General features: G+C 58.9%; 54 protein-coding genes, 1 tRNA gene, 1 other RNA gene and 1 riboswitch (1 of these 57 only partly in view). Of the genes, 18 read left to right on the forward strand and 38 right to left on the reverse strand.

Going from position 1 to position 57,143, the window contains the following annotated elements; genetic code table 11:
- Positions 1-69: 69 nt before the first annotated feature.
- The 11 genes from DXY03_RS05990 to gmd all read right to left on the reverse strand — a co-directional run bounded on the left by DXY03_RS05990 (position 70) and on the right by gmd (position 12,313).
- Positions 70-825, reverse strand: coding sequence for a bifunctional 2-polyprenyl-6-hydroxyphenol methylase/3-demethylubiquinol 3-O-methyltransferase UbiG (locus DXY03_RS05990; RefSeq protein WP_136987653.1), 756 nt, complete (start codon positions 823-825; stop codon positions 70-72).
- Between the two features lie 24 nt (positions 826-849).
- Positions 850-1,902 carry a hypothetical protein gene (locus tag DXY03_RS11850; protein ID WP_136987654.1) on the reverse strand — a complete coding sequence of 351 codons (1,053 nt, stop codon included), beginning with the start codon at positions 1,900-1,902 and terminating at the stop codon, positions 850-852.
- Positions 1,899-2,690, reverse strand: a complete 792-nt coding sequence (locus DXY03_RS05995; protein ID WP_115009611.1) for a glycosyltransferase family 2 protein — start codon at positions 2,688-2,690, stop codon at positions 1,899-1,901. The genes DXY03_RS11850 and DXY03_RS05995 overlap by 4 nt, the downstream gene beginning before the upstream one ends.
- Positions 2,691-3,523: 833 nt before the next feature.
- Positions 3,524-4,603, reverse strand: coding sequence for a sulfotransferase (locus DXY03_RS06000; protein ID WP_115009612.1), 1,080 nt, complete (start codon positions 4,601-4,603; stop codon positions 3,524-3,526).
- 17 nt (positions 4,604-4,620) lie between these two features.
- Complete coding sequence (locus DXY03_RS06005; RefSeq protein ID WP_115009613.1) at positions 4,621-5,913, reverse strand: lipopolysaccharide biosynthesis protein; 1,293 nt, start codon at positions 5,911-5,913, stop codon at positions 4,621-4,623.
- A 39-nt stretch (positions 5,914-5,952) separates the two neighbouring features.
- Entirely contained in the window at positions 5,953-7,062 is a 1,110-nt protein-coding gene (locus tag DXY03_RS06010; protein ID WP_115009614.1) for a Gfo/Idh/MocA family protein, read from the reverse strand.
- Positions 7,063-7,094: 32 nt separating this feature from the next.
- Positions 7,095-8,423 carry a nucleotide sugar dehydrogenase gene (locus tag DXY03_RS06015; protein WP_115009615.1) on the reverse strand — a complete coding sequence of 443 codons (1,329 nt, stop codon included), beginning with the start codon at positions 8,421-8,423 and terminating at the stop codon, positions 7,095-7,097.
- A gap of 2 nt (positions 8,424-8,425) precedes the next feature.
- Positions 8,426-9,577 carry a DegT/DnrJ/EryC1/StrS aminotransferase family protein gene (locus DXY03_RS06020; RefSeq protein ID WP_115009616.1) on the reverse strand — a complete coding sequence of 384 codons (1,152 nt, stop codon included), beginning with the start codon at positions 9,575-9,577 and terminating at the stop codon, positions 8,426-8,428.
- Positions 9,578-9,580: 3 nt separating this feature from the next.
- Positions 9,581-10,174: an acyltransferase gene (locus tag DXY03_RS06025; RefSeq protein WP_115009617.1), complete on the reverse strand. Its 594-nt coding sequence runs from the start codon at positions 10,172-10,174 to the stop codon at positions 9,581-9,583.
- A gap of 52 nt (positions 10,175-10,226) precedes the next feature.
- The gene (locus DXY03_RS06030; RefSeq protein WP_115009618.1) at positions 10,227-11,198 is read right to left on the reverse strand and encodes a GDP-L-fucose synthase; all 972 of its coding nucleotides are present in this window, start codon (positions 11,196-11,198) and stop codon (positions 10,227-10,229) included.
- On the reverse strand, positions 11,195-12,313 hold the full coding sequence (gene gmd / locus DXY03_RS06035; RefSeq protein WP_115009619.1) for a GDP-mannose 4,6-dehydratase: 1,119 nt from the start codon (positions 12,311-12,313) through the stop codon (positions 11,195-11,197). Before gmd ends, DXY03_RS06030 begins: the two co-directional genes overlap by 4 nt.
- A 216-nt stretch (positions 12,314-12,529) precedes the next feature.
- Here gmd and galE point away from each other — a divergent pair, with 216 nt between their 5' ends.
- Together galE and selD are read left to right on the forward strand one after the other, a co-directional pair.
- The gene (gene galE / locus DXY03_RS06040) at positions 12,530-13,564 is read left to right on the forward strand and encodes a UDP-glucose 4-epimerase GalE (protein WP_115009620.1); all 1,035 of its coding nucleotides are present in this window, start codon (positions 12,530-12,532) and stop codon (positions 13,562-13,564) included.
- A gap of 20 nt (positions 13,565-13,584) precedes the next feature.
- Positions 13,585-15,768, forward strand: coding sequence for a selenide, water dikinase SelD (selD, locus tag DXY03_RS06045; protein ID WP_115009964.1), 2,184 nt, complete (start codon positions 13,585-13,587; stop codon positions 15,766-15,768).
- A 137-nt stretch (positions 15,769-15,905) separates the two neighbouring features.
- Here the strand turns inward: selD and DXY03_RS06050 are convergent, their stop codons facing one another.
- The 7 genes from DXY03_RS06050 to DXY03_RS06075 all read right to left on the reverse strand — a co-directional run bounded on the left by DXY03_RS06050 (position 15,906) and on the right by DXY03_RS06075 (position 23,241).
- Positions 15,906-16,229, reverse strand: a complete 324-nt coding sequence (locus DXY03_RS06050; RefSeq protein ID WP_136987655.1) for a hypothetical protein — start codon at positions 16,227-16,229, stop codon at positions 15,906-15,908.
- Positions 16,230-16,499: 270 nt separating this feature from the next.
- Positions 16,500-16,862, reverse strand: a complete 363-nt coding sequence (locus DXY03_RS11855; protein WP_136987656.1) for a hypothetical protein — start codon at positions 16,860-16,862, stop codon at positions 16,500-16,502.
- Between the two features lie 152 nt (positions 16,863-17,014).
- Positions 17,015-18,280 carry a CCA tRNA nucleotidyltransferase gene (locus DXY03_RS06055; protein WP_115009965.1) on the reverse strand — a complete coding sequence of 422 codons (1,266 nt, stop codon included), beginning with the start codon at positions 18,278-18,280 and terminating at the stop codon, positions 17,015-17,017.
- A gap of 4 nt (positions 18,281-18,284) precedes the next feature.
- On the reverse strand, positions 18,285-20,672 hold the full coding sequence (locus DXY03_RS06060) for a UvrD-helicase domain-containing protein (protein WP_115009622.1): 2,388 nt from the start codon (positions 20,670-20,672) through the stop codon (positions 18,285-18,287).
- Between the two features lie 284 nt (positions 20,673-20,956).
- On the reverse strand, positions 20,957-22,045 hold the full coding sequence (locus DXY03_RS06065) for a glycosyltransferase (RefSeq protein WP_115009623.1): 1,089 nt from the start codon (positions 22,043-22,045) through the stop codon (positions 20,957-20,959).
- Positions 22,045-22,758, reverse strand: a complete 714-nt coding sequence (locus DXY03_RS06070) for a heme oxygenase (biliverdin-producing) (RefSeq protein ID WP_115009624.1) — start codon at positions 22,756-22,758, stop codon at positions 22,045-22,047. The genes DXY03_RS06065 and DXY03_RS06070 overlap by 1 nt, the downstream gene beginning before the upstream one ends.
- A 75-nt stretch (positions 22,759-22,833) precedes the next feature.
- A complete protein-coding gene (locus tag DXY03_RS06075; RefSeq protein WP_115009967.1) occupies positions 22,834-23,241 on the reverse strand; it encodes a hypothetical protein in 408 nt (135 codons plus the stop codon).
- A gap of 113 nt (positions 23,242-23,354) precedes the next feature.
- Between DXY03_RS06075 and DXY03_RS06080 the strand changes: the two genes are divergently transcribed.
- The 3 genes from DXY03_RS06080 (at position 23,355) to DXY03_RS06090 (ending at position 27,124) form a co-directional block, all read left to right on the forward strand.
- Positions 23,355-24,110: a 5'-methylthioadenosine/adenosylhomocysteine nucleosidase gene (locus DXY03_RS06080; protein ID WP_115009966.1), complete on the forward strand. Its 756-nt coding sequence runs from the start codon at positions 23,355-23,357 to the stop codon at positions 24,108-24,110.
- A 196-nt stretch (positions 24,111-24,306) separates the two neighbouring features.
- Positions 24,307-25,731: an NADP-dependent isocitrate dehydrogenase gene (locus DXY03_RS06085; protein ID WP_115009625.1), complete on the forward strand. Its 1,425-nt coding sequence runs from the start codon at positions 24,307-24,309 to the stop codon at positions 25,729-25,731.
- A 34-nt stretch (positions 25,732-25,765) separates the two neighbouring features.
- Complete coding sequence (locus DXY03_RS06090; RefSeq protein ID WP_115009626.1) at positions 25,766-27,124, forward strand: (Fe-S)-binding protein; 1,359 nt, start codon at positions 25,766-25,768, stop codon at positions 27,122-27,124.
- Here DXY03_RS06090 and DXY03_RS06095 read toward each other — a convergent pair.
- The gene (locus tag DXY03_RS06095) at positions 27,023-28,369 is read right to left on the reverse strand and encodes a four-carbon acid sugar kinase family protein (protein WP_115009627.1); all 1,347 of its coding nucleotides are present in this window, start codon (positions 28,367-28,369) and stop codon (positions 27,023-27,025) included. The two genes, DXY03_RS06090 and DXY03_RS06095, sit on opposite strands and share 102 nt — an antisense overlap.
- Positions 28,370-28,383: 14 nt before the next feature.
- On the opposite strand from DXY03_RS06095, the gene DXY03_RS06100 reads away from it, so the two are divergent.
- Positions 28,384-29,535, forward strand: coding sequence for an FAD-binding oxidoreductase (locus DXY03_RS06100; RefSeq protein ID WP_115009628.1), 1,152 nt, complete (start codon positions 28,384-28,386; stop codon positions 29,533-29,535).
- Here DXY03_RS06100 and DXY03_RS06105 read toward each other — a convergent pair.
- A complete protein-coding gene (locus DXY03_RS06105) occupies positions 29,520-30,374 on the reverse strand; it encodes a galactose mutarotase (protein WP_170951998.1) in 855 nt (284 codons plus the stop codon). The genes DXY03_RS06100 and DXY03_RS06105 overlap by 16 nt on opposite strands.
- Before the next feature lie 26 nt (positions 30,375-30,400).
- Positions 30,401-31,312 carry an alpha/beta fold hydrolase gene (locus DXY03_RS06110; protein WP_115009630.1) on the reverse strand — a complete coding sequence of 304 codons (912 nt, stop codon included), beginning with the start codon at positions 31,310-31,312 and terminating at the stop codon, positions 30,401-30,403.
- Positions 31,313-31,332: 20 nt separating this feature from the next.
- Here DXY03_RS06110 and DXY03_RS06115 point away from each other — a divergent pair, with 20 nt between their 5' ends.
- Positions 31,333-31,683 (forward strand): hypothetical protein, encoded by a 351-nt coding sequence (locus tag DXY03_RS06115; RefSeq protein WP_115009631.1) that lies wholly within the window; start codon positions 31,333-31,335, stop codon positions 31,681-31,683.
- Between the two features lies 1 nt (position 31,684).
- Here DXY03_RS06115 and DXY03_RS06120 read toward each other — a convergent pair whose 3' ends face one another.
- Positions 31,685-33,061, reverse strand: a complete 1,377-nt coding sequence (locus DXY03_RS06120) for a cation:proton antiporter (RefSeq protein ID WP_115009968.1) — start codon at positions 33,059-33,061, stop codon at positions 31,685-31,687.
- 211 nt (positions 33,062-33,272) lie between these two features.
- On the opposite strand from DXY03_RS06120, the gene DXY03_RS06125 reads away from it, so the two are divergent.
- On the forward strand, positions 33,273-35,795 hold the full coding sequence (locus DXY03_RS06125; RefSeq protein ID WP_115009632.1) for a glycogen/starch/alpha-glucan phosphorylase: 2,523 nt from the start codon (positions 33,273-33,275) through the stop codon (positions 35,793-35,795).
- Positions 35,796-35,854: 59 nt separating this feature from the next.
- Here the strand turns inward: DXY03_RS06125 and DXY03_RS06130 are convergent, their stop codons facing one another.
- From DXY03_RS06130 to DXY03_RS06140, 3 genes are all read right to left on the reverse strand, one after another.
- Positions 35,855-36,322 (reverse strand): hypothetical protein, encoded by a 468-nt coding sequence (locus DXY03_RS06130; RefSeq protein ID WP_115009633.1) that lies wholly within the window; start codon positions 36,320-36,322, stop codon positions 35,855-35,857.
- Between the two features lie 37 nt (positions 36,323-36,359).
- Positions 36,360-36,686, reverse strand: coding sequence for a hypothetical protein (locus DXY03_RS06135; protein ID WP_115009969.1), 327 nt, complete (start codon positions 36,684-36,686; stop codon positions 36,360-36,362).
- A gap of 93 nt (positions 36,687-36,779) precedes the next feature.
- Positions 36,780-36,853 (reverse strand) — tRNA-Arg (locus DXY03_RS06140).
- Positions 36,854-36,891: 38 nt separating this feature from the next.
- On the opposite strand from DXY03_RS06140, the gene rnpB reads away from it, so the two are divergent.
- Together rnpB and rnc are read left to right on the forward strand one after the other, a co-directional pair.
- An RNA gene (gene rnpB, locus DXY03_RS06145) (RNase P RNA component class A) lies at positions 36,892-37,282 on the forward strand.
- A 25-nt stretch (positions 37,283-37,307) separates the two neighbouring features.
- On the forward strand, positions 37,308-38,033 hold the full coding sequence (rnc, locus tag DXY03_RS06150; RefSeq protein WP_115009634.1) for a ribonuclease III: 726 nt from the start codon (positions 37,308-37,310) through the stop codon (positions 38,031-38,033).
- Here rnc and DXY03_RS06155 read toward each other — a convergent pair.
- Positions 37,991-38,818, reverse strand: a complete 828-nt coding sequence (locus DXY03_RS06155; protein ID WP_115009635.1) for an ion transporter — start codon at positions 38,816-38,818, stop codon at positions 37,991-37,993. The two genes, rnc and DXY03_RS06155, sit on opposite strands and share 43 nt — an antisense overlap.
- 4 nt (positions 38,819-38,822) lie before the next feature.
- Entirely contained in the window at positions 38,823-39,008 is a 186-nt protein-coding gene (locus DXY03_RS06160) for an NAD(P)H dehydrogenase subunit NdhS (RefSeq protein WP_115009636.1), read from the reverse strand.
- A 55-nt stretch (positions 39,009-39,063) separates the two neighbouring features.
- On the opposite strand from DXY03_RS06160, the gene rimM reads away from it, so the two are divergent.
- Positions 39,064-39,597 (forward strand): ribosome maturation factor RimM, encoded by a 534-nt coding sequence (gene rimM, locus DXY03_RS06165; RefSeq protein ID WP_115009637.1) that lies wholly within the window; start codon positions 39,064-39,066, stop codon positions 39,595-39,597.
- Positions 39,598-39,667: 70 nt separating this feature from the next.
- Positions 39,668-41,143 carry a mannose-1-phosphate guanylyltransferase/mannose-6-phosphate isomerase gene (locus DXY03_RS06170; RefSeq protein WP_115009638.1) on the forward strand — a complete coding sequence of 492 codons (1,476 nt, stop codon included), beginning with the start codon at positions 39,668-39,670 and terminating at the stop codon, positions 41,141-41,143.
- A gap of 3 nt (positions 41,144-41,146) precedes the next feature.
- Here the strand turns inward: DXY03_RS06170 and glmS are convergent, their stop codons facing one another.
- Both glmS and psaC read right to left on the reverse strand, forming a co-directional pair.
- Positions 41,147-43,036, reverse strand: a complete 1,890-nt coding sequence (gene glmS / locus DXY03_RS06175) for a glutamine--fructose-6-phosphate transaminase (isomerizing) (protein ID WP_115009639.1) — start codon at positions 43,034-43,036, stop codon at positions 41,147-41,149.
- A gap of 54 nt (positions 43,037-43,090) precedes the next feature.
- A complete protein-coding gene (psaC, locus tag DXY03_RS06180; protein ID WP_006850103.1) occupies positions 43,091-43,336 on the reverse strand; it encodes a photosystem I iron-sulfur center protein PsaC in 246 nt (81 codons plus the stop codon).
- A 147-nt stretch (positions 43,337-43,483) separates the two neighbouring features.
- On the opposite strand from psaC, the gene acpP reads away from it, so the two are divergent.
- From acpP to tkt, 3 genes are read left to right on the forward strand one after another with little or no spacing between them, the layout of a single operon-like run.
- The gene (acpP, locus tag DXY03_RS06185; protein ID WP_011363161.1) at positions 43,484-43,726 is read left to right on the forward strand and encodes an acyl carrier protein; all 243 of its coding nucleotides are present in this window, start codon (positions 43,484-43,486) and stop codon (positions 43,724-43,726) included.
- Positions 43,727-43,734: 8 nt separating this feature from the next.
- The gene (fabF, locus tag DXY03_RS06190) at positions 43,735-44,982 is read left to right on the forward strand and encodes a beta-ketoacyl-ACP synthase II (protein WP_115009640.1); all 1,248 of its coding nucleotides are present in this window, start codon (positions 43,735-43,737) and stop codon (positions 44,980-44,982) included.
- Positions 44,983-45,036: 54 nt separating this feature from the next.
- Positions 45,037-47,046, forward strand: a complete 2,010-nt coding sequence (tkt, locus tag DXY03_RS06195) for a transketolase (RefSeq protein ID WP_115009641.1) — start codon at positions 45,037-45,039, stop codon at positions 47,044-47,046.
- 139 nt (positions 47,047-47,185) lie between these two features.
- Here tkt and thiC read toward each other — a convergent pair whose 3' ends face one another.
- The 6 genes from thiC to ruvB form a co-directional block, all read right to left on the reverse strand.
- Entirely contained in the window at positions 47,186-48,589 is a 1,404-nt protein-coding gene (thiC, locus tag DXY03_RS06200; protein ID WP_115009642.1) for a phosphomethylpyrimidine synthase ThiC, read from the reverse strand.
- Positions 48,590-48,634: 45 nt separating this feature from the next.
- Positions 48,635-48,741: riboswitch (TPP riboswitch) on the reverse strand.
- 31 nt (positions 48,742-48,772) lie between these two features.
- On the reverse strand, positions 48,773-49,387 hold the full coding sequence (locus DXY03_RS06205; RefSeq protein ID WP_115009643.1) for a HEAT repeat domain-containing protein: 615 nt from the start codon (positions 49,385-49,387) through the stop codon (positions 48,773-48,775).
- On the reverse strand, positions 49,384-49,611 hold the full coding sequence (locus tag DXY03_RS06210) for a DUF3188 domain-containing protein (RefSeq protein ID WP_011363156.1): 228 nt from the start codon (positions 49,609-49,611) through the stop codon (positions 49,384-49,386). Before DXY03_RS06210 ends, DXY03_RS06205 begins: the two co-directional genes overlap by 4 nt.
- Complete coding sequence (locus tag DXY03_RS06215) at positions 49,608-50,789, reverse strand: amidohydrolase (RefSeq protein WP_115009644.1); 1,182 nt, start codon at positions 50,787-50,789, stop codon at positions 49,608-49,610. Before DXY03_RS06215 ends, DXY03_RS06210 begins: the two co-directional genes overlap by 4 nt.
- A 1-nt stretch (position 50,790) precedes the next feature.
- Entirely contained in the window at positions 50,791-51,555 is a 765-nt protein-coding gene (locus DXY03_RS06220) for a tetratricopeptide repeat protein (protein ID WP_115009645.1), read from the reverse strand.
- Positions 51,552-52,598, reverse strand: coding sequence for a Holliday junction branch migration DNA helicase RuvB (gene ruvB / locus DXY03_RS06225; protein WP_115009646.1), 1,047 nt, complete (start codon positions 52,596-52,598; stop codon positions 51,552-51,554). Before ruvB ends, DXY03_RS06220 begins: the two co-directional genes overlap by 4 nt.
- A gap of 50 nt (positions 52,599-52,648) precedes the next feature.
- Between ruvB and smpB the strand changes: the two genes are divergently transcribed.
- A complete protein-coding gene (gene smpB / locus DXY03_RS06230; protein ID WP_115009647.1) occupies positions 52,649-53,149 on the forward strand; it encodes an SsrA-binding protein SmpB in 501 nt (166 codons plus the stop codon).
- Here smpB and DXY03_RS06235 read toward each other — a convergent pair.
- Positions 53,143-54,822, reverse strand: coding sequence for a serine/threonine protein kinase (locus tag DXY03_RS06235; RefSeq protein ID WP_244272336.1), 1,680 nt, complete (start codon positions 54,820-54,822; stop codon positions 53,143-53,145). The two genes, smpB and DXY03_RS06235, sit on opposite strands and share 7 nt — an antisense overlap.
- Positions 54,823-55,008: 186 nt before the next feature.
- Between DXY03_RS06235 and DXY03_RS06240 the strand changes: the two genes are divergently transcribed.
- Both DXY03_RS06240 and DXY03_RS06245 read left to right on the forward strand, forming a co-directional pair.
- Complete coding sequence (locus DXY03_RS06240) at positions 55,009-55,242, forward strand: hercynine metabolism small protein (RefSeq protein ID WP_115009649.1); 234 nt, start codon at positions 55,009-55,011, stop codon at positions 55,240-55,242.
- Complete coding sequence (locus tag DXY03_RS06245) at positions 55,239-55,718, forward strand: hercynine metabolism protein (RefSeq protein WP_115009650.1); 480 nt, start codon at positions 55,239-55,241, stop codon at positions 55,716-55,718. Before DXY03_RS06240 ends, DXY03_RS06245 begins: the two co-directional genes overlap by 4 nt.
- Before the next feature lies 1 nt (position 55,719).
- Here DXY03_RS06245 and DXY03_RS06250 read toward each other — a convergent pair whose 3' ends face one another.
- Both DXY03_RS06250 and lysS read right to left on the reverse strand, forming a co-directional pair.
- Positions 55,720-55,983, reverse strand: coding sequence for a hypothetical protein (locus DXY03_RS06250; protein WP_006851112.1), 264 nt, complete (start codon positions 55,981-55,983; stop codon positions 55,720-55,722).
- A 27-nt stretch (positions 55,984-56,010) separates the two neighbouring features.
- Positions 56,011-57,143 carry the 3' portion of a lysine--tRNA ligase gene (gene lysS / locus DXY03_RS06255; RefSeq protein ID WP_115009651.1) on the reverse strand. Its footprint extends 376 nt past the window's final position, so only the last 1,133 of its 1,509 coding nucleotides appear in the window; its start codon lies beyond the right edge, outside the window; its stop codon occupies positions 56,011-56,013.

Below are 57,143 nucleotides of genomic sequence, written 5' to 3' on the forward strand. Positions count from 1 at the left end.
CTATGCAGTTGCAAACTTCAGCAGATGTTTTATTGAGAAAATCACGATAACAAAGATTTCACATATATGTTAATTGGAACGGGGTTGAGCGACTATTAAAAGTCTATTGGAATCACTTTCATCTAGATTATTTGAATCACTTTCTATTTTTTTGAACAAAAGGTAGTTCAAATATGGATGAGTAATTCTGTAGGTATCAGAGTGGTACCCCATTGCCTTTAAAAGCAATGAATTAATTATGGATCGCTTGTCAAAGGGCTGAATATTGACGATATCGAAGTATGGAGAAAGTATATCTCTTATTGAGGTTGAATTAAAATGCTGATAATGCTTGCTATTGCATGGTTTATTTAAATGCGGCACGGTAAATATCAAAAAACCTTTAGCCTCGACTAAATCAGCAGCTGAAGCAAGAAATTTAGGAAGATATTCCGGAGGAATATGCTCAATAACTTCAATTAAGGTACAAATTTCAAATCTTTGGTCTAGGGACTCATTTGTGATGTCAAGGCAGACATATTCGATAGATGGATTCAAAGCACAAGCCAAGCTAATTGCTGATTTTGAATAATCGACTCCTTTTAATCTAATATCGGGAAATTTTTCTTTAACTTCACGAAGAAAACGACCATCTCCGCATCCAATGTCTAAAAGTGAGTTAAACTGATACAGTTTTAAATTTGAAAGAACTAAATTTAAGCCTAAGATATAATTCATTCCCCAGGACCAATCAATATATTGCGAAAAATAATTAGATTGGAGTCTGGGAATATAATGATAAGGAAGGTTGTACTCAGACTCCTGAATCTGCTGCTGAGAGGACAAAGAATTAATCACTTAAACAACAAACTAATCAATTTTTAATATGCTAAATGGGTTAGTGCCTAATTCATATGGTATTTCATATTTCTTTTCAACAAAGCCAATTTTTTTGTTAATCAGTGCAAGCCAAGCTGGTTGATCATCTTGCACTTCTCTTCTTTTGCTAACAGCAACTAAAAGATGCTCATCTGATATTAATTCAACACCACGAAGAAAACCTTTTTTGGGATCGCAAACCTGAACTCTTTTAAAGTTGGCTGATTTAAGATCAGTACTTCTATGAATATTGTCAGCCCATGACACAATTCCATTACTAGATTCAGTTAACAAATAGGTGTTGTTTCTCAAGCATCCATCATGTGGACCTTTTAATCCTTTAAGCAATATTTGTTTACTATAAATAGATCGAACTTCGCCAGGGTTTTTTAAAGTTACCAAGATATCATCATCAAATTCACAAATATAATTAGGGTGTACTACGTGAGGCCTCATGAAAGCGAAACGAAAATCTATTGATCTTGCCCTAAATAATGCTGGCAAGAAGTATTTTTGAAGACCAGGCAATATTATTTTTTTAGATAACTTTTTGTATCTAATATCCTCAAGAGTAGGATTAATTGTCAGAGAACAGTCTCTTGGAAATATTTTTTGTTTTATCGATGAAGCTGTCTGAGCCAATATACGAAATAGGTCCTTTTGCTGTAACAAATGAATTGATTTATTGGGCCTCATATCTTTGTCGAGGACTTCAATAGTATCTAAGCCCGTATTAGCTACAAAGTATTTGTTATGATAATCACTCCAATGAGTGTAATGCGCATCATTTAAAAACTTATACGTGAAAGATTGGCTGCTTAATAAACTCTTAGATAAAATATGGATTTGAGCTTCACTGGTGATAAGATATCCAAGAGGGCTTTCAACAAGCCCCAAAAATCCTTTAGTGCTTTCACCATAAATGTTATTTTCTTTGCTAAAAGCAATATCAAACTGTTCATTATCTAAATCAAAGGATAAAAGACTCATGTGAGAGCTAAAATAACATCCGCCTCCTATAGTAATTAAAATCTTAGATGTCATGACAACCCCCTTACTAAAGCAGCGATAACACGCCTAAGTCTTACAAATAAAGCAGCAGGATGTATGCAGAAAAGAAGCCAATGCTTTTTGATTAGATATAGGTTAGTTTGTGCGACAAGAAAAGATGATATGTTTGAATGAATCGGAGTCATTCTTTTGAAAGTATGCGAAATGTCTATAGTCGAGGTTGGCTCTGGTAATGTATTAATTGAAAAACCTGAAAGTACTATTCTACGAAATAGGTCTGAATCTGTTCCTTTTCTCTGGCAGACATCCATTCCACCGACTTTTATCCAAGCTTCCCGAGAAAGCAATGCTGTTGATCCACAAATAAAGCTACCGCTTGATAAGAGTTGGTCAACGCGAATATAATTATTTGAACTTAATTGGATGGGCTTAACAAGCTCTTGACGTGTATTTCCTAGTTCAACCCAATAAGACCCCACAATTGCAATATTTTTTGATTTATCAAATAGCTGAAGCTGCTTATAGAGCTTAAGATTATCATTCCAATAATCATCATCACCTAGCAAGGCAATATGGTCACCACTTGAATAAGAAAAACCGAAATTTGTTGAGTATGCAACTTTCGAGTTCTGAGGAGTTTTGACTAATTTAATTTTATTTTCATACTCAGAATGTAAAGCTGCAAAGGTATTGTCAGTAGAGCAATCATCTACGACAATCAATTCAAAGTCAACATTTTTTTGACTCAGAACACTATCAATCGCACGCTTTACTAAAGGATATCTATTGAAGGTGCAAATAATTACTGAGCAGGCAGTCACTGGTACAAGGTCAAAATGTTAAAGGATTGAGCCAATCCTAGACACTATTTTAGCATAAAGAGCGGTCAAAAAAGTAACTCTAAAGCATAGGACGTATGCAACGTAGTACAAACTAGAGACACACCAGTAATGCAAAATGAAAGGCCAAAAGAAATAAGTAGCACATCGCAAAGAGATATGGTGGTAATATGTACGCAATTCCTTTCTAATTATTGTTAGAAATAGTATTGAACAACTGGGAACAACCATTCTAGGTTCCCCTATCGGGGTGGTCAGAGGCTCCTGAGGGCAGACCCGGCAGAGTATCTGGCAAGAACATCTAGCAACTCGTCGATAGATGACCGCTCCAGGTAATCACGACAAACGAACAGTGTGACCTAAAAGACAGTCAGTGCTACAAGAGCCGAGGGAATACTGTATACATATTGGTGTAATTGACGTAATACTCCAACTAAAGACTTAGGCTTGGCTAAACTTGGGAAAGCAATCAACTTCTGCTGCAACTAAGAAGTTGTTTTGGGCATTGCACTAACCCCCCGACTAAACCGACGTTGAGGACCTAAGAATCTACAAACCTGAGATGTGAGCACCACAACAGTGAATATGAGCGAATACATGAATTACAAGTAAAAGAGAGTATCCAGGCGGACGTATAGCCCTTGCCTAACCGAGGTTAATAACAACTGTCATGGCTAGAATGAGCCCCTCTCCATTTAGTCAAAGGAAAACAAGATGCGTTGGCGTCCCTCATTGATGAACTTGTGAGCAAACAGACGCATAATACTTCGTAGCATTCATTACAAAAACTATCAACGATAATGGTTTTGGAGAAATCACTCTACCTCCAAAAAGTTTTGCCTTGCATAAAATATTTTGGTAGCTAGTTTTGGTCTTGAGCGAAGAGATTTGAGATAAATTTTGGCATCAGACACTGTTCTTCTTGAGGCAAAAGTTATTGAGCTAAAAGCCTGAAAGCTCGGCTCTTTCGCAAGCACAGGATCAAGATCGGAAGTAGTTACACAAGTATAGGAGTATTTATCCATTAATTCGGCCAATGTTGGAGCAGATTTAAAACCGTAGAGATTTAAAGCATGTTTAGACAATCGACAATTAAGCATGTTTTGCACAATCTGATAAGCATCTCTCGAAATATTATTATTCGCCGACTTAATAACTCCATAAGCAGTTCTTTTCCATGTCTTCACGGTACGACGAGAAACAAGCTTTCTATAGGGGTTAGAAAGATAATTCTCCAGAATATTATTTTTATCACTCCATCCTGGAATGATATTTAGTGATGATGATATATTTTCTAGGGCTGTGACTGGATTGTCTACAATATTTTCGTACTTGAGTACCGTAATTGCCTTTCCTGCTGAGGCTATATTTTCAATTACTGTTCCACACTGGAGCCATGCTGCTGCTGCACTATAAGGAGAATAACCTCTTTTCAGCATGGAAGTAATAACGTAATATGGATTTCTTATTATAAATATAAATCCTAAAACGCTATTCAGTCTCAAAATATCAGGTGAAAAAACTGCATTGGTAGGAGTCTTTTCAAAGAAAAGAGAGTTAGACGGTTTACCTCTTAAAGCAAAATATCTCTGTATTATTCGGTCAAGAAAATCATCGGAGCAGGAAGACTGATTCCAAAGTTGTTTGAAAATAGAAGGATTAATGCCATACTCACAAAGTCCATCCCAGTCAATATATAATGAACGCTTACAGATATCTCGTGAAATAAAAGCGCTGCAAAGTTCAAGTTTTCCTAACTGCGGCAACTGACTAAGAGCTGTGAGCAAAGAAGTTTCTGATCCGCAAGTGTAGAAGGGCTGTCCATCTATGATATCTGCCAAAAGAGTACTTCCTGAACTGGGAGCAGAACCGATAGCAACAATATTTTGAGTCATTGAAGAGCAAAAATGAATCAATCTTCTAGCTGAATCATAGCAGTGGACTTAAGAAGAAATACATATACAACTAAGTAACCAACCATTGAGCAGAAGGAAAAAAGTGCAATTGAACCATCAAAACCAATGGAATGGGCAAGAAAATAAACGGGAAGAACCTTTAAAGTGACAATAATAATCTGAGCCAATAAGTGAGTTTTTACATTGCCGCTTGCAATAAAACCCATACTGAGGGGTTTGACAACAATAGTACCCAAGAAAAGAGGAATTAACAATGGAATCAAAGCGCTAGCAGATGACCACTTTTGGCCGAATATTATAGGAATCAACGGAACCAAAACCAGACAATATATTATTGATAAAGCAATTCCGAGAGACAACAACTTGCGACTGACCTTTATAATTAATGGATAGAGGGTGTTTGAGTGATTGTGTTGTGTCGCTTCACTCAAAAAAACCTTACCAACTGCATTACCAATCAAACCAGCCGGCAAAAGCAACAAACGTTGGGATAACGCCAATAAACCTACCTGTGATGATTGAAAAGTAGATGCAATAATTAGAATTGGAAGTTTGTTCCCAAAAGTATTTATTAATCCAGCTGGAGAACTATAAATACCAAAATGGCTATATTTCTTTAGTGTCTGAAATAATAAACTAGGGCTGATATTTGACCACTTCCACAAATCTTCGGAGTTACGCAGGATCGATAAAGAGCCTGCACTCTGACTAACGATCTGGCCAAACAAAAGGCCTATAACACCCATTGGGAAAGCAGCAAGATTAGTGGCAACACCGAAGATACCTTGTCTAAACTTAGTTCGAGCTAACAAATCAAACTGCTTGCAACGAATTGCCCAATAGCTCAAGGGAGAATAAATGCCGGTCAACAACACTCCCAGAGGCAAGAGCCACAAAAGAGACTTAATTTCAGGCTCGTTTAACCAGCTGACGAGGTAATCCCCAAGCAACAGTACTAACAATGCAGTAAGCAAAGTGCTGATTAGAACTAACACAAAGCAGAGCCACACTAAAGCAATAGCATCATCTTCATCTTCTGGTACAGAAATCGCCAGCTCATAGCGCAGACTGCTCACTACATTCAATACAGAGAGAATGGATGACAACACAGCTACAATCCCAAAGTTTTCAGGGCTATAAAGCCGTGTCAATAGTGGTATTGCAGCGACTGAGAATATCTGACTACCAGCGCTACCCTTAACTAATTTTAGAACATTTCTACTCGAAGCCGATAATGGTTTCAAGCTTAGTTTTATGGACTTAATTGTTCGCCTTGAGATAGATATCATAATATGATATAGCTCAAAAAGAATACGCTGCGTATAACATTAGGTTTCCAAAGGTAAGTGGATTACCTTCTGCTCTCTGGCCGAGCGATAAGCAGCACTCAGAAGTTCCAAACTCAATAGGCCCTGCTGACCATCACACAGAGCTTCGGCTTTTCCTTGCAAAGCATCAAGCATATTGGCGTAATAAGGCGGATGCCCAAAACCGTAAATACTCGTTGTCTCATAGCTGGCTTGTTCCACCAATGCGTCGTCATCGCTGTCATCAGCAAAAATCCAATGCTCAATCTGGTTTACAGCAGGGCCACCAATTTTCACGGTACCGGTCTCACCCAGCAAGGTAATCGAACCCTCCAAGTTCTTGGGGTAAGTGAGCATCGTCACCGCCATCGTGCCCAATGCCCCGTTCTTCCAATGCAACTGAATAGCAGCTGTATCTTCCGCCTCAATTTGCCGCCCTAGCGTTGCAATTGATGCACTTAAACTTTCAACAGGACCTACTAGCCAATCAAGAAGATCGATGTAGTGACTGGCCTGGTTCATCAAAGCACCACCATCTAATGCCCAAGTTCCACGCCAGCTATCTTGATCGTAATAACTCTGCGGACGTTGCCAGAAGACATTCACAGACACCATCGCCAACTGACCAAAACGGCCAGCCTGCAATTGCTTTTTAACAAGCTGAAGAGTGCTATTGAATCTATTTTGCTTCACAACAAATAAACGAACACCTGCAGCTTCACAAGCCCTGACCATCTCGACTCCATCTTCCCAGCGAGTTGCCATGGGCTTTTCGGTACACACGTGAACACCAATCTCTGCTGCTGCGATGGTTTGAGCTGGATGCAGACCACTGGGAGTAGTTAGGACAACTAAATCAACCGCGATCGAACCAGACTTAACAGCATCAAGAAAGGTGTCATATCCAATGAATTGCTCTGGGCTATTTGCAGCTGCAGGATATTCCCGGACAGCCTCAGTTACCAACTGCTGAGCAGAATCAAGTCTTTCCTGCTCAGTATCACAAATAGCAACAAGCTCTGCCCGCTCATAATGAAGAGCAATCGCTTTGATGTGATTGCGACTGATGCGCCCACAACCAACCAATGCGATTCGAATGCGTCGGCCGTTGATTAAATAGGCAGAAGTCATAGCAAGAAGACAATTAGACGAGAGAACTTAGGTCAAGCTCTGATAATTCTTGAATTTGGCACAAACTTTCCACGAGTATCTATCACCAATTGGCTGGAAGACTGAATCAGCTTGTAATCGAAAGCGTCATGGTCGGTTGCGAGTAATACCACATCGTATAAAGCAACAACATCGGCAGAGAGACTAACGCTCTGCAGTTCAAATTGATGCTTGCGCATCTTTGGAAAGCTTGGGAAAAAAGGATCGCTATAGGCCAACTCAGCACCTTTCGCCTTCAAGAGTTCCATAAGCTCCACAGATGGCGACTCGCGCATATCATCCACATTTTTCTTATAGGCAATCCCTAACACCAACACCTTACTGCCCTTGAGAGGCTTGCCCACCTCATTAAGGGCATCCATCGTTTTCTCCAACACATAGGCAGGCATGCCGGAATTGATTTCGCCAGCAAGCTCAATAAACCGCGTGTGCATTCCATACTCACGTGCCTTCCATGTGAGATAAAAGGGGTCAATCGGAATACAATGTCCACCAAGACCAGGCCCTGGGTAATAAGGCACAAACCCAAAAGGTTTAGTGGCCGCAGCTCGGATCACTTCATATAGATCAATCCCCATGCGATCAGCAAGGGGTTTGAGTTCATTCATCAAGCCGATATTCACTGCTCGGTGAATGTTCTCAAGCAACTTGGTCATCTCAGCAGCACGGGTGCTGCTCACCTCCACCACTTTCGAGATCGCCTGTTCGTAGAGGGCCACCCCCACCGAACGGCAGCCGTCCGTGCTCCCTCCCATCACCTTGGGGATCGTGGCTGTATTGAAATAAGCATTACCTGGATCTTCCCGCTCCGGTGAATACACCAAGAACATATCTTCACCCACCGTGAAGCCCCGTTGCTCGATCAGGGGACGCAGCTCTTCTTCAGTGGTGCCTGGATAGGTCGTGCTCTCCAAGCTCAACACTTGACCTGCGCGTAGATGCGGAAGCAACCCCGCCATCGTGGCGCGAATGAAGCTGAGATCAGGCTCACGGTATTGATTAAGCGGTGTCGGCACACACAAGATCAGGGCATCGGCTTCTGCAGCCCTGGCGAAATCGGTCGTGGCCTCAAGCTTTTGCTGTCGCTTAGCGTGCGCGACCCGCTCACCGTCAATGTGCTCAATGTAGGTCTGGCCTTGATTGATGGCACTGGCTTTTGCTTGATCAATGTCAAGCCCTAATACTCGATAGCCCACTTCCGCATAGGTCAGTGCAAGTGGCAAGCCCACATAGCCCAAGCCCACAATGCCGATCAGGGCCTGGCGGCTGCGCAATTTCTCCAGCAACTCAGCCTGATGGGTCACGTTGGAAGAAAGGGACATTGTCATGCTGCTGAAGGGATCGAATTTTGCTGAACTGTTTGAGCCACGGCTTCCACAACCCGATCTTGGTCAGCTTCACTGAGCCAGGGATGCATAGGTAGGCTCAACACACGCTCACTAGCTGCCTGAGCAATGGGAGTGTGACAGCCACCACTACAGACGCTGTGCTCGCAACGCAGAGCTGGTTGCTGGCATAGAAGCGTGGGGTAGTGGACAGCCGTGGGAATCCCCTTCTGTTTGAGTGCAGCTTGCACATCGTCCCGCTTATCCAGCTGCACTGTGTATTGCGCATACACACTGGTGTTCCCTGACATCAGCTGTGGAGTTGTAGTGACTCCAGCGTCATGCAGCTTGCGGCTGTAAGCCGCACCGATGTGACCACGAGCCTCCACTTCCTTGGCAAAGTTGGGCCATTTTCCCAGCAAAATCGCGGCCTGCAGAGTGTCGATTCGGCCATTGACACCTATGTCGGTGTGGTAGTAACGCTTTTCCTGGCCATGTCGCGATATTCGCCGCATGCGATCGGCCAACTCAGGGTCTTCGGTAAAGCAGGCACCTCCATCGCCATAACCCCCGAAAGGCTTGGAAGGGAAAAAGCTAGTAGTTCCAATTGTGCTCAAGCCGCAACTGCGTCGGCCCTGCTGCTCGCTGCCAAAGCTCTGAGCACCGTCTTCGATCACCGCCAAGCCATGGCGATCAGCAATGGCATTGATGGCAGGAAAATCAGCTGGTTGCCCATACAAGCTCACCGGAATGATCGCCTTGGTGCGTTTGTTGATAACCGGTTCCAACTTGCCAGCATCAAGGTTGTAAGTGACAGGATCAATATCCACGTAAACCGGCGTCGCACCCAACACGGCAATCGTTTCTGAGGTGGAAATGAACGAAAAGGGGGTGGTGATCACCTCGTCGCCGGCCTGAACCCCAAGCGCCATGAGAGCAATGAGCAAAGCATCAGTGCCACTAGCCAAGGCAATGCAGTACTCCACGCCCACGTAGGCGGCGAGGGTTGCCTCCAACTCATCCACCTCGGGTCCAAGGATGTAGCGGCCATGATTAAGAACCGCAGCGATGCGGCAATCCACTGCTTCACGGATCGTTTGACCGTTCTGCAGTCGCTGGCGTTGCTGCGCTGCCAAGTCAATGAACTGCATCGCTCAAGCAGGAGTGTGGGTGAGATATTGATCGAGAAGTTGGTAATTATCACCGGTATGTGGACAGGTCCAAGCACCGGTGCCCTGAATCGGGAGATCCACACGTTCGCCATAGGCGCTCATCCAGCCGATCTGTTTCGCAGGCACCCCCACCATCAAGGCAAAAGGCTTCACATCACAGTTGACCACGGCCCCAGCACCAACAAATGCGTGGCGACCAATCCGTATGCCGCAAACGATCGTGCAATTCGCTCCAAGCGTTGCCCCTTGCTCCACAACCGTATTGAGGTACTCGTCCTTGCGACTCACGGCTGAACGCGGGTTATATACATTGGTAAACACCATGCTTGGGCCGCAAAAGACATCGTCTTCGAGAGTCACATTGTCGTACACCGAAACGTTGTTCTGAATCTTGACGTTGTTGCCGATCCTGACCTTATTTCCAACAAATACGTTCTGACCAAAAGAACAACGTTCGCCGATTACAGCCCCAGCACAAATATGCACCCAGTGCCATATACGGCTAGCCGCTCCAATAGTTGCCCCTTCATCGATCAGAGCCGTAGAGTGAATTTTTACAGAAGAATGAATCGACATCTTTGATTGAAACCTTGATACTGAATGACAAAAAGAGGCTTAAAAGAAGGCATCAACTAGAACGCACTCTCTCTTCCCTAATTGTTTCACAAAAATCTGCAACTGTGCTTTTGAGCCCATCCGCCAACTCAATTCGTGCTCGCCAACCCAGCCGAGCAAGACGGGTGACCTCCAGTTGTTTCTTCGGGGTGCCATCTGGTTTGCTGACATCCCATCGAATTTCATTTCGGAATCCCATCGCCTCAGCCACCGCTTCAGCCAGCGCGCGGATCGTCAGATCAACTCCGGTGCCAACGTTGAGGAAGGGCGGATCCTCCGGCCCTGGCTGCCAGCGCTCCAAGGCAAACGCGCAAGCATCACCAAGATCATCTACGTGGAGGAACTCTCTGAGCGGATTGCCCGTACCCCAACAGGTGACACTATTGAAATTCGCTTGAACTGCTTCATGAAAACGGCGGATCAGCGCCGGAAGCACATGGCTGTTTTGTGGGTGGTAATTATCACCTGGCCCATAGAGATTGGTGGGCATCAAACAAATCGCATCAAACCCATGCTGCTTGCGCAGTGCTTCGCAAAGCTTGATGCCAGCGATCTTGGCAATCGCATACCACTCATTCGTGGGCTCGAGAGGTCCGGTCAGCAGCGCCTCCTCCTTGATCGGCTGCTCAGCAAGCTTCGGATAAATGCAGCTGCTGCCCAAAAACAACAGGCGTCTCACCCCTGAACGCCAAGCTGTTTCAATCACATTGGTCTGGATCTTAAGGTTATCCAGCAGAAAATCCGCCGGGTAAGTGGCATTGGCATGAATGCCACCCACCTTCGCTGCGGCGAGGACAACCACAGTTGGCTGATGCTCAGCAAACCAACGCTGAACCGCCAATAGATCGAGAAGGTCGAGGTCTTGTCTACTGGGGGTGAGTTGCTGGTGATAGCCGGCGCGATTCAAAGCGCGGCTGATGGCACCGCCCGCCATGCCCCGGGCACCAAAGATCGCAAAGCGATCATTGAGGTTGATCAACGTCATTCCCGTGTCGCAACCACAGCAAAGCCCTTGCGCTTGAGATACGCCTCCTTCTTCGCTTCCTCAACGTCAGTCGCCACCATCTCAGCCACCAGTTCTTCCAGGGTTGTTGTCGGCGTCCAGCCCAGTTTCTCCTTGGCTTTGCTTGGATCACCCAACAGGGTCTCGACCTCCGCAGGACGGAAGTAGCGCGGATCGATGCGCACCACTACTTCACCGGTGTCGCCGCGGCGGCCCACTTCAGTGGTGCCTTCACCATCCCATTGCATTGGGCCCCAGCCCAGCTGCTGCGCTGTGAGCTCAATGAAGCGACGAACGCTCTCCTGGCGGCCGGTGGCGATCACGAAATCCTCGGGCTGCTCCTGCTGCAGCATCAGCCACTGCATTTCGACGTAGTCGCGAGCATGGCCCCAGTCGCGCAGCGAGTCGAGATTACCCATATAGAGGCAGTCGTCCAGACCGGCATCGACCCGCGCCAGTCCACGCGTGATCTTGCGCGTCACAAACGTTTCCCCACGCCGCGGACTCTCGTGGTTGAACAGCACCCCGTTGCAGGCATACATCCCGTAGCTCTCGCGGTAGTTCACCGTGATCCAGTAGGCATAGAGCTTCGCCACCCCATAAGGGCTGCGCGGGTAGAACGGCGTGCTCTCCTTCTGCGGGATCTCCTGCACCAGGCCGTAGAGCTCACTGGTGCTGGCCTGATAGATCCGTGTTGTCTCCGTTAACCCAAGAATTCGTACCGCCTCCAGGATCCGCAGCGTGCCCAGCGCATCACTATTGGCGGTGTATTCCGGGCTCTCAAAGCTCACCGCCACATGGCTTTGAGCACCGAGGTTGTAGATCTCACCCGGCCGCACCTGCTGAATGATCCGGATCAGATTGGTGCTGTCGGTGAGATCGCCGTAGTGCAGCACCAGGCGAGGATCACTTTCGTGGGGATCCTGATAAAGATGATCAATCCGGCTGGTGTTGAACGAGGAGGCTCGCCGCTTGATCCCATGCACTTGATACCCCTTCTCCAGCAGGAGCTCCGCCAGGTAACTGCCGTCCTGCCCTGTGATGCCAGTGATCAGTGCGGTTTTGGCCGTAGAGGAAGCAGAAGCAGAAAAGGGCATTGAGGGAGTCGGAGAACAAGCAGGCATGAAACGCCTGCAGGCAGTCACAGCAGATGGGAGCAGAGCTCAACCGTCTCGGCCGTGACGTTCATGCTTGAAGCCTCGCACGGCTCTTCTCGCTCGCTTCAGGCGTCAAACCCAGACCAACAATCAACTCATGGCCTTGAGGGGCAGGAATGCCCCTGAGCTAAGACTTGATCACTCAAGAGTGCAGCGATGGCCAGTGTGCTCATCACCGGCGGAGCCGGCTTCATCGGTAGCCACACCTGTGTGGTGCTGCTCGAGGCTGGCCATGAACTCGTGGTGCTCGACGACTTCTCCAACAGCTCCCCAGTGGCTCTTGAGAGGGCGCAGCTGCTGGGAGGAGGCTCCATCCGTTGCGTTCGCGGAGACATCCGCGACCCGGCGTGCCTCAACGCAATCTTTGCAAACGCACAGGCAGCTGATACGCCGATCGAGGCCGTGATTCACTTCGCTGGATTGAAAGCCGTGGGTGAATCCGTAGCCGAGCCGCTGCGCTACTGGGATGTGAACCTCTGCGGTTCTCGGACGCTGGTCGCAGCCATGGATGCGCACCACTGCAGAACGCTGGTGTTCAGCAGCACAAGCACCATCTATGGAGAACCCACACGGTTTCCGCTGGTGGAAACCATGGCTCCAGCGCCGATCCATCCCTATGCCCAGAGCAAATGGGCGGTAGAGCAGCTGCTCAATGCCCTGGCGGCCACAGGCTCCTGGCGCATCGCCAACCTGCGCTACTTCAACCCCGTAGGCGCTCATCCATCCGGGCAGATCGGCGAAGACCCCCTCGGCATCCCCAACAACCTGTTTCCGTTCATCACCCAGATCGCCGCCGGGCGACTGGAGAGCCTGAGGGTCTTCGGGAACGACTACCCCACCCACGATGGCACCGGCATTCGCGACTACCTGCATGTGATGGATCTGGCCGAGGCCCATGCCCATGCCCTCGACCATCTGCTGAGCGCCGCGCCGGAGACCGCCCTCACCCTCAACCTCGGCACTGGCCAAGGTCTCTCCGTGCTCGATGTGGTGCATGGCTTTGAGCAAGCCACGGGTATCTCCATCCTCTACAGCATTTGTGCCCGTCGCCCCGGCGACGTGCCGCGCCTGGAATGCTCTCCGCAGTTGGCTGAGCAAACCCTGGGCTGGACAGCCAAGCGCTCTCTCGCGGACATGTGCCGCGATGGCTGGGCCTGGCAATCTGCCAACCCCCATGGCTACCGCCGGTGACCCCCACCACCAGCCAGTTGATGCTGGCGGGCGGAGGGCACAGCCATGCCCTGCTGCTGCGCCGTTGGGCGATGCATCCCAGGCATCGGCCCAAAGGGTTGATCACCCTGGTAAACCGATCGAGCACCACCCTTTACTCCGGGATGGTGCCGGGGCTGATCGCAGGCCTTTACAGCCGTGATCAGGTCGCTATCGATCTGCGCCGGCTTGCCGCAGATGCAGGCGTGGCCTTTGTGGAGGCGGAGATCCAGGGTCTCGAACTCACCGGCCAGACCCTGAGGCTCGCGAGCCGGCCGCCTTTGCCCTTCACTCAGCTGAGCCTGGATGTGGGCGCCATCAGCCGCCCCATCACTACGGATCAATGCTTGCCCGCAGCTGGTTGGGTTCCCATCAAGCCCCTGGAGCCGGCCTTGGCGTTCCTCGACAGCCAGGACGCCAACAGCTCGGAACCTTTCCATGTGCTGGGCTCTGGCCTGGCAGGGGTGGAAGTGGCCCTCGCCCTCAGGCAGCGCTGGCCTCAGCGCCCCATTCACCTACTGGCACGCCAAGGCCGCCTCGATCAACACCTGGACCAAGCCCTTCAGGATGCTGACGTGAGCATCGTGCACCAACCAGCAGGGGCTCCAGCAGCCCATGCTCTGGCAACGATCTCAGCCGGCCTGATCTGCAGCGGCACCCGCGCTCCTGGCTGGCTCGCCGCCAGTGGCCTGCACTGCTGCCCCCAGAGCGGCCGTGTGCTCACCAACAACCAGCTCCAGGTGATCGAGCACCCAAACATCTTTGCGAGCGGCGACTGCGGCCTGATCGGCACGGACCGGCGGCCACCCTCGGGAGTGTGGGCCGTGCGGGCAGCCATCCCCTTAGGCCGCAACCTCAAGGCTGCCTGTCAAAACCAGCCCCTGCGTCGATGGACACCGCAGCGAAAAGCGCTGCAGCTGCTGGGGGGATTCCAAGCAGGCCGCCCCACCGCCTGGGCTCTTTGGGGTTCTATCGTGCTCGGCCCCCACCCGCTGCTTTGGCACTGGAAACAACGCATCGACCGGCGCTTCATGCAGCACTTCCGGCCCTCCGCCATGAGCAAAACACAAGCAAGCGCCGATGGTGATCCAATGCTCTGCCGCGGCTGTGCCGCCAAACTACCCGCCGCTACCCTCGAAGCGGCCCTGTCCTCCGCAGGAGTGGGCGGCTTGGCGACAGCCCCGGAGGATGCCGCTGTAATCCCAACCGACGCACTTGGACAAAAAACACCACTGCTGCAAAGCGTGGATGGCTTTCCTGCTCTAGTCAGCGATCCCTGGCTCAATGGCCGTCTCACCGCCCTGCATGCCTGTTCCGACCTCTGGGCCTGTGGCGCCTGCGTGCAGTCAGCCCAGGCGGTGATCACCCTGCCCCTGGCACCAGCGAGCATTCAGCAACAGCTGCTGGCCCAGACCATCTCCGGAATCCGCTCGGCCCTGGTCCCCCAGAAAGCGATGCTGATCGGTGGGCACACTCTGGAAGACCGCAATCCAGCTCCTGATCCCTGCAGCCTGGGCCTGCAGCTGGCGCTGACCGTGCAGGGCTCACCCCGCCGCAACCTCTGGCCCAAGCGCGCACTCCAAGCAGGCGACCAGTTGTTGCTCAGCCGCCCGCTGGGCACCGGCGTGCTGTTCGCCGCCGCCATGACTGGAGCCGCCCGCCCCGAGGATCTCGACACCGCCCTCTGCCAGATGCAAACCAGCCAGCACAGCATGGTGGAGCAGCTGAGCGCTCTGGAGCAGCACCATCCCGGTCACCTCCATGCCGCCACCGATATCACCGGCTTCGGGTTGCTGGGCCACCTCGGTGAAATGCTCGGCGACACAGCCAAAGATCGAGAGCGGCTGCAGGTACAGCTGGACGCCAATCGCATTCCGGCTCTACCTGGGGCGCTGGCACTGCTAGCTGCTGGCTATACAAGCAGCCTCGCACCGGCTAACCGGCGCGCCTGGTCACTGCTGGATGCCCCAGCATCAGCTAAGCAGCCTGCTCCCGTTGGCCTTCACCTTGCTCAACAAAAAGCCGATCACAAGCATCACAGGGCCCTACTGGAGCTCCTCATTGACCCCCAAACCTGCGGGCCGCTCCTGATCAGCGTGACCCCGACCTTTGCTGCAGACCTCCTGAGCCAACCGGGTCACAGTTGGCACACCATTGGCCGAGTTAGCCAACTACCGATGAACTGAGCTCCTCAGGCAGCGGCATACCGATGAGCAAAACCCCACAGCCTGAGCATTGCTCATCTGACTAATCAACAAACGTGCTTCTTCAAGAGTCCTGGCGGAATTGAACCCCGGCTCCACCACCACCAACCAAGGGTTAGCTAATCGCGTGGATCCAAACTCAAAACGGCTGACAACAGGGATTCGGCGCTCTCGAACGGGAAGTGCGCTCCACCCTGCTGCAGCAGCAACTGCGTGAGAGGCGCCACCACTTCATGCTGGCGGGCAATGCTCAACACCCTCCAAGACAACGTTTGGTTCAGCTGAGTGGCCAACTGACCCACCAAAACCGGCACGGCCGGAGAAGTCCAAGGAACAGCGGGCAAACCAAAGCGCAGGAGGTGGCCGAGGCGACGCAGCAGCTCCACCTGGGAAAACACTCGGTTGCTACGCCGATCAGCGACCAACGCACTGCCAGCGCCCACGACCAGCCCCCCCCTAGCAAGCCAAGGAACAGTGAACGGGGGAATGGACTTCGGACAACCATCTCGGTTGGTTTCTCGAAACGAATCCAGTCAGGGCCAAAAAAAGGTTTGATGCCATTGACAGAGGCCTTGTTCGCCATTTCCAGCGTCATGCTTTTCTAGATTCGCGTTAATCCATCCAGAATTTTCGGAGCCAGAACTGAAGGTCCAACAACGCTCAAATGAAGGCGAGCAAGACTTTTTCTTTTCCTTTTTTGTCGTACTTAAAATTTACAATGCTGCAATACTGTCATTGAGGCTTGGCAATAGGGAACTATTTTTAACAAGTCGAATTAACGCTTGACGCACTGATTGGATCTCACTGTAACAAGAAAATCTTTCCACAGATGACTCTTTGAAGACGCTCTGTTGTCGACTTCTTGAGAAACAAGGGCCCTGGGCCACATCCAAGATCAGGCCGCTCTGCACTTGCGGAGCCAAACGTGGCTTGGAGGAGACAGCTCCAACCGCCAGCGCCAATCCCAAGAGGCCACCACCAAAAACCCAGCGCCAGCGGCGTTGGGCGGCAGCAAACATTTCTAGAAGATCGATCTCATCGTCGCCTGGAGGTAAATTTGTCTGAGGATTCGACATCTATATAAGGCCTTTCCCAAACTTCTCACACAACTAATCTAATTCCAAGACCACCACATTGATCTAAATCAATAATCAACTCGATCAGACCAGCCGTGAATCAAGGATCTTGGGCCAATCCCGACATCTTCAGGGCAAGTGGAAGAGCTGATTTATTGCAACTGCTCCAACCGTTGCCAGCGCAAGCGACGGAGCTCCTCGCCCAGGGCAGGGCCTGGCTTCCAACCCTGAGCCATCAAGTCCTTCGCGGTGACAGCGGCCTGCAGATGGCGCCAACGGCCCCACCAGCGAAGCAGAGGTTTCCACAGGGCACCATCAGCTGCCTGCTGAGCCAGGACACATACAGCGTGGGCCACGGCCTCGGGCGCCCAGCCCTGTCGCTCGAGAGCTTGTGTCCAATCCGCTGCCGACCACGCCGACACCTGCTCAGGTCTCACCTCAGCCAGCCAAGCCAACAAACAGTGCTGCTGCTGCAGCACCCGCTGCTGCTGAAGAGGCAATTGCAACCGCGCGGCCAAGGCAATCGGGTCAGCAGCACCGGCCACCAACGCCGTCAGCAACGGCAAACCGAGGCGTTGTGCCTGGCCCAGGCGTCGCAGAATCCGACCATCAGATTGCAAGCCGGGGTCCAGCAATTCAAGACCTCGCCACGCCTGAAGGAGTTTTAACGCTTGGGGCCAGGGTTCTCGTGCCAGAAGCAACTCGAGCTCCATGCGCAAACGCGTTGCAAGAGCCGGTGGCGCCTGCTCCGGCGGATCACCGACATGCCATTTCCATGGCCAGACCTCCAGCGTGTCAGTGATCTGTTTAGCGGCGTCTGGAGCCAGGGAAAAATCCAAACGGGCCCCATAGCGAGCAGCACGGACAACCCGCGTGGGGTCGTCCGCCACGCTAGTGCCATGCAAGAAAGCCAGCTGTCGGCGCGCCAAGTGGTCTTGACCACCATGGAGATCCAGCAGCCGCTGGTGCACTGATCGTTGAGGCGACACTGCATTGAGCGGCAACTCGAGAGCAAGTGCATTGACTGTGAAATCACGACGAGCCAGATCGAGCTCCAGCAGGCCCTCCTCCACCACAGGATTAACTCCGGGTGCTGGGTAATGCTCCTTGCGAGCTGCGGCTAAATCCAACCGCACCCCATCCAGCGTTAACTCCACTGTTCCGTAATTGCCATGCACACGCAGCTCGGACACCCGTTCTGCACCACAGCGATGCAGGAGATGACGAGCCAAAGCCTCAGCTGAACCCTCAAACACAAGATCGAGATCGGGCAGACCCCGCCAGGGGTCTTGGTACTGATGGTGGAGGAGAGCATCGCGTACAGCCCCGCCCACCAACGCCAGACGCGTTACCCCAGAAGCGCGGGCAGCATCCTGCACGGTGCTGAGTAGATCCGCAGGGATACCGGACAGCTCCACGAGATCAATCACCCACAGGTTCGATTGGAGCCAAACGCGGATCCAGGATTTTGGGGCCCATACCTGCGAACTTGACCGCGATGGACACCTTCTCACCACTGCCGAAGGTATGAGTGATCTCCCCAAGACCGAAGCTGGCGTGCATCACCTGATCGCCTACCTGCCAGCTACGACCGGGAGCTGGCCCTGCCTGACGTCGCCGCACCGCATTCGCGGGGGCCGATGATGGTTTCTCACGATCCACGCGGGTGAGCCTTTCCAGGCGCCGCTCGCGCCGAAGCGCTGCTCCACCACTCTGGGGAATGTCGCCCTGCACCAGGGCCTCCGGCAGCTCCGAAAGAAACACTGAGGGAACCGCCGCCTCACGCATGCCACCCCAAAGACGCCGCTCACTGGCATGGGAGAGGAACAAACGCTCCTTCGCCCGGGTGATGCCCACATAGCAAAGACGTCGTTCTTCCTCCAGTGATGCCGGATCGTCCAAGGAGCGATAGCTGGGGAAGAGTCCCTGCTCCAAACCCACCAGGCAGACCACAGGAAACTCCAGCCCCTTGCTGCTGTGCAACGTCATCAAGGTGACACGGTCCGCAGCGGTGTCCTTGCTGTCGGCATCACTGGCCAGTGCTGCACTGGCCAAAAATCCCTCGAGATCACCCTCCTCGTTCTCCTCCTGATACTGAAGAGCAGCGTTCACCAATTCCTGCAGGTTGCGACGCCGTTCCTCGGCCTCATCGGTGCCATCAGCGATCAACTCGCTGACATAACCGCTTTTCTCCATCACCTGCTGAATCAGTTCCGAGGGAGCCACCTCACGGCTCCGCGACTGGAGATCGTTCACCAGATCGCAGAACTGCAGCAGCCCCTTGGCGGAACGACCGCCCAGGGAACGCACCGCTTCAGGATCACTCACCACATCCCACAGCGGAATGCCCAGTTGGTTGGCCGCATCGGTGAGCCGCTGGATCGTGGTCTTGCCGATGCCGCGCTTGGGCACATTGATCACCCGCAGCAGGCTGACGGTGTCTGCCGGGTTGATCAGCAGCCGCAGATAGGCCAGAAGATCTTTGATCTCACGTCGGTCGTAGAAGCGCAGTCCCCCCACAACGATGTAAGAGATGCCCCAACGCACCAGCGATTCCTCGATCGCACGGGACTGGGCATTGGTGCGATAGAGCACGGCCATGTCACCCCAGCTGAGCTCGGGATTGGCCGCTTCCATCGTGCGCAACCGGTGCACCACAGCCTCCGCCTCAGCGATTTCGTCATCACAGCGGGTAAGAGAGATCAATTCCCCCTCGCCACGCGTGGGGCGCAACACCTTGTCGATACGTTCGGTGTTGTTGGAAATCAGCGCGTTGGCCGCTTCAAGGATCGTGGCGGTGGAGCGGTAATTCTCCTCCAGCTTCACCATCGTGCGCGTGGCCTCATCCGGAGCCTGATCACCGAAATCGTCCTGAAAACCCATCAGGATCGTGAAATCTGCAGCCCGGAAGCTGTAGATACTCTGGTCGGCGTCACCCACAACAAACACCGAGCGCCCGGCCCAGTCGTCGTAATCCTGAGGCTCCTTGCCATCGGTGACCAGCAGCTTGATCAGGTCGTACTGGGTGCGGTTGGTGTCTTGATACTCATCCACCAGAACGTGACGGAAACGACGGTGCCAGTAGCTGCGCACCTGCTCGTTTTGCTGCAAGAGCTGCACCGGGAGGAGCAGCAAATCGTCAAAGTCGAGGGCATTATTTGCCGCCAATGCCTTGCGGTAACGCCGATAGACATCGGCGGTGAGCTTGCCCCGCTGCCCTTCAGCATTGGCCTCGAGCTGATCGGGAAGCCAGCCCTGGTTTTTGGCGTTGCTAATCGCCCAACGGGTCTTCTTGGGTTCAAAGCGCTTGGGATCCAGTTGCAATTCCTGTGTGACGATCTCCTTCACCAGGCTCTGGGCATCAGCTTCGTCGTAGATCGAAAACTGCTTGGTCCAGGTAAGTCCTTCGGCATCCTTGAACTTATCGATGTCGTAACGAAGCATCCGCGCGAATAGCGCGTGGAAGGTGCCGATCCAGAGTTCTTTGGTGACTTCGCGGTAGATGCGCGAACGCAACTGACGCTGCTCCACTGGAGGCAAGGTGCTCCAGGGCTGGCCGAATTGACTCTGAGCCAGCTTCTGGGCCAAGAGCAGCTCAAGCCGCTCCTTCATCTCGCGGGCGGCTTTATTGGTGAAGGTCACCGCCAGAATTTGAGCTGGATCGGCACCGTGCTCTCCGATCAGGTGAGCAATCCGATGGGTGAGTGCCCGGGTTTTTCCACTACCTGCACCTGCCACCACCAGCAGGGGACCCTCGTGATGATCTACTGCCCGTCGTTGGGCATCATTGAGGCCGGCCAAAAAGCTCATGGGCCGATGGTACGGGAGTTCTCGTACACAGGGGCCGTTGAAACCAACGAAGCGATGGCTAAAACAAAACTGATAAGGCCCAGGAACGCTGCCAAAGGGGATAACCAAGAGCCGAGGAAGGCGAAGACGACTGGGAGATAACTCCGCAGCAGCTTCAGCTCCCTCCGGATCTGTGCCTTAAGAAGTTATAGACAAAAGGTCTCGTGACATTGCTTCGGTAACAAACAACGGTCCTGACAATGCTTATTCAGGACCACAAGCCCGCTTGGTCAGGGCGAAAGCAATCAGCCACGCAACCGATCGACCACCTTGCTCCGCAACCGTTCGAATCGCTGCATCCAACGCAAACGACGTGTGGAGGGCGAACGCAAGGCCGCTTCAGCTGACACGCCCATGGCTCCATGGGCACGAAGATCCTCCAGCTGCGTCAAAACATGACCCCAGCGCTCACACCAGCGCCGCTCGGCCACCTCGGCGAGCAGGCCCTCGAGCGTGGCCGCATCCGGCAACCACCCATAAGAATTCGCGACCGCCGCTGCGATGCGCGCTTGATCGTTCGCCAGCGTGCCTTGACCGATTTGATGGGCCGTGACCCCGGGGGTGAGCATGTCCGCCAGAGCGTGATTAAAGCTGCTGAACACCACGCAGCCACAGGCCAGCGCCTCGAGGGGCGGAAGGCCAAAACCCTCACTCACCCCACGACCACGCCAATACTCAGCCGAGTCGTAGAGATAAACCTTGGAGGAGTTGAACAACTCCACTAGATCATCGACCCAGCCGCTCTGGACCTCCACTCTCAGTCCCTGCGCCTGCAAAGCCGGCACCAGTTGATTCAGCACATAGGGGCTGCTTTTACGAAGCTGCACCAGCACATCGATCGGTCTCTCAGAGCGGGTTCTTTGCGCTGCAGAACCGGGGCGCGCGCCCTGGTTGATCCAGTGAGGTTCGAGAGCATTCGGTACCAAAAACAATGGATTACGGGGCGCACGATCAGCCCAGTAACCGAGGGTGTTGCGACTGACCGCAACCACTGGCACTCCTGGCGGGAGATCAAATCCATAGCCACTGCTATGGGCCTGATACACCACATTTTTACCGCGCAAAAGCTCCAGCGTACGCGGAACATCAAAGCCCCAACTAACGATCCAAAGAGCTGATCCTGGCCCCGACTCATTGCGAATCAGATCGTCAAGGAAGGGGTGACGATCAGTTCTCTCCCGATACGTGACAACCTCCGTATGCCGCAGCGTATACAGCAAGCGAGCGGTCTGCAGAGCCACTCTGAGGCCACCGCAACGAAAACGGGTTCCGGTGCCAGGCACCAGAACCCGAATAGAACTGAACCTCCCAAAGGAGGACTCCGTTAATGCCATCAGGCAGTGACTGCCTCCGTGCTGCCAGCCCGCTGACGGCGGGTGAGGAAACCAAACAACACCTTGCCGATGGCGGCCACGAGGTTGCCCTCCAGCTCCTTGAACATATTCATGTTTAGGTGGAAAGCATGGTTGGCCTCCTCAACGATGCGATCGGCCATGGCCTGATCGATGGGCAGCGTGTCCATTGCGGAGCGATAGGTCGTCTTAAACGCCTTCTCATCGGCAATGTCGTCGAAGACGTAAAAGCGCAGGCCGGCATCACCCTCCATGTTCATCGCTTTCTGGGCGATGTTCTTGAGGATCTGACCTCCGGAAAGATCACCGAGATAACGGGTGTAGTGGTGGCCGACCAACAACTCGGGAGATTCCTGGGCTACAGCGTGAATACGCTCTACGTACGCCGCCGCTGAAGGGGAGGGCTGGATGTTTTCCTTCCAGCTATCGCCGAAGTAATACGTGAGGTCTTGTTCCAACGCCTCACGACGATTCAGCTGGGCCATCGCAACAGGCCCAACCACCGGGTGGTCTGCCAGCTTGCTGATCTCGTCCTCCATCGCGGAATAAACGAAATACAGATCAGCGACAAGCTTGCGATAGCTGGCCTTATCAACAACACCCTTCAGAAAGCAGCTCACGAAGCCGGTGTTCTCGGCCATGGTGTGCGATTTTTTCGTGCCTTCCCGGAGCTGGGCAGCAAGGGCGACAGACATGATTGCTTTTGATTGGACCAATGGAAAGACCCTATAAGCAGTCCACGTAAGGGTGGTCACGAGCGTTGCGAAGGGTTACGCCGCTGTATCGGACGAAGCATTCCGATCAAACAGTTCAAACAGCTCGCGACAGATCTGCTGAAGCTGCCTCACCTGTTGCTGCTGGGGCAAATGGGAGCCTTCCGGCAACCATTCACCAACCGTCGCGAGGCGCCAGCGTTCTCCGTCGTAAGTCATGCCTCGCATCAACACACCGAGCAAGTGCAACTGGTCATCACCTCGCTCGGTGCTGATGCGCAATTGCATCAGCAAACTGCGGCACTCCAAACGTGGACTCCAGCCCGGGAAGTGAAAGGAGAGGTCAAGTGATTCTGTTTCACTCCACTGCCGGGTCTGCGGGTCATCCCTCCATGGGCTGAGGTTGGCCTGCGCAGCAGGAAACTGACGTCGCACAAGGGTGATCGTTGAAGCGAGTGCTCGCATCCGGGCCACGCTGTGTACCGACTCACCCGCGTTCACCGCAACCTCCTGGTTTCGCACAGTGTGCAGGGAGATGCAAAAGGTCGCCGTTACGGTTGCCCGAGGTTTACGAAACCATGACGCAACCGCTGCGCCTCGGCCTGCTGAGCGCCATGCCGGAGGAAATCGGCTCTGCTCTCAGCCACCTGAAAAATCTGAGCTGCAGCGACCATGGCGACCTAAGGGTCCACAGGGGTTCCTGGGGTGACACCGTTCACCTCACCCTGGCATGGAGCGGCTGGGGAAAGGTGAGCGCTGCACGGGCCGCCACACGCCTGCTCGCCAGCGAACCAAGCATCGATCTGCTGATCTTCACCGGCGTTGCCGGCGCAGCGGATTCAGCTCTGAGCCAGTGGGATGTGGTGTTGGCCGATGCCTTGGTCCAGCACGACATGGATGCCCGGCCCCTGTTCCCGCGCTTCACGCTGCCATCGCTAAAGCAGGACCGGCTCCGACCGCAGCCGGCTTGGTTCAACTGGGCCAAGACCGCTCTGCTGGAGGCCCATAGCGCAGGCGATCTGGACGGGTTCGCTCAGCCCAACAGTGGTCTGATCGCCACAGGAGATCGTTTCATCGGCGATCCAGCAGTGCTGCAAGCGCTGCTGGATGCCCTACCCGACCTGCGGGCCGTTGAGATGGAAGGTGCTGCAGTCGCGCAGGTGGCCGAACAAGAGGGAATTCCCTGGTTGGTACTGCGAGTGATTTCTGATGGTGCTAACGCAGCGGCAGCTCAGAGCTTTGAGACCTTCCTCAAAGGCTACGAAAAGCAGGCCTGGCGGCTAATTGAAGCCCTGCTTCAGCGCTGTGGAGACTCGCCCCAACAATGCACATGATTTTCGTGCCCTCATGAGCATCAGCGCGACCATTTCCGCCTGGCTGGTCAATCCGGCGGCATTACTGCTGACTTTGCTGGTGCTCTACATCGGCCATGGCCTGCTCGCTGGCCATTGATGGCGGTCTGCACTGTTTGAAACCGTAGGGCTCCCGGCTCAGTCATAGGCTCGGCCTGCTGACGCCCGACCAACCGCCATGGCCCAGTTCGAGAAGCTCACCGCCCCGAGCCAGGGCACACCGATCCGCTTCGAGAACGGTCAGCCCGTGGTGGCCGACAACCCGATCATCCCCTTCATCCGGGGCGATGGCACCGGGGTGGACATCTGGCCCGCCACCCAGAAAGTGTTGGATGCGGCTGTGGCCAAGGCCTACGGCGGCAGCAAGAGCATCGAATGGTTCAAGGTTTACGCCGGCGATGAAGCATGCGACCTCTACGGGACCTACCAGTACCTACCGGAGGACACCCTCGAGGCGATCCGCACCTACGGCGTGGCCATCAAGGGACCACTTACTACTCCCGTGGGTGGCGGCATCCGGTCGTTGAACGTAGCCCTGCGCCAGATCTTTGATCTGTACTCCTGCGTGCGTCCCTGCCGCTACTACGAGGGCACCCCAAGCCCCCACAAGCGTCCCCAGGATCTGGACGTGATCGTCTACCGGGAGAACACCGAAGACATCTACATGGGGGTGGAATGGGAAGCCGATGACGCCGTTGGCCAGGAGCTGCGCAAGCACCTCAACGAGGTTGTGATCCCTGCCAACGGCAAACTGGGCAAGCGCCAGATCCCAGAAGGTTCAGGCATCGGCATCAAGCCGGTGAGCAAAGCCGGCAGCCAGCGCCACATCCGCAAGGCCATCCAGCACGCCCTGCGTCTTCAGGGCGACAAGCGCCACGTGACCCTGGTGCACAAGGGCAACATCATGAAGTTCACGGAAGGAGCCTTCCGGGACTGGGGCTATGAACTGGCCACCACCGAATTCCGCGATGTGTGCATCACCGAGCGGGAAAGCTGGATCCTCGGCAACCTCGAGAAGGATCCCAAACTGAGCGTGCAGGCCAACGCCCGCATGATCGAGCCTGGCTACGACAGCCTCACTCCAGAGAAGAAAGCCGACATCGACACCGAGGTGCAGGCGGTGATCGACGCCATCGGCAGCAGCCATGGTGGCGGCAAGTGGAAGGAGATGGTGCTGGTGGATGACCGCATCGCCGACAGCATTTTCCAGCAAATCCAAACCCGGCCCCAGGAGTATTCGATCCTCGCCACGTTGAACCTCAACGGCGATTACATCTCCGACGCCGCCGCCGCGATGGTCGGTGGCTTGGGCATGGCCCCCGGCGCCAACATCGGCGAGAACGCCGCCATCTTCGAAGCCACCCACGGCACCGCCCCGAAACACGCTGGCCTCGACCGGATCAACCCCGGTTCGGTGATCCTCAGCGGCGTGATGATGCTGGAGTTCCTCGGCTGGCAGGAGGCCGCTGATCTGGTGACCAAGGGCCTCAGTGCCGCCATTGCCGACAAGCAGGTCACCTACGACCTGGCCCGACTGATGGAGCCCCAGGTGGATCCGGTGAGCTGCAGCGGTTTCGCCGAAGCGATCATCCAGCGCTTCTGATCACCAGACCTGCCATTCACGCCAGACTCAGGCAATGGCCTCTCCCACCCAGCTCCCCGGGCTTCCCGCAGGTGCAGCAGACCCCTGCGTGCACTGCGGCTTCTGCCTGCCCACCTGTGCCAGCTATCGCGTGCTGGCCAGTGAGATGGACTCACCCCGCGGCCGCATCCATGCGCTGCGGGCGATCGAAGCCGGTGACCTGGAGCTGGATGCCACGGTGGCCAGCCATTTCGACACCTGCCTGGGCTGTTACGCCTGTGTTTCCGCCTGTCCTTCGGGAGTCCGCTACGACCAGCTGATCGAAGCCACCCGGCCCAAGCTGAATCAGGCCAACCAGCGCAGCAGTTGGCAAACCAGCTTCCGCAAGCTGCTGCTGCAGGTGCTGCCCTACCCCAAGCGCCTGCGGGCCCTGCTGCAACCCTTGCGGGCCTATGCCGGCACACCGCTGCAACACCTGGCCCGCCGCTCCGGGCTCACCCGTCTGTTCGGGCCGGAAATCGAAGCGATGGAGCAGCTGCTGCCACCCCTGGTGCAGGAGAGCTTCACCGACCGACTGCCCCAGATCAATCCCGCCTACGGCAAACGCCGCGGCCGCGTGGCGCTGTTGCTGGGCTGCGTGCAGCGCTGCTTCGATCCCAGCGTCAGCACCGCAACGGTGAAAGTGCTGCAGGCCAACGGATTTGAGGTGGTCATCCCAGCAGACCAGGGCTGCTGCGGGGCGGTGAGCCATCACCAGGGGGAGCTGGAGCTCACGCGCCAATTGGCAACGGATCTGATTCGGAGCATGAATGCCGTTGAGGGAGATCTGGATGCGGTGCTGGTGGCTGCTTCGGGCTGCGGCCACACGATGAAGGCCTACGGCGAGCTCCTGAACGGCAAGGCGGCCTTCCGCGCTCCGGTGTTGGATGTGCAGGAATTCCTGGCGGACCGCGGCCTTTTGGAGTCCTTCCGCGCCCAACTGCAACCACTTCCCGGCGGCGTGGCCATGCATGACGCCTGCCACATGATCCATGGCCAGGGCATCCAGGCCCAGCCCCGCCAGCTGCTGCGGGCCATCCCCAACGTTCAGCTGCGGGAAGCAACCGAGGCAGGGGTGTGCTGCGGCAGCGCCGGCATCTACAACCTGGTGCAGCCAGAGGAAGCCTCCGAACTGGGCCGAATCAAGGCCGACGACCTCAGCAGCACAGGCGCCGAACTGGTGGCCAGCGCCAACATCGGTTGCACCCTGCAGCTGCGGCGCCATCTAGGCAATCGGGCCCAGGTGCAGCATCCGATGGAACTGCTGGCCGCCTCAGCCGGCCTCCATCCGCTGCCAGGCGTCCCTCAACGTGCCAGCAACGCCGAGATTACCGGGGAAGGTGAGAATCGGCAGTCCGCTGCAGGGTCCCGCTGACGGACGCACCAACGACAGACCCGGCAGCAGCTGCCCTTCCAGCTGCACCGACTCGAGGGCCAGGCCCCGGGCCAGCAGCGTCTGGGTGGTAATGCCACCTTTGCTGAGCAGATAGCCCAGATCAGGAGCCAGGGCTGACGCAAGTCGCCCCATCAACTCGGCCAGAGCGCAGGACAAGCGCCGGCCCTCCTGTTCGGAAGCACAACGCAGCTCACCGCGGCTGGTGAACAACACCGGCGTCAGACCTTGATCCAGCAGTGCCCGCAGCTGCTGCAACCAGACCCGCTCAAGATCCGCCAGCAACAGTTCGGGTGTCGGCCCCTCCAGCACCCGAGCGATGCGCGGCACCGACAGTTCAACCCCTTGGCAACCCGATTCCTGCAGCAAAAGCTCCAGCTGCTGATCCGCCAAAGGCACATGGGAGCCCACCATCACCAGGCCCGGCAGAGGCGTTCCATCGTCAGCCAACCGTCGCAACCCCGCTAAGCCCTTGGGATCAAGCGGCGGCGGGCCTGGATCGGCCAGGGCCTTCACCATGCTGGCGGCGGAACGGAACAGAAAGCGTTTCTGCCCTTGCAGGGCGCGCACCGCTGCTGCCAGAGCGGTGAGCTGCTCCTGCCGCTCGGCATCCACCACCACAGAGGCATTGCCCTGGAGCCCACGCAGACGCTCGATCAACAACGGCAGGCCTGCTGCGCAGGCGGCATCAAGCTCCCGGCCACAGATGCGCTGCACGGACGCCGCGGCAATGGACCCATCACTCTTCTCCTCCAACCAGCGGGCCAGATCACTGCTGCTGAAACCGAACAGCCGATCCTGAGCGAACGGCGTGGTGTGCACCGGTTCCCCGTGGAGGAGATGCACCCCGTTCACGGTGGTGCGGCCCCCTTCCAAGAACGCCGGAACATGGAACGTGGCATCAAAGGGCCCGAAGGACGCCTGCAAAACCTCAGGCTCCAGCACCCCATGGCCGCGCAAGGTCGAATCACCACGACTCACCAGCAGCACCTGATCACGGGCCAATCCCTCCCGCTGCAGCGCCTGATCCAAGGCCACCGCAATACCGCGGTTGCGTTCCGCGGCATCCGTGGGCATCAGCGCCCGGGTGTCAGCCAGCAGAAACAACAGAGGCGACGCATGACGCAGCCCCCGGCGCAGGGTGTCGACATCCCAGCGCAGCAGCAGTGGGCAGCTGTGCACCGTCTGCGAGCCGGTGGGATCGTCGTCAATGACCACAACCTTCATGGCACCATCGTGCCGTGAGGCATTCCCCCGCCAGCCGCAGTGCTCTGATTGATCTGGTGCGCCAGTGGCACCAGAGCGGCACCCCCTGGAGTCCCAGTGGCCTGGGCACACGCCTGGACTGGGGTCCGCCGCTGGATCCCCGCCATGAGGTGCTCTCCTGCCGGCAGCTCAACCAGGTGATCGACCATGCCGTGGACGATCTGACCATTACGGTGGAAGGGGGCCTGCCATTGCAGGACCTGCAGGATCTGCTGGCGGAGCAGGGGCAATGGCTGCCCATTGACTGGCCCCGAGCCGGCGCTGCCGGAAGCATCGGCGGCCTGGTGGCCCGTGGACTGGCGGGGGGACTACGGCAGCGCCATCTGGGGGTGCGCGATCAGATCATTGGCATCGGCCTGTTGCGCGCGGATGGCGTCGTAGCCCACGCCGGTGGACGGGTGGTGAAAAACGTGGCGGGCTACGACCTGATGCGGCTGCTCTGCGGCAGCTGGGGCAGCCTGGCGCTGATCACCGAACTCACCCTGCGGCTGCAACCGCTGCGGCCCGCCCGGAGCGGCCTGCTTGTGGAGGGCGACCTGAAGGCCCAGGAGGCCTTTCGCAACGAACTGCTGCGCTCCAGCCTGACGCCGGAACGCTGTGACTGGATCAACGGCGGCGATGGTGCCTGGCGGCTGCGGCTGGTGGTGAGCAGCGTCTCGGAGCAGGCGGTGAACGATCAGCTGAAGCAGCTCGAGGCGTTGGCGCTGAACCAACAGCTCAGCGCCGAACGCCAGGCTTGTTCCGATGCCCTCACCACACCCTTCGATGCCAGCCCCTCTGCGCAGCTGGTGCGGCTGGTGCTACCGCCGGCCCAGTTGCACCGGTTGTTGCGGGATGAGGCGATGAGGGCCCTCAAACCATGGACCTGGGAGCTGGCCGCCGGAGCCGGCTGCGGTGATGGCTGGTGCGACGCGGCGACAGCGGATCACCAGCTGGAGGCGCTACGCCGCAGCGTGCTCCGCCTCGGCGGCGAAATGACGCTGTTGAAACGCGCGGCCGAATCAACCGTGCCGGTCTGGCTTGACCGTCCGTCCCGACCGCTAATCGAAGCGGTGAAACGTCAGTTCGACCCCAAACTGCAGCTCAGCCGCGGCCGTCTGCCCGGGGTGAATCAGGAGACGCTGTAGCGACAGGCGAGGGTCTGCTTTGCACCGGGCTGGAGCACGAGTTTTTGGTCACCGCTCACCAGGGCCTGGCGCGGACCAGTCCAGGGTTCCAGACAAACCATCGGCCGCGGGGGCTCAGTCCAAACCACACTGAGATCCATCGGTGCCTGATGCTGCAGCTCCAGCGTCACCCCGGTGGCGTCGTCGATCAAGCTGACAGGACCCGCAGGCCGGCAGAGGAAATCCACCCCTTCGGGCAACCGCTTGAGCTGATCGGCGGTGGCGGCCTCCGCCATCTCCAGGTGGTTGAGGCAGCGCTCCGCCAGACCCGTGAGCCGGGTCTGGGCCAGATCGCTCACGTTGAAGTAGGGGTGCAAGCCGAAACTGAACGGCATGGCGGCATCACCGCAGTTGTGCACCGTGGTGGAGATCTCCAAGGCAGAGGCCACCGGGCGCAGCTCCATCTCCAAACGGAAAGGGAAGGGATAGGCCTTCAGCGTTTCGTCGCTGCTGGAGAGGCTGAGGCACACACCGCTCTGATCCTCCAGCAACTGGAGCTGCCAGGGAAGATCCCGGGCGAAGCCGTGCTGCTTGAGGGGATAGTCGAGGCCATCCACAGGCAGCACATCTCCGGGCAGGTTTCCGCAGATCGGAAACAACACCGGAATGCCGCCGCGAATGCTTTTGCTCGGATCGGCGTAACGGTCCTGGTCGAAATAAAGGATCTCCCGTCCCCCGCAACACCAACCACTCACCAAACCACCCCGCTCGGGAATGATGCGCAACCGATCACCACTGCTGGGATGCACAAAGTCCCAGTGGGCGTAGGGGGCCGACTGCTGGGTAAGAGTCATGGGCATCCGCCGATGCGGGGTGGCTCATCCATTCACTTAGCCAGCAGATCAACATTTGTCGGTGCCGCAGCCGACTTCAGGCTCTCCAGCCATTGCAGCAGCGCCGCATTCACCTGATCCGGCACCTCATCGTGGGGGCAGTGCCCGGCCTCCAGAACCACCTCTGTGGTGGCCTCAGGAGCATGGCGCTGAAAGGTGGAGCGGCGACCCGGGGCGTTAATCCAGGGATCACGAATGCCCCAGAGCAGCAACAACGGCGCCGTCAGTTCGGCGAAAAGCTCATCGAGGGGCTGACCTCGGGGGATATCGAAGACCGTGCGAAACACCCCGAAGGCGCCTGGATCCAGGGAGGGGCGCCGGATCGACTCCACCAGCCAATCGTCAACGTTGGTCTTGTCGACATACACCTGATTGAGGGTGCGGCGGATCGTGGCGGGTCGGCGCAGGTTCTCGAACAGCAACCGCTGCAGCACCGGACTCTTCAGCAGGGCCGTGCCGATGCTCTGGCGGGCGATGGCACCCAAGCCTTGCGGCGGTTTCTGCTCATCACTGAAGGGACCGGCGGCATTGAGCAGCACGACGCCAGCACAGTCCGATCCCAAGGCGGCTCCAGCGGCGAGGGCCGCAAACCCACCGAGGGAATTTCCGGCGATCACCGTCGGACGGCCAATCCGCTCGCGCACATAGGCCACCAGTTGGTCGCGCCACAGGGCACCCCCGTAATTCAGACCAGCCGGCTTGGCACTTCTGCCGAAGCCCAGCAGATCAATCGCATGCACGGCATGGGTCTGGGCCAACACGGGAATGTTGTGGCGCCAGTGATCGGTGGAGGCACCGAACCCATGCACCAACAGAAGCGCCGGATGATCGCTGCTGTCTTGCTCGGGATGCTGCTGCACCGTGTGCACGGCATGGCCGAGATGGCTCCAGGTGACGCGATCCACAGCCGGCTGCGAGGGACGCGATGCTAAGCAGCACTGAAGCGGCCTGGATGGTGAGCTACGAGGTGATGGGCGGACCGCTGGCGGACGCATCCGTCTGGCGCGGAGCTTTGCTCTGGGCCATCGCCCTCTACGTGCCGCTGAGCGCACCACTCAGCACGTTGGAATCAAGCCTCAAGGAGAGTGAGCTGCCCGAACCGGTGGGTCAACCGGTGCTGGTGATCAGCAGCCTGCTGCTGGCTCTCGTGACGGGCGTTGTCACCCAGCTCGGATTCAGTTGGATCTTGGGTCCGAGCTGGGCCTCCAGCCTTGGTGTTGTGGCCGTGGGCTGGAGTGTTCTGATCGTCCTCGCCAATGCTGGAAAAGACGACTGATTCAGGAAGCACCCGCCAGGGGATCGGCAGCAAATTCGTCGGGAACCTGATTGCCGTCTTCAGGGGGCTTGTCTTTGAGGACGATGCGCAACAGCACCGGCGCCAGGAACGTGGTGCCGATCACCATCAGCAGAATCGCCGCCTCAAGGCCAGGGCTGAGCAGGCCTGAGGCGGTGCCCAGGCCCAGGAAGATCAGGCCAACTTCGCCGCGGGGCATCATCCCCAGCCCCACCACCAGGTTGTTGGTTTTTTCCTTGCTGAAGATGGCCCAGCCGGCAGCCACCTTGCCAATGATCGCCACCACGAACAGGAAGGCTGCCACCACCAGGGCGGAACGGGCCCCCGGATCAGAGGGGTTGATCACTGAGAGGTCCATTCCTGCACCCACCAGCACGAAGAAAACGGTGGCGAACAACCCAACGATGGGGGTGACTGCCGCCTGAATCTCGTGGCGATGCTTGGAGGTGCTGGCGATCAAACCAGCGGCGAAGGCCCCGAGGGCAGCCTCCAACCCAATGGCTGACGCCACGAAGCAACTGATCGCGAGGAGCAAATAGGAACCAATCAACTTGGCTCCGGGCGCCTTGAGTTGATCGATCAACCAATCAAAGGCAGGGGCTGCCTTCTGGCTCAACAGCAAGGCCACCACCACAAACAGAACTGCTGCCACGACCAGCTGAACGATGGGCCCAATCTCCAGGCTGCCGCCGGCCGCCAGGGACACGACGATGGCCAGGATGACGATGCCGAGGATGTCGTCGAGCACCGCGGCGCCGATCACGATCTGGCCTTCTCGCGTGCGCAGATAGCCCAGTTCACCGAAAACGCTGGCGGTGATGCCGATGCTGGTGGCCGTCATCGAGGCGCCGGCGAAGATGGCCGGGATCGCATCCACGTGGAAGATCGCCATCAAGCCAAGGGTGCCGAGGGCGAAGGGCAGCACCACGCCGACCACGGCGACGCTGAAGGCCTGGGCCCCCACCGCCATCAGTTCCTCCAGCTCACTTTCAAGACCCGTGAGGAAAAGCAGGGAATAAAGCCCCAGCGTGGCCACCGCCTGCAGGGCTCCGAAGCTCTCGTTGTAGAGGGCTGGAATCTCCTCCACCGGCACATGGGACAGGCCGGACACAACCTCGGAGAAAGCCCCGGAAAGCTGCACCTGGGTTTCCGGCGGCACCAGAAGGTGAAGGCCAGAAGCACCAATCAGCACGCCGGCAAGAAGTTCCCCGAGAATCGTGGGCAACTCGAACCGCACCAGAACCTCCGCGAGGGTGCGGGCCGCCACGAAGATCAGCATGAAGCGAAGGACGCCGATCAGCGTTTCCGCCAATTCGAGGTCGTGACTGCTGATTTCGCTCAGCAGGGTGGGCAGCAGCATCAAGCCGGGCATGTCTCACGCCGAACCTTAATGGTGATTCCGCCGCTGAACTGTTCGCTGGACGATCACAATTGACCGGGAATGCTGTATTAAGCGCTTTTTTTCAGGCAGCCCCAGTTGTGATGGCTACGGTCCGAATAATTCATTGAGTTGGGCTCCGAGCACCCCTGGCCTGACGGTGATTCCACGCTCCATGGCTCGCTGAACCCCCATGACCACGTCACAACCGTTCGATCTGCGTCTGCCGACCCCCGGCTGTCACAACGACCCAGAACGCGCCGGCCTCGATGCCAAGAGCGTGTTCGACGGCATGACGGAACACCTGTTCTTCACGCTCGGCAAGCTCGCCCCCACCGCCAGCCGCCATGACCTCTACATGGCCCTGAGCTATGCGGTGCGTGATCGGCTGATGATGCGCTATCTGGCCACCACTGAAGCGATGCGGGCCCGCCCGCAGAAATCGGTGGCCTACCTGTCGGCGGAATTCCTGATCGGCCCGCAGCTCAATAGCAACCTGCTGAATCTGGGAATTCAGAAGGAAGCCGAAGAAGCCCTGAAGAATTTCGGCATCGAGTCGTTGCAGCAGATCCTGGATGTGGAGGAGGAACCCGGCCTGGGCAATGGAGGCCTCGGCCGTCTGGCGGCTTGCTACATGGAGTCGTTGGCCAGCCTGAAGATCCCGGCCACCGGCTACGGCATCCGCTACGAGTTCGGCATCTTCGATCAGCTGATCCGCGATGGCTGGCAGGTGGAGATCACCGACAAGTGGCTCAAGGGCGGCTGGCCCTGGGAACTGCCCCAGCCCGACGAGGCCTGCTTCGTGGGCTTCGGCGGCCGCACCGAGAGCTACATCGACGACAAAGGCAACTACCGCTCCCGCTGGATCCCAGCGGAACACGCCATCGGCATTCCCCATGACGTGCCGGTGCTGGGCTATCGCGTCAACATCTGCGATCGGCTGCGGCTCTGGCGTGCCGATGCCACCGAAAGCTTCGACTTCTATGCCTTCAACATCGGCGACTACTACGGCGCCGTTGAGGAAAAGGTGGGCAGCGAAACCCTCTCCAAGGTGCTCTACCCCAACGACGGCACCGACGAAGGCCGGCGTCTGCGCCTGAAGCAGCAGCACTTCTTCGTCAGCTGCTCGCTGCAGGACATGCTGCGCAGCCTCGACAACCGCGGCCTGTCCGTGGAGGACTTCCCCAACTACTGGACGGTTCAGCTGAACGACACCCACCCAGCCATCGCCGTAGCGGAGCTGATGCGGCTGCTGATCGACGATCGGCATCTGGAGTGGGACCGGGCCTGGGACATCACCTCCCGCTCTGTGGCTTACACCAACCACACCCTGCTGCCCGAAGCGCTTGAAAAGTGGGACCTCAACCTGTTCAGCAGCCTGCTGCCCCGCCATCTGGAGCTGATCTACGAGATCAACCGGCGCTTTCTGCAGCAGGTGCGGCTGCGCTACCCCGGCAACGACGCGATCCAGCGGAAGCTCTCGATCATCGATGAAGAGGGCAGCAAAGCCGTGCGCATGGCCCACCTGGCCACGATCGGTGCCCACCATGTGAACGGTGTGGCAGCGCTGCACTCCGATCTGGTGAAAACCGACCTGCTGCCGGAGTTCGCGGCGCTGTGGCCGGAGAAATTCACCAACGTCACCAATGGCGTCACCCCGCGCCGCTGGGTCGCCCTGGCCAACCCCGAGATGTCGGCTCTGCTGGATCAGCATGTTGGCCCCGACTGGATCTCCAACATGGAGAGCCTGCGCAAGCTGGAGGAGCGGCAGAACGACCAGGGCTTCCTCGAGCTCTGGGGCAACACCAAATTGTCGGTGAAGCGCAAGCTAGCTACCTACATCCACCGCAACACCGGTGTGCTGGTGGACCCCGCCAGCCTGTTCGACGTGCAGGTGAAGCGCATCCACGAGTACAAGCGTCAGCACCTCAATGCCCTGCAGGTGATCACCCAGTACCTGCGGATCAAAAACGGCCAGACCGACGGCATGGCGCCCCGCACCGTGATCTTCGGCGGCAAGGCCGCTCCCGGCTACTACATGGCGAAGCTGATCATCCGCTTCCTCAACGGCATCGCCGAAACCATCAATGCCGATCCGGACATGGATGGCCTGCTGCGGGTTGTCTTCCTGCCGGATTACAACGTGAAGTTGGGGGAACAGGTGTATCCCGCCTCCGACCTCTCCGAACAGATCTCCACCGCCGGCAAGGAAGCCTCCGGCACCGGCAACATGAAGTTCGCCATGAATGGGGCCCTCACCATCGGCACCCTTGATGGGGCCAATGTGGAGATCCGTGAGCTGGTGGGAAGCGAGAACTTCTTCCTGTTCGGCAAGACCGTGGAAGAAATCACGGCCCTGCAGCAGGACGGCTACCGCCCTGGCGATGTGATCGCCGCACTACCGGAACTGCAGGAGGCCCTGCGGCTGATCGAGATGGGGCACTTCAGCAACGGCGACGGCGAACTGTTCCGCCCCCTGCTCGACAACCTCATAGGAAACGACCCCTTCTATGTGATGGCCGACTACGCCGACTACCTGCGGGCCCAGGATGCGGTGAGCCGTGCCTGGAGCGACCGGATGCACTGGAATCGGATGTCGCTGCTGAACACGGCCCGCACCGGGTTCTTCTCCTCCGACCGTTCCATCGGCGAATACTGCAAGAACATCTGGGCCGTGGATCCTCTCAACGTGGAGATCACCTGCGACGTGCGCTGAAAACAGCTACAAAAAAAGCCCTGGATCCTGTCCAGGGCTTGGAACCAAGATGCAATGCTTCAGCTCCGATCAGGCAGGTCAGGCGTCTGGTGCAACAGGCGGTTGAGCCGAAGACGGTCCACGTTCAAGGGGTCTGGAGCCAGCTCACCGGCCAGTTCGCGGAACTTCTGCTCGATTTCTTCCGGGACGCGCACATCAAACACCCTTTCCATCAAGGCCTCAATCGAGAACAGATGGGCGTTGATGTTCTCCAGGTCGGCAATGGCCTGCTGGATGGAATCAGCTGATTCCTCTGAAACAGGGGCGCCGGACGCTGCAGGCTTCGAAGCGGCTGCATCGGCGGTCTGGCGGGAGCCGTGCTGCTTCTGCAGATCCTCGAGCACACGGCCGGACAAGGTGCGGAACGACTGGAGCGCTGCCCAGTTGAGCTCCTGTTGCTGACGAAGCGTGGGGGACTCCCGGATCAGCCGGTCATGCTCACGGTAAAACCGTTGACAATCCGGGCACTGGCAGGGCTCTTCCGGCAATGCAGTCCCTCGCGGTCATTCACCACTATGCCACCGATCAAGCCGCCTGAGGTCCCAGATCCTCCTCGGCCTGGGGGCCATCCTCACCAGAAGTGTCGGGGAGGGGGATCTCAATGGAGGACACCACACCGATCACATCCCGCAGCCGCATCGAATCGGCGAACCAGCCCATGGCCTGTTCCGTATCGCCGCGACGTTCCGCGTCACTGGCCTGGTCTTCATGGGCTTCCGCCAGGAGGGCGAGCCAACACAGGCAACGAGCCTGCACCACTGATAAATCCAGATCCGTGGGCTGGGATTCAGCAATTCGCTCACTTTCCTGCTGCACCAACAGCCGCAGACGGAGATCGTGAAGCTGGGTCATGGCACCCAAACCCGGTTGCACCAACCCTAGCGGTGGTGAACGATCTGAACACCCCACCAGATGTAGCGCTCACTACCTCTTGAGCAATTCTCACGGGGCTGGCGGGACTCGAACCCACGACCTACGGTTTAGGAAACCGTCGCTCTATCCAGCTGAGCTACAGCCCCAGACTTCTGAATTATGCCCACGAGGCATGATGAGATCTGAAAGCAGGCGAGGTGGTTGCGGCCGATCTCTTTGAGTGTCGGCTGAGGAAAGTCCGGGCTCCCTGATGGCCAGGCTTGCTGGGTAACGCCCAGTGCGGGTGACCGTGAGGAGAGTGCCACAGAAACACACCGCCGATGGCCGGTTCGCCGGCACAGGCAAGGGTGCAAAGGTGCGGTAAGAGCGCACCAGCAGCATCGAGAGGTGCTGGCTCGGTAAACCCCGGCTGGGAGCAAGGCCAAGGAACGACGGCTGGCCATTGGCCCCGTTCCGTTTGAACGCGCCGCTTGAGGCCGTCGGTAACGGCGGTCCCAGATAGATAGCCACCCACCCTCCGCAGACCAACCTCTGTGGGGCGTGAACAGAACCCGGCTTATGTCCTGCTTTCACCCACATCAGCGTTGCTCAGGAGTCTTTGTGGATCCATCCCGCGCTGCAGAGCTCACCAACCTGATTCAGCGCCTCGACACTGAGATTCCGATCAACCCTGAGCTACTCGCCCTGGTGGATCAGGCCCTCACCCACATATCGAGCGGCCGGGCCCGCAACCTGGAACGGTTGGAGTTCCTTGGTGATGCGGTGCTGCGGCTCGCCGCCACCGAATTCATTGATCGCCACCACGCTGATCTCGCGGTGGGTGCCTGCTCCAACCTGCGGGCCCAGCTGGTCAGCGATCGCTGGCTGGCGGACGTGGGTGCAGCACTTGGCATCGAACAGCATCTGTTGCTGGGGCGGCACGCCCAGGGGGATCGGTCCGCCCAATCCAGGCTGCGAGCCGATGCCACCGAGGCTCTGATCGGTGCGTTGTACAGCGCCCTCGGCAACGTTGAAGCGATTCACCGCTGGCTCACCCCCCACTGGTGCGCCACCGCCCAGGCGGTGCTGGCAACTCCCCATCAGTTCGGCGGCAAAACAGCGCTGCAGGAGTGGAGCCAGGGCCAGCGGCTGGGACTGCCCAGCTACACCACCGAAGAATGCAGCCGCCAGCACGGCGACCCCGAACGCTTCCGCTGCCGGGTGAGCATCCAAGGCCAAGACCTAGCGGAGGCCAAAGGCCGATCCCGCAAGGAGGCCGAGCAGAGCGCGGCAACAGCAGCTCTTCAGGCCCTGGAAGGCAGCGACGCGCCACAGGCATCGCAGTGACGGGCAACCTTGCGGTGCCCCTGACGCCCGCAGCTGCTGCAGACCAGCTCCACCGACCTCTGCTGGTGATGGCGCACCCCGGACACCGTCAGGATTCCCGTGGGAATGGCGATGATGCCGAAACCCAAGAGCATCACGACTGAGGCCAACAGCCGCCCCAGCTCCGTCTGGGGAACCACGTCGCCATAGCCGACGGTGGTCATGGTGACGATCGCCCAGTAGACGCCGCTCGCCACCGTCTGGAACTGGGAATCAGGCCGGGCGCTCTCGATCACAAAGATGCTGTAGCCGAGCACCACCTGCAGCAGGAAAACGAAGAACAAAAAGACGCCGATGGTGCGGGCACTTCCCCGCAGGGCCTGCCCCAGCACGCGGGCTTCATCGATGAACTTGAGCAGCTTGAACACCCGCAGGATGCGGCCGAACTTGAACACCCACAGCAACAGCTCACTGCGCACCTGCGGCACGAAGAAAAACAGGACTGCCGAGGCGTCAATCAATCCGGTGAAGCTGAACAGGTAGCTGCGAGGCTTCTCCACCAAGGCCAGATGAAGAACGAAATCCGCCGCAAACACCGCCAAGCAAACGTTCTGAACCAGATCGATCCAGGGCACATTGGTTTGGCGAAGGGCTGAATTGCCCAGGGGGTCAGGTTCCAGCAGCAGGGCCAGAACACTCAGAAGAATCGCCCCAAAAATCACAGCGTTGTAGGTCTTGCCCGCCGGGGTGCTGGCTTCCAGCACCGTGGACTGCAGCCGTTGTCGCAGGCTTCGGTCCTTGTCCATCGCCTCAGGCTGGCTGGAGGTCCTTCAACCGCAGGGTCACCAGCTTGTCCCAGTTGCCGCCTTCAAACAAAACGGCTGCACAGTCGCCGCTGATTCGCTGCACGAAGCCGGTGTAGCCGTTGTAGATCGAGGTGACATCCGAAACGGTGACGGTGGAGCCGGGGAGGATCGGAGCGGTTGCAGGCGCCATGGCTCGTTCGCGGACGGATCTGGGGCCATTATCGGCAGAGTGCGCGGCGGATGTCATGGCGGAGAGCAACGAGTGGCTCAGCGTCGGCAAGATCGTGGGAGTCCAAGGGCTACAGGGGGAACTGCGGATTAACCCCGCCAGTGATTTTCCCGAGCGGTTCACAGCGCCAGGACCCCGCTGGCTGCGCAGCCGCAAGGGGGGTGAACCGACGGAGATCCAACTCAAGAAGGGGCGGCAACTGCCCGGCAAGTCGCTGTTCGTGGTTCGGCTTGAAGGCATCGACAGCCGTAGCGCCGCCGAAACCCTTGTTGGCCAGGAACTGCTGGTGTCAGCGGATGACCGGCCCGAATTGGACGAGGGGGAATTTCACCTGCTTGATCTGCTGGGCCTGGAGGCACGACTCAAGGCCGATGGCCCTGCCGTTGGCACCGTGAGCGATTTGATCAGCGGCGGCAACGACCTGCTGGAAATCACCACATCGGAGGGCCGCAAGCTGCTGATTCCCTTCGTGGAGGCGATCGTGCCGGAGGTGCAGTTGGAGGACGGCTGGCTGCTGCTCACGCCACCGCCAGGCCTGCTGGAGCTCTGACAGATCTCTCTCGGGGCATCGACAGAACCCCCTGGGGCGAGCGATTCTGGGTCACCGCTCTCAGGACGTGATGGCCTCCACACCGCTGATTCCTGTGATCCTTTGCGGGGGCACCGGCACACGGCTCTGGCCGCTGTCGCGGGCGAGTTACCCCAAGCAGTACTGGCCGTTGAGCGGAGACGGCGAAGCCACATTGCTGCAGCAGACCCAACAGCGGCTCTATGGCCTGGACGCCCTGGCGGCTCCACTGCTGATCTGCAATGAAGACCACCGCTTCATCGTGGCCGAGCAGATGCGGCAGATCGGGGTCGAACCGAACGCGATCCTGCTGGAACCGATGGGCCGCAACACCGCCCCGGCGGTGACGGTGGCCGCGCTGCAGGCCACGGCCAACGGCGAAGACCCCCTGCTGCTGGTGCTGGCGGCGGATCACCTGATCCGCGATGCCGCCCAGTTCCGCCAAGCCATCAACGCCGGCCGCAAACCCGCCGAAGCGGGACGACTGGTGACCTTCGGGATCGTGCCAACGGCCCCGGAAACCGGCTACGGCTACATCGAAGCCAGCGAACCCTTCTCCCTTGGGGGATCGCCCCATGTGCCGATCAAGCGGTTCGTGGAGAAGCCCGATCAGGCCACAGCAGAGCAATTTCTGGCCACCGGCCGCTTCACCTGGAACAGCGGCATGTTCCTGTTCCGCGCCAGCGCCATGCTGGCGGAACTGGAGCGACTGGCCCCGGAAGTGGTGAGCTGCTGCCGGGCCGCTCTGGAGCAGGACACAGCTGACCTGGAATTCCATCGGCTGGAGCGGGAAGCCTTTGCCAAGTGCCCCAACGTGTCCATTGACGTGGCCGTGATGGAGAAAACGGAACTGGGCAGTGTGCTGCCACTGGATGCGGGCTGGAGCGACGTCGGCAGCTGGAGCGCACTCTGGGAAACCTCAGAGCAAAAGGATTCCCAAGGCAATGTGCTGCAGGGCCATGTGATCGCCGAAGGCAGCCGCGACTGCTATCTGCGCAGCGAACACCGCCTGGTGGTGGGACTGGGGGTTGAAAACCTGGTGGTGGTGGAAACCGACGACGCCGTGTTGATTGCGGATCGCTCCAAGGCCCAGGAGATCAAGACCGTGGTGAAACAACTGGAGGCAAGCGGCAGCCCGGAGGGCAAGGCCCACCGCAAGATCTATCGGCCCTGGGGTCATTACACCGGCGTCACCGAAGGAACCCGCTGGCAGGTGAAACGGATCTCCGTTAAACCCGGCGCCAGCCTGTCGCTGCAGATGCACCACCACCGGGCTGAGCACTGGGTGGTGGTCAAAGGCACGGCACTGGTGGAGCGCGATGGCACCGAGCAACTGGTGGGGGAAAACCAGAGCACCTACATCCCGATGGGATGCAAACACCGCCTGTCGAACCCGGGCCGGATCCCGGTGGAACTGATCGAAGTGCAGAGCGGCGAGTACCTCGGCGAGGACGACATCGTGCGCTTCCAGGACCGCTATGGCCGCAGCGACCTCAGCCGTAGTGATCTCAGCATCAATGCCAGCTGAGGCTCACTCCACCGTGACGCTCTTGGCCAGGTTGCGGGGTTGATCCACATCCAGGCCGCGATGGGCGGCGATGTGATAGCTCAGCAACTGCATGGGAACCACGGTGAGCAGGGGGCTGATCCACTCGCTCACCGAAGGCACCGGCAGCAGTTCATCAAAGAGATCGGTGTCGGGCCCCTGGGGCGCCACGCCGATCAGCTGGGCATCGCGGGCCTTGGCTTCCTGCGCGTTGCTGAGCACCTTCTCGAACACCACACCGGGCACGGCGATTGACACCACCGGCACCCGGGAATCGAGCAGGGCGATCGGGCCATGCTTCATCTCTCCGGCCGGGTAGCCCTCGGCATGGATATAGCTGATCTCCTTAAGCTTCAACGCTCCTTCAAGGGCGATCGGATAGTTGATGCCCCGGCCCAGAAAAATCACGTCCTGGGTGTCGGCAAAGCGATGGGCTAGGGCTTCGGAACGCTGATCGTGCAGATCCACCAGTTGGCGTAACTGCTGGGGCAGGCTGCGTAATTCTTCCGCCAGAGCCTTGATCTCTGCCGCGGGGCGAGAACCACGGCGGGCTGCGAACGCCATGGCCAAGCCATAGAAGGCCAACAGTTGGCCGAGGAAGGTCTTGGTGGCCGCCACACCGACCTCGATGCCGGCTCCGATGTCAAGGATATGGGGCACCTGTCGGGAGAGGGAGCTCTCCGGGCGGTTGGTCACCCCCAGCTGGCGTGGAGCAAAGGCAGGATCCCCTTGGGCCAGGCGCCGCTCAGCCTCCATCGCCAAAGCGGCAAGGGTGTCGGCCGTCTCACCGGACTGGGTCACCCCAATCGTGAGGGTGTGGGGAGCCAGCGGCGGCGGGGCATAGCGGAATTCACTGGCGTAATGCACCGATGTAGGAATCCCGGCGAACTGCTCCAGCAGGTAGCCCCCCACCATCGCGGCGTGGCGGCTGGTGCCGCAGGCCAGAATCTGGACCTGCTCGATCCCGGCATAAAAAGCATCGTCCAGCGGCAGGGCCACCGGCTGTTCAAGCGGCAATCCCTGGGGCAAATGGCGCGCCACCCAAAGCTCCGCCGTCTCCGGTTGCTCATGAATTTCCTTGAGCATGAAGTGACGGAACTCACGCTTATCAGCCACGTGATCCACACCGCTGAGCTGGGTGGGCATGCGTTGCTGACGCGCCCCTGCTGCGTCGTAAAGCTCAACACCGAGGGGGGACAGCAAAGCAACCTCGCCGTCTTCCATCGGCAGGATCGTGCGGGTGAATCCCGCCAGAGCGGGCGTGTCGCTGGCGCAAAGAAATTCCCCCTCACCCAAGCCGATCAACAGTGGGGCCGCCTTGCGTGCCACCACCAAAGCCCCCGGGGCCAGATCCCAGATCACCGCCAGGGCATAGGCCCCCTCCAGTTTGGGCAGTACCCGCTGCAGGGCCTCCAGCAACAGCCCACCACTCGGGGTTCCACCGCCGGCTTGCAGCTGCTGCAGTTCTTCAGCCAGCAGATGCGGAATCACCTCGGTGTCAGTCTCCGACTGGAACACCACCCCGGAAGCCTCCAGCTGCTCCCTCAGGGCCCGATGGTTCTCAATGATTCCGTTTTGCACCACCGCCACCGCACCGTCGTTACTGCGGTGCGGGTGGGCATTGCGCTCCTCCGGTTTGCCATGGGTGGCCCAGCGGGTGTGGCCAATGCCGCATTGCCCAGGGGCGCCCTCGGCTTCAAAACAGGCAGTGAGGTTGCGCAGCTTGCCCTTGGCCCGTAAGCAGGTCAGCTGCCCCTGGGCGGCCACCGTGGCGATCCCAGCGGAGTCGTAACCGCGGTACTCCAGCTGCCGCAAGCCCTCCAGCAGCTGAGGCGCCGCTTCTCGGGAACCCACCAGGGCAACGATTCCGCACATACAAAAAAAGCCCGGCTACAGCCGGGCCGAGCTTATGAGGTGCAACGGGGCAAATCAGTAGGCCAAACCCATGGAGCGAGTGGTCTCATCGCCCAGATAAACGCGGATACTGAGGAAGTCGGTTGGACAGGCGGTCTCACAGCGCTTGCAACCAACGCAATCTTCGGTGCGTGGAGAGGAGGCAATCTGGCCGGCTTTGCAGCCGTCCCAGGGCACCATCTCAAGCACGTCGAGAGGGCAGGCGCGTACACACTGGGTGCAGCCGATGCAGGTGTCGTAGATCTTGACGGCGTGGGACATTTGCCCGATGCATACGAAGGCTTGCGGCAAACGTACCCGTCCTTCGCCGGTCCATGGCCAGGCCGTCACCGTTGTTAACGGCGCAGGCGTTGGCGAGGAGACCAACGAAGGCGTGCCCGTAAGATGCAGCGTCCCGTTGCCACGGCTATGTCCCAGGAAGCGATTCTCGAAAAGGTGCGCTCAATCGTTGCGGAGCAACTGAGTGTTGACTCCGGCGAAGTGAAGCCCGAATCCAACTTCCAGAACGATCTGGGTGCTGATTCTCTGGACACCGTGGAACTCGTGATGGCCCTGGAAGAGGCTTTTGATATCGAGATTCCCGACGAAGCAGCTGAAGGCATCACCACCGTTGGTGACGCCGTCAAATACATCGAAGACAAACAGGCCTGAGCAACGCAATGGTGGATGGTCTCCATCGCGTCGTCATCACCGGCCTCGGCGCGGTCACACCGATCGGCAACACGGTTCAGAACTACTGGAATGGCCTCACCTCCGGCACTAACGGAGTAGATGCCATCACCCTGTTCGATGCATCCGCACACGCCTGCCGCTTTGCGGCGGAGGTGAAGGACTTCGATCCGTCCGGCTTCATCGAACCGAAGGAAGCCAAGCGCTGGGATCGGTTCTGCAAGTTCGGCGTGGTGGCAGCCAAACAGGCCGTGGCCCATGCCGGCCTTGAAATCAACGACGCCAATGCAGATCGGATTGGCACGATCATCGGTTCCGGCGTGGGCGGTCTGCTGACGATGGAGACGCAGGCCCATGTGTTGGAGGGCAAAGGTCCTGGACGGGTGAGCCCGTTCACTGTGCCGATGATGATTCCCAACATGGCCACAGGCCTTGCCGCCATTGCCCTGGGCACCAAGGGACCCAGCTCCGCGGTGGCCACCGCTTGCGCTGCCGGCTCAAATGCTGTCGGCGATGCCTTCCGGCTGCTGCAGTTGGGAAAGGCTGACGCGATGGTGTGCGGTGGCGCTGAGTCAGCGATCACTCCCCTAGGCGTGGCCGGCTTCGCCAGCGCCAAGGCCCTGTCCTTCCGCAATGACGAGCCAGCCACGGCCAGCCGTCCGTTCGACAAAGAGCGCGACGGCTTCGTGATTGGCGAAGGTGCCGGCGTGATGGTGCTTGAAACCCTCGAGCACGCCAAGGCCCGTGGCGCCACAATCCTCGGCGAAGTGGTGGGTTACGGCATGACCTGCGACGCCCACCACATCACCTCCCCCACCCCCGGTGGCGTCGGCGGTGCCGAGGCGATGCGCCTTGCTCTAGCCGATGGCGGTATCGATCCATCCGAAATCGACTACGTCAATGCCCACGGCACCAGCACTCCGGCAAACGACAAGAACGAAACCTCGGCCATCAAAAGCGCCCTGGGCGAGCGCGCCTTGCAGATTCCGGTGAGCTCCACCAAATCGATGACTGGTCACCTGCTAGGTGGTTCTGGTGGCATCGAAGCCGTGGCCTGCGTGCTGGCGCTGCAACATGGCGTCGTCCCCCCCACGATCAACCACACCACCCCGGATCCCGACTGTGATCTGGATGTCGTGCCGAACGAGGCCCGGGATCTAACACTGGGAACCGTCTTGTCGAACTCGTTTGGCTTCGGCGGTCACAACGTCTGCCTCGCTTTCAAACGCGCCAGCTGAGCCTTCGTGCTCACGCCGTGCGTCAAAATCGCTTCAACTTTTCTTCTTAACACCATGGTCGCTGCGCCCGCGTCACTCGACACGCTCTGCATCAACAGCATTCGGATGTTGGCTGTCGACGCCATCAATAAGTCCAACAGCGGCCACCCCGGCCTGCCGATGGGCTGCGCACCCATGGGTTACGCCCTCTGGGACAAGTTCCTCAAGCACAACCCCAAAAACCCCAAGTGGTTCAACCGCGACCGCTTCGTGCTCTCCGCCGGTCACGGCTGCATGCTGCTCTACGCGTTGCTGCACCTCACCGGATACGACTCTGTCTCCATTGAGGACATCAAGCAGTTCCGCCAGTGGGGCTCCAAGACCCCCGGTCACCCCGAAACCTTTGAGACCCCTGGCGTTGAAGTGACCACCGGCCCCCTGGGTGCCGGCATTTCCAACGCCGTGGGCTTGGCCATCGCTGAATCCCACCTGGCGGCCAAGTTCAACAAGGCCGACGCCACCGTGGTGGATCACTACACCTACGTGATCATGGGCGACGGCTGTAATCAGGAGGGCGTGTCCTCCGAAGCCGCCTCCTTGGCTGGCCACCTGAAGCTTGGCAAGCTGATCGCTCTCTACGACGACAACAGCATCACCATCGACGGTCGCACCGATGTGTCCTTCACCGAGGACGTGCTGAAGCGCTACGAGGCCTACGGCTGGCATGTGCAGCATGTGTCCGAGGGCAACACCGATGTGGATGCCATCGCCAAGGCGATCGAGGCTGCCAAGGCTGTAACCGACAAGCCGTCGATCATCAAGGTCACCACCACCATTGGCTACGGCTCCCCCAACAAGGCCGACACCGCTGGTGTGCACGGTGCTGCTCTAGGTGAAGAGGAAGCAGCCCTGACCCGCCAGCAACTGGGTTGGGACTACGCCCCCTTCGAGATTCCCCAGGACGCCTACGACCAGTTCCGCCAGGCCATCGACCGCGGCGCAAGCGTCGAGGCCGAGTGGAACCAGACCCTGGCCACCTACCGCACCAAGTACCCCACCGAAGCCGCCGAATTCGAGCGGATGCTGCGCGGCGAGCTGCCCGAGGGTTGGGACAAGGACCTCCCCACCTACACCCCCGAAGACGGTGGCCTGGCCACCCGCAAACACTCCCAGATCTGCCTGGGTGCTCTCGGCCCCAACCTGCCCGAGCTGATCGGCGGCTCCGCCGACCTCACCCACTCCAACTACACGGACATCAAGGGGGAAGCCGGCTCCTATCAGGCCAGCAGCCCTGAGAAGCGTTACCTGCACTTCGGTGTGCGCGAGCACGCCATGGCCGCGATCCTCAACGGCATCGCCTACCACAACAGTGGCCTGATCCCCTACGGCGGCACCTTCCTGGTCTTCGCCGACTACATGCGCGGTTCCATGCGCCTGTCGGCCTTGAGCGAGCTGGGCGTGATCTACGTGCTCACCCACGACTCCATCGGTGTGGGCGAAGACGGCCCCACCCACCAGCCGATCGAAACCATCCCCTCGCTGCGGGCGATGCCGAACATGCTGGTGTTCCGTCCTGGCGACGGCAATGAGACCAGCGGTGCCTACAAGGTGGCCATCCAGAACCGCAAGCGCCCCAGCTCCCTTTGCCTCAGCCGCCAAGGCATGGCCAACCAGGCCAACTCCTCCATCGACAAGGTGGCCCTGGGTGGCTATGTGCTCGAAGACTGCGCAGGAACTCCCGATCTGATCCTGATCGGCACCGGCACGGAACTGGACCTCTGCGTCCAAGCCGCCAAGCAGCTCACCGCTGAAGGCAAGAAGGTGCGCGTGGTCTCCATGCCCTGCGTGGAACTGTTCGACGAGCAGACCGACGCCTACAAGGAAGAGGTGCTCCCCAACGCCGTACGCAAGCGCATGGTGGTGGAAGCCGCTGAATCCTTCGGCTGGCACCGTTTCATCGGCCTGGATGGCGACAGCGTCACCATGAACCGCTTCGGCGCTTCCGCTCCCGGCGGCACTTGCCTCAAGGAGTTCGGCTTCACGGTGGAGAACGTGGTGGCCAAAGCCAAGGCTCTGCTCGGCTGATCACCAAAACACGTCAACAACAAGGCCTCCTGCTTCGGCAGGGGGTCTTTTTTATGCCACCAACCCAACCAATGGCCCTACACCAAAAAGCCCGACGTCCTTACGGACGCCGGGCCAAGATCTGATTGCAAGCAGGCAATCAATCGGCTTTATCGAGCTTGACGGGAGTCAGCTCTGCAGCGCCGGTGTTGGCTTCGAGCACCTTTTCAAGACCTTCGAGATCTTCATCAGTGATCTTGGTCTGCATCGGGCAGTGCTTTGGTCCACACATGGAGCAGAACTCAGCCTGCTTGTAGATGTCAGCCGGCAGGGTTTCGTCGTGATACTCCTTGGCCCGCTCAGGATCCAAGGACAGCTCAAACTGCTTGTTCCAGTCGAAGTTGTAGCGGGCGCGGCTGAGCTCGTCGTCACGGTCACGGGCGCCGGGGCGGTGGCGGGCGATGTCTGCCGCATGGGCAGCGATCTTGTAGGCGATCAGGCCTTCGCGCACATCCTCAGCATTGGGCAGACCGAGGTGCTCCTTCGGCGTCACGTAACAGAGCATTGCCGTGCCATGCCAACCGGCCATCGCCGCACCGATCGCAGAGGTGATGTGGTCGTAGCCGGGAGCAATGTCGGTGACCAGGGGGCCGAGCACATAGAAGGGTGCTTCGCTGCACTCCTCCATCTGCTTCTTCACGTTGAACTCGATCTGGTCGAGGGGGACGTGGCCGGGACCCTCCACCATCACCTGCACGTCGTGCTTCCAAGCGCGACGGGTCAGTTCACCGAGGGTGTGCAATTCAGCCAGTTGAGCAGCATCCGATGCATCGTGCTGGCAACCGGGACGGAGCGAGTCGCCAAGGGAGAAGGTGCAGTCGTAGCGCTTGAAGATCTCGCAGATGTCGTCAAACCGCGTGTAGAGCGGGTTCTGACGGTGGTGATACAGCATCCATTGAGCCAGGATGCCGCCTCCGCGGCTGACGATGCCGGTGATACGGCCTTTCACCTTGGGAAGGTGCTCAATCAACAGGCCAGCGTGGATGGTCTGGTAGTCGACCCCCTGCTGGCAGTGCTTCTCGATGATGTGGAGGAAGTCGTCCTCATCGAGCTTCTCGATCGATCCGTGGACGCTCTCAAGAGCCTGATAAACAGGCACGGTGCCAATCGGAACGGGGGATGCACCGATGATCGCGGTGCGCACCTCATCGAGGTTGACGCCGCCGGTGGAGAGATCCATCACGGTGTCGGCGCCATATTTCACCGCCAGCTTGAGCTTCTTCACCTCCTCAGCGGCATCAGACGCATTCGGAGAAGCGCCGATGTTGGCGTTCACCTTGCACTTGCTGGCGATGCCGATCGCCATCGGCTCGAGATTGGTGTGGTTGATGTTGGCCGGGATAATCATTCGCCCCCGGGCTACCTCTTCCATCACCAGCGATTCGGGCAGGTTCTCCCTCTTCGCCACATGGGCCATTTCTTCAGTGACCACGCCCTGACGGGCGTAATGCATCTGAGAGACGTTGGCCTGACCCTTACGGGACTCAACCCAGGAAGCTCGCATGATCTGAGGTGCGACGGACAGCCCAGGGGTCGACGTTTGGCCGTGGATCACGCTCAAGCACTTCCCTGCGCCGGCATGACCCGGAATCAGGTTCGGAGGGTGTGATCTCAGTCTGGGTTCATGAGAAAACCCGGACACCCCTAGTGATGGTTGAACGCTAGCAAGCGTTGCTCAAAGACCCATTCAGCTGACCTGCAAACCATTGAGCACCGCAGCCACCACCCGGTGATCGCTGTCCTGCTGCAGAGATTGCAACAAGCCTCGGGCCTGCACCGCGATGGAATCGGTACCCCCCTCCCGAACGATCCGACTGAGAATTTCAGCCCCACTCACCCGCACGGTGCCATCGGCATCAGCGATTGCCATGGTTGCCAATTCCAGCAACCAAGCCAAATCAATGTCGGGTTGTTCCGCCAAGGCGGACAGAATGCTGCAGCGCACCAGCCAGGCGGCATCAGCTTCAAAGGCCGAACGCAGCAAAGGCCAGGCCCGCTCCACTCCGTAGCTGGCCAGAGCATTGGCTGCCTCGGCCCGCACATTGGGGTCTTCATCGGCAGTGATCAACGCACTCAGCACAGTCCAGCCCTGTTCGGTGCGCTTGTAGCCCAATCCACTGCAGCTCAAGGAACGCACCAGAAAGGGCTTCTGCTCCGTGCCCAGCACCAGCAACGGCACAGCCTCAGCATCCGAGCAATGGCGGAGCTTTGTGATCGCCGGCATCGCCTGAACCGGATCCCCACTGGCAATGGCCTGGCGGACCTCCTCGAGATCAGGGCGTTGCGGATCGGTCTCGTTCATGGGTTGCTGCCAGGGGTGCGCGCCCGTTGAAGATCGGCCAACAGCCTGGCGCGGCGGCGCTGCCGACCGAGAGCACTGCTGATGATCAAACCCGAACCCACCAAGATCGCGGGCAACACCTGCACCCGGTCCTTGCCTTGGCGCTGGTTGGTGGCCAGCAACGCGAGCAGGATCAGCAATGGAGCCCCGAGGGAAACCCAAATCACCGCACGACGTTGGTTCATGCCGAGGTGTTCTCCGTGATCCAGGCCAGCACGGTGGCCGTGAGAACCGCAATGCCAACACCGAGGGCGTCTTCCTCCAGTGCGAAAGCTCCGTTGTGCAGCGGCGCACACCCCTCGGGCCCGGCCACGCCCAGCCGCACCATCATTCCCGGCACATCCCGAAGCAGCTCAGCAAAGTCTTCCGCCCCCAGAGAGGGCTGCTCCACCGGCAGCACCTTGTCGCGCCCCAGACACTCCACCGCACAACGTTCGAGCAAAGTCGTGAGCTGCGGATCGTTGTGCACCGGTGGCGCTATGCAGCGGTAATTCACCACTGCCGTACCCCCTCCAGTGGCACAGATCCCCTGAACCGTCTCATCGATCCAAGCCGGCAGCTGGGCGTGCTGCTGCAGATCCAGACAGCGCACCGTACCCAGCAAGCGCACTTGATCGGCAATCACGTTAAAGGCGCGACCGCCCTCCACCTTGCCGAAACTGATCACCACCGGCTGCAACGCATCCAAGCGGCGGGCGATGGTCTGCTGAAGCTCTGTGATCACCCGAGCCGCCAGCCAAACAGCATCCACCGACTGATGGGGACGGGCGCCATGGCCACCCTGACCCTGAACAAAGATTTCCAGCTCACCGGCCGCCGCTGTAAGACAACCCCGCCGTATTCCCACCGTGCCAACCGGCAGATTCGGCACCACATGCACGCCGTACAAGGCATCAAGGCCTTCCACCGCCCCCGCATCTCGCATCCACACCGCCCCCTGGGCCAACTCTTCAGCGGGTTGAAACAGCAAGCGCACCCTGGCCGCCAAAGCCGGCTCCTGAGCCAGCAACCGCGCCACCCCCAGGCCCGTGCAGGTGTGCAAGTCGTGGCCACAGGCGTGCATCAGACCCTGCCGGGTGGAGGCATAGCTCAGCCCGGTGCGCTCTTCCACTGGCAAGGCATCCATGTCCACCCGCAAGCCCACCGTGGGGCCGTGATCAGGTCCCAATTCGGCCACCACGCCCGTGCGGCCAACACCTTCACGGACCCGCCAACCCAGCTGACGCAGTTCACCGGAGACAAGGGCGGCGGTCTGGTGTTCCTCACCGCTGAGTTCAGGGTGGGCATGAAGATGACGGCGCAGCTGCAGCAGCTCAGGCAGCTCACGGCTGAGTCGATCGGCAAGGGACGCCGCTTGGATCATCTCAGGACGCCTCCAAAGCCAAGAACGCCATAAGATCCGCCGTCGGCTGCGGTGGCCAGCGGCGCACCTGCTGCAGCCAGTCGGCCTGGCGGTAACGCTGATCCAGCCCGGCCGCCGCGGCCCAGTGGCTTTCGGCTTCACCACTGGATCCTTCACGCCAGAGCAGGCCGCTGAGGGCCGCCCGAGCATCGGCGAACAAGGGATAGCGACGGATCAGTTTGCGCAATTCCGCCTCCGCCCAATCGAGATCTCCCGCTTGCCAGGCCGCCAGGGCCTCGCTGGAGCGGGCCATGGCGAAGCCGGGGCGGGCGAGGGCCGCCTGGCCATAAAGATCTCGAGCCTCAGGCCAGTCCCCTTGCGAACCGCGCACATTGGCCAGGTTGTAGAGGGCTGAGGCATCCTGCGGATCGCGCTCCAGAATCCAGAGATAGTCGTCCGCTGCCGCGGACCAGTCCTGAAGCGCCTCCTCTGCCGTGCCCCGGTTCAAATGCGGGTCGCTTTCCTCTGGCGCCAGAACAATCGAGGCGCTCTGGTCTTCGATGGCTCCCGACGTATCACCGAGGGCGAGACGCACATTGCCGCGGTTGCTCAGCGCTGCTGCATCCTCTGGGGCCTGCTCCAGAAAGCGGTCCCAGAGGGTCAGAGCCTCCACAAAATCCCCCTGACGGCTTGCCGTCAGGGCCTGCTCGTAGAGCCCCTGCAAGTCGAAAGCCTGCACCGGCAGGGCAAGTACCAGACTCAGCAACAGGACGAGGAACCGGTTCATGCCGCCTCGGACAGATGACTGCGGGCCGCATCCGTGACCATGCGGCCGCGGGGGGTGCGCATCAGCAAACCCTGCTGCAACAAAAACGGCTCCACCACGGTCTCCAGGGTGACGGGATCGTCGCCAAGGGCCGCCGCCAGAGTCTCCAGGCCCACCGGGCCACCACCGTGATGGTCGATCAGCAGCTGCAGCAAACGCCGATCGCTGGCATCGAGACCCCGATGATCAACGCGGTGCAGGCTCAGGGCCTCTCCAACGAGGGCCTGATCAATGGCTCCACCGCTGCTGCCACGCACGCTGGCCACATCCCGCACCCGGCGCAGCAAACGGTTGGCAATCCGGGGTGTACCGCGACAGGAGGCAGCAATACTGCTGCGGGCCTGCGGCGTGAGGGTGACCCCGATCAGCCCGGCGGTGCGCTCCACGATCGCTTCCAGGTCGTCTTGGCCGTAAAACTCCAACCGCTGGATCAGGCCGAACCGGTCCCGCAGGGGGGAGCTCAGCGATCCGGCGCGGGTGGTGGCCCCCACGAGCGTGAACGGCGGCAGGTCCAGCGAACGGGTTCGTGCTGTGCTGCCCTTGCCCACGGTGAGATCGAGGCGACGGTCTTCCATCGCGGGGTAGAGCAACTCCTCCGCCACCCGACTCAAGCGATGAATCTCATCAATGAACAGCAGATCACGGGGCTGCAGGTTGACCAACAAGCCAACGATGTCGCGCGGGCGTTCCAGAGCTGGTGCACTGGTGACCTTGCACTGCACCCCCATCTCTTCGGCCAGCACCATGGCCATGGTGGTTTTGCCCAAACCCGGCGGGCCATAGAGCAACACATGATCGAGGGCATCGCCGCGGCCAAGCGCCGCTTCCACAGCAATGCCCAGCACCTGCTTAAGGTCGCTCTGACCGATGTAGTCGTCCAGGCGCTGGGGCCGAAGCTTGTCTTCCGGCCGACTCACCACCTCTTCAGGTGCCGGCTGGGGGTCCACCAGCGCTTCAGGGCGGCGTGGTGGCTTGCGACCGGAGCTGGAGGAGACAATCGCCATGCGGGCAGGGTACCCAGACCTGGATAGGGTCGGAAGACGCAGCCGCAGCCATGGCCAAGGGAGGAGCGAAAAAAGCAGCCGCAGCCGCGGCACGGGCCGCCGCCAATCGGATGCTGGCGGACAACCGGCAGGCACGGCACCAGTACGAAATCCTCGAAACCCTCGAAACCGGCATCGAGCTGGTGGGCACCGAGGTGAAGTCGATCCGCAACGGCAAGGCCAACCTGCGGGATGGCTTCTGCCTGATCCGCAATGGGGAGCTGCAGCTGCACAACGTGCACATCTCACCCCACACCCACGCCGGCAGTTACTTCAACCACGACCCGCTGCGCACCCGCAAACTGCTGGCCCATCGCCGTGAGATCGACAAGCTGCGCGGTTTGGTGGATCAGAAAGGCCTGACGCTGATCCCCCTCAACATTCACCTCAAGGGGTCCTGGATCAAACTCACCATCGGCCTGGGCAAAGGGCGCAAGTTGCACGACAAGCGCGCCGCCGAAAAGGAAAAGCAATCGAAGAAGGACGTGAAAGCAGCGATGGAGCGCTACTGATCGAGCGAGTTCGCCCGACAGGACAGGGTGAACAGACTCGAAGAAACCCCTTCGTTGGTGACCAACACCTGCAGGGGCGAGCCCGCTTGCGGAGCAATCCGAGTCACCCGCAGGGGACCACGCTCCGCCTCCACCTGCCCATTGACGCCGAAAACCATCATCTGCATCAGCGGTGTGCCGTTGATGCCCAGAGCGACGGCATCACCTGCTGGAGCCTCCACCAGCACCAAACGCGCGCCACCGGCAGGGATAGGCAACGACGTGATGGCGGGTTCAAGCGGGCGCGCTTTTAGCCGCACGATCTCAACGTCATCAAGGCTCTGAATCGCCGCTGCAATCCAGAGCTGAAGGAAGGGGTCGGCGGGTTTCCGACCACGCATGGTGACCGGCAGCAGATCCTGGGCTCCAGCACTCACCAGCTGCTGCACGACCCGCGGATGAACGCCCTGTTTCAACAGCACCTCACGCGGCTGCTGCCAGTCCCCTGCCCCCAGACGCCCCAACTGGGCCCGAATCGCCGGCGGCAGCAAGGCGATCCGAGCCAGCCATTGCTCGGCCAGCTCGGTCCAGGCCCTGCGGTACGGCGCATCCTGCTGCGGCTCCGTGCTGAGCTGGCTGGCATCGACAAGTTCGACAAACCAGCCGCGATCCACTTGAAGCGCCCGCAGCCGGCTGAGCAATTGCTGGCGTTGATTCAACTCATCTGGCGGCGGACTAACGGCCGCTGTAGCCCCATCCCTGCTGGAGCGAGGAATCCTTTCTGCAGTGGACGTGCGCGGTAGCAGGAACCAACCGATGGCGGAACCCACCAAGGCCGACAGGGCCAAGGCGATCACCACGGGGCAGAGGCGCCCCTCCGCTCCCTGCTCGCGAGCCATCGCTCGCTTCTGACGAGGGGATGTTGAGGAGGGAGCCATCGCAGCGAAGCGTCCCAATGCAGGAATTGGCTTCTCGATCGGACCAGTTTGTTCAGGCATCGCCAGCTGCTGCAAGGCCTCCTGGGCACTTGCAGCATCAGGGAAGCGGCGGTTCGGATCCTCCGTAAGCAACCGCTCGAGCACTGCTTGATACGAGGGATCCAGCCCCAGCCTTCCGAGACTTGAAGGGGGATTGGACGGCTGGCCCGTCAACAAGGCCACGGCTGAAACGGCCAAATCCCGCACATCCATCCAGGCGGCAGCGTCTTCAGCGGGGACAAGCTCGCCGTTTAATGCAACCGGCAATCCATCACTGGTGCGGCGCCACAGGTTTTGAAGACTGATGTGCCCATGCACCAGGTCATCGGAATGAAGCGCTCCCAAGACTGGTAAGACCTGCCTCAGCAGCAGCAGCACTTCGCCAGCGCTGAAAACCATCTGGCGTCGCGCGCGCTGCTGTTGAAGCGAAGCGAGGCTGCTGCCTTCGATCCAGTCGCGAACGGCCCACAAACCATCCTCCAGATCAAGCAACTGACCAAAGCGAGGCAACTGATGCGACCCGATCTTCTGCAAGACCTCCCAGCGCTTACGGAAAGGCTCTTGGCTGGTCAAGTCGTTCAGCTGACGTAGCGCTACGGGGCAATCGCCAGCCATCACATCCACCGCACGCCACAGGCAACCACGCAGCGGGTCGGGCCCGCTCAGGCGCTCCTCCAGGCGGTAACGCTGCAACAGCACTGTGCCGGAACCGCTCAAGGGATTCAGCCACATCGATGGGCTGATGGTACCGATGGTTTGCGGCACCCCCTAGGGCCCGCGAAGGATGGATCGGGCCAGTGCTGTTGGACCGATCCAAACCAGCAGATCGCTCTGCATCTGCTTTTGCCGGCAAACTGAACCCACAGACTTATCCAAAAAACGGAGCCCAGGAGCTCAGGCGGCATGAAATCAGACGAACGGCGTCAGGCGATCAAGCGGCAGCGCGAACAGCTGATCCAAGACCTGGAAGCGGTGTACATGGCCGCGTTCGATCGCCTGGGGGAACTGGAAGGTGAAGTGGGAGAAGTGAAAGCGGCGCAGCTCACCCAGATGATCCTCAACTCCAAAACGGCCGCGATCGAGCCCCTGGAGAAAGAGATCGAAAAACCGGTGATCACCACCCCAGGCGAGGCATGAGCAGCTGGATGGAGCAGTTGGAGCGGGAGCTGGACGCCCGGCTCTCCGCCTTTCTGCGCAACAACCCCGTCCAGGAACACCTGTTCAGCGAACAACACCAGAAAGATCGGGCCGCAGCCCTGCAACGGCAACGCCAACAACTGCAGGGCGAGGCGAAGCAGCAACGCCAGCAACTGCTGAGGCTGGCCGAAGACGTACGGGCCTGGCGCAGCCGGGTGGAGCGTGCCAGGGCAGCCGGCGCAGCCGATCTAGCCGGGCGAGCCGAACAACATCTCACCAGCCTGATGAACCAGGGACGTGCCCTCTGGGCCGACCTAGAGGATCTAGGACGCCGCTTCAACGAGGTGGAGCGGCAATTGCAGGAGCTTCAACACCAAAAACAAACGCCCAGCCCCTCAACACTGGAGAAGGACTGGGCGTTGTTTGAAGCGGAACAGGAGCTTGAACAGCTGCGCCGCGACGCTGGGCTGAGTTAGATCAGGCCTTGGGCGCGGGGGGCTCCAGGCTGACACCCTCGGGCGGAGGCGTGGGATCCGGATCGGCGATCAGCATGTGCTGCAGCACGATTTCCGGGCGCTCACTGTCCCGCCAGCGGATGCGGTAGGCAGGCATTTTGGTGCCACGGCTGGTGGTCTGTTCCACCGGCTCCATCACCCATCCCCGGCGGGAACGGCCCTGGGGATTCCGCTTGACCACGGCATCAGCGTGCTTGAAGCGAAACCCGACGCGTTCTCCACTCATGGGGATAGGACCATGCCACTCCTCCCATTATTCCACTGAGGGTGGTTCTCCCTTACGGGACTCCGGCCGCAGCAGCGGGAAGGCAATCACGTCACGAATCGAAGGGCTGTCGGTGAGCAGCATCACCAGCCGGTCGATGCCGATCCCCAAACCTCCGGTGGGGGGCATGCCCACCTCCAGAGCCGTGACGAAATCCTCGTCCAACCCCTGGGCCTCCAAATCACCCGCCGCCTTGCGCGCCTGCTGAGCCTCCAGGCGCTGGCGTTGGTCCACGGGATCAGTGAGCTCACTGAAGGCATTGGCGTGCTCACGGCCGACGATGAACAATTCAAAGCGTTCCACCAAGCCGGGCTTGCTGCGATGGGGCCGGGCCAGGGGCGAAATCTCCACCGGGTAATCGGTGACGAAGGTGGGCTGAATCAAGGTTGTCTCCACCGCTTGCTCAAAGGCCTCATTGAGCAGACGGCCCACCGAGTCGGCCAGATCAGGCGCATGCAGGCCCTCGGCGGTCATCGCCGCAGCCGCCTCCTCGCGGCTGCTGAAGCTGTTGAAATCAAGCCCCGTTGCGTCCTGCACGAGCTCATGCATCGTGGCGCGCCGCCACGGCGGCGCCAGATCGATCTCGGTGCCCTGGTAGGTGATGGTGGTCGACCCGCAGACCTCCTGGCACACCGCGCTGACCATCTGCTCGGTGAGCTCCATCATCCCGAGGTAATCGCTGTAAGCCTGATAGATCTCCACCGAGGTGAACTCGGGGTTATGGCGGGTGCTGACCCCTTCATTGCGGAAGATCCGGCCCAGCTCATACACCCGCTCAAAGCCACCCACCACCAGGCGCTTCAGGTGCAACTCGGTGGCAATCCGGAGGGTGAGGGGCAGGTCGAGAGCGTTGTGGTGGGTCTCGAACGGCCGGGCGTCAGCGCCACCGGGTTCGCTCTGCAACACGGGAGTCTCGATCTCGAGAAAGTCCCGCTGATCGAGCCAGCGGCGAATGCCGCTCACCAGGCGGGCCCGGCGCCGGAAGGTCTCCCGGCTGTCGGGGGAGACAACCAGATCCAGATAGCGCTGGCGGTAGCGCTTCTCCACGTCAGCCAATCCATGCCACTTGTCGGGAAGGGGCTGCAGCGCCTTGGTGAGCATGCGCCAGTCGCTCACTTTCA

Source organism: Synechococcus sp. N5 (genome assembly GCF_900473925.1).
Lineage (GTDB): Bacteria > Cyanobacteriota > Cyanobacteriia > PCC-6307 > Cyanobiaceae > Parasynechococcus.

Coding starts and splice junctions, on each gene's coding strand:
- DXY03_RS06090 (WP_115009626.1), top strand. CDS start 25,766: ATGGCCTCTCCCACCCAGCTCCCCGGGCTTCCCGCAGGTGCAGCAGAC.
- DXY03_RS06020 (WP_115009616.1), bottom strand. CDS start 9,577: ATGCAGTTCATTGACTTGGCAGCGCAGCAACGCCAGCGACTGCAGAAC.
- DXY03_RS06065 (WP_115009623.1), bottom strand. CDS start 22,045: ATGGCATTAACGGAGTCCTCCTTTGGGAGGTTCAGTTCTATTCGGGTT.
- glmS (WP_115009639.1), bottom strand. CDS start 43,036: ATGTGCGGAATCGTTGCCCTGGTGGGTTCCCGAGAAGCGGCGCCTCAG.
- DXY03_RS06120 (WP_115009968.1), bottom strand. CDS start 33,061: ATGCTGCTGCCCACCCTGCTGAGCGAAATCAGCAGTCACGACCTCGAA.
- DXY03_RS06060 (WP_115009622.1), bottom strand. CDS start 20,672: ATGAGCTTTTTGGCCGGCCTCAATGATGCCCAACGACGGGCAGTAGAT.
- DXY03_RS06080 (WP_115009966.1), top strand. CDS start 23,355: ATGACGCAACCGCTGCGCCTCGGCCTGCTGAGCGCCATGCCGGAGGAA.
- DXY03_RS06095 (WP_115009627.1), bottom strand. CDS start 28,369: ATGAAGGTTGTGGTCATTGACGACGATCCCACCGGCTCGCAGACGGTG.
- DXY03_RS06070 (WP_115009624.1), bottom strand. CDS start 22,758: ATGTCTGTCGCCCTTGCTGCCCAGCTCCGGGAAGGCACGAAAAAATCG.
- thiC (WP_115009642.1), bottom strand. CDS start 48,589: ATGCGAGCTTCCTGGGTTGAGTCCCGTAAGGGTCAGGCCAACGTCTCT.
- DXY03_RS06135 (WP_115009969.1), bottom strand. CDS start 36,686: ATGACCCAGCTTCACGATCTCCGTCTGCGGCTGTTGGTGCAGCAGGAA.
- ruvB (WP_115009646.1), bottom strand. CDS start 52,598: ATGGCGATTGTCTCCTCCAGCTCCGGTCGCAAGCCACCACGCCGCCCT.
- DXY03_RS06075 (WP_115009967.1), bottom strand. CDS start 23,241: ATGCGAGCACTCGCTTCAACGATCACCCTTGTGCGACGTCAGTTTCCT.
- DXY03_RS06105 (WP_170951998.1), bottom strand. CDS start 30,374: ATGCCCATGACTCTTACCCAGCAGTCGGCCCCCTACGCCCACTGGGAC.
- DXY03_RS06030 (WP_115009618.1), bottom strand. CDS start 11,198: ATGACGTTGATCAACCTCAATGATCGCTTTGCGATCTTTGGTGCCCGG.
- gmd (WP_115009619.1), bottom strand. CDS start 12,313: ATGCCCTTTTCTGCTTCTGCTTCCTCTACGGCCAAAACCGCACTGATC.
- DXY03_RS06250 (WP_006851112.1), bottom strand. CDS start 55,983: ATGAGTGGAGAACGCGTCGGGTTTCGCTTCAAGCACGCTGATGCCGTG.
- tkt (WP_115009641.1), top strand. CDS start 45,037: ATGGTCGCTGCGCCCGCGTCACTCGACACGCTCTGCATCAACAGCATT.
- DXY03_RS06220 (WP_115009645.1), bottom strand. CDS start 51,555: ATGAACCGGTTCCTCGTCCTGTTGCTGAGTCTGGTACTTGCCCTGCCG.
- DXY03_RS06010 (WP_115009614.1), bottom strand. CDS start 7,062: ATGACTTCTGCCTATTTAATCAACGGCCGACGCATTCGAATCGCATTG.
- DXY03_RS06005 (WP_115009613.1), bottom strand. CDS start 5,913: ATGATATCTATCTCAAGGCGAACAATTAAGTCCATAAAACTAAGCTTG.
- DXY03_RS06215 (WP_115009644.1), bottom strand. CDS start 50,789: ATGATCCAAGCGGCGTCCCTTGCCGATCGACTCAGCCGTGAGCTGCCT.
- DXY03_RS06125 (WP_115009632.1), top strand. CDS start 33,273: ATGACCACGTCACAACCGTTCGATCTGCGTCTGCCGACCCCCGGCTGT.
- acpP (WP_011363161.1), top strand. CDS start 43,484: ATGTCCCAGGAAGCGATTCTCGAAAAGGTGCGCTCAATCGTTGCGGAG.
- DXY03_RS06170 (WP_115009638.1), top strand. CDS start 39,668: ATGGCCTCCACACCGCTGATTCCTGTGATCCTTTGCGGGGGCACCGGC.
- DXY03_RS06160 (WP_115009636.1), bottom strand. CDS start 39,008: ATGGCGCCTGCAACCGCTCCGATCCTCCCCGGCTCCACCGTCACCGTT.
- selD (WP_115009964.1), top strand. CDS start 13,585: ATGCTGGCGGGCGGAGGGCACAGCCATGCCCTGCTGCTGCGCCGTTGG.
- galE (WP_115009620.1), top strand. CDS start 12,530: ATGGCCAGTGTGCTCATCACCGGCGGAGCCGGCTTCATCGGTAGCCAC.
- DXY03_RS06025 (WP_115009617.1), bottom strand. CDS start 10,174: ATGTCGATTCATTCTTCTGTAAAAATTCACTCTACGGCTCTGATCGAT.
- DXY03_RS11850 (WP_136987654.1), bottom strand. CDS start 1,902: ATGACATCTAAGATTTTAATTACTATAGGAGGCGGATGTTATTTTAGC.
- psaC (WP_006850103.1), bottom strand. CDS start 43,336: ATGTCCCACGCCGTCAAGATCTACGACACCTGCATCGGCTGCACCCAG.
- DXY03_RS06000 (WP_115009612.1), bottom strand. CDS start 4,603: ATGACTCAAAATATTGTTGCTATCGGTTCTGCTCCCAGTTCAGGAAGT.
- rimM (WP_115009637.1), top strand. CDS start 39,064: ATGGCGGAGAGCAACGAGTGGCTCAGCGTCGGCAAGATCGTGGGAGTC.
- DXY03_RS11855 (WP_136987656.1), bottom strand. CDS start 16,862: ATGTCGAATCCTCAGACAAATTTACCTCCAGGCGACGATGAGATCGAT.
- DXY03_RS06115 (WP_115009631.1), top strand. CDS start 31,333: ATGCTAAGCAGCACTGAAGCGGCCTGGATGGTGAGCTACGAGGTGATG.
- DXY03_RS06015 (WP_115009615.1), bottom strand. CDS start 8,423: ATGTCCCTTTCTTCCAACGTGACCCATCAGGCTGAGTTGCTGGAGAAA.
- fabF (WP_115009640.1), top strand. CDS start 43,735: ATGGTGGATGGTCTCCATCGCGTCGTCATCACCGGCCTCGGCGCGGTC.
- DXY03_RS06205 (WP_115009643.1), bottom strand. CDS start 49,387: ATGAACGAGACCGATCCGCAACGCCCTGATCTCGAGGAGGTCCGCCAG.
- DXY03_RS06085 (WP_115009625.1), top strand. CDS start 24,307: ATGGCCCAGTTCGAGAAGCTCACCGCCCCGAGCCAGGGCACACCGATC.
- smpB (WP_115009647.1), top strand. CDS start 52,649: ATGGCCAAGGGAGGAGCGAAAAAAGCAGCCGCAGCCGCGGCACGGGCC.
- DXY03_RS06155 (WP_115009635.1), bottom strand. CDS start 38,818: ATGGACAAGGACCGAAGCCTGCGACAACGGCTGCAGTCCACGGTGCTG.
- DXY03_RS06210 (WP_011363156.1), bottom strand. CDS start 49,611: ATGAACCAACGTCGTGCGGTGATTTGGGTTTCCCTCGGGGCTCCATTG.
- DXY03_RS06240 (WP_115009649.1), top strand. CDS start 55,009: ATGAAATCAGACGAACGGCGTCAGGCGATCAAGCGGCAGCGCGAACAG.
- DXY03_RS06245 (WP_115009650.1), top strand. CDS start 55,239: ATGAGCAGCTGGATGGAGCAGTTGGAGCGGGAGCTGGACGCCCGGCTC.